At 64.7% G+C, this 41,903-nt stretch carries 38 protein-coding genes and 2 tRNA genes; 30 read left to right on the top strand and 10 right to left on the bottom strand.

Annotated elements, in window-relative coordinates:
* Positions 1-592: 592 nt before the first annotated feature.
* Complete coding sequence (locus DC366_RS17215; RefSeq protein WP_108693435.1) at positions 593-1,864, bottom strand: site-specific integrase; 1,272 nt, start codon at positions 1,862-1,864, stop codon at positions 593-595.
* A gap of 145 nt (positions 1,865-2,009) precedes the next feature.
* Positions 2,010-2,099, bottom strand: a tRNA-Ser gene (locus tag DC366_RS17210).
* A 216-nt stretch (positions 2,100-2,315) separates the two neighbouring features.
* Between DC366_RS17210 and DC366_RS17205 the strand changes: the two genes are divergently transcribed.
* The 7 genes from DC366_RS17205 (at position 2,316) to DC366_RS17175 (ending at position 8,728) form a co-directional block, all read left to right on the top strand.
* The gene (locus DC366_RS17205; protein ID WP_108693434.1) at positions 2,316-3,200 is read left to right on the top strand and encodes a DUF2059 domain-containing protein; all 885 of its coding nucleotides are present in this window, start codon (positions 2,316-2,318) and stop codon (positions 3,198-3,200) included.
* 223 nt (positions 3,201-3,423) lie between these two features.
* On the top strand, positions 3,424-4,125 hold the full coding sequence (locus tag DC366_RS17200; protein WP_108693433.1) for a 50S ribosomal protein L21: 702 nt from the start codon (positions 3,424-3,426) through the stop codon (positions 4,123-4,125).
* A gap of 11 nt (positions 4,126-4,136) precedes the next feature.
* The gene (rpmA, locus tag DC366_RS17195) at positions 4,137-4,406 is read left to right on the top strand and encodes a 50S ribosomal protein L27 (protein WP_108693432.1); all 270 of its coding nucleotides are present in this window, start codon (positions 4,137-4,139) and stop codon (positions 4,404-4,406) included.
* Positions 4,407-4,675: 269 nt separating this feature from the next.
* Positions 4,676-5,215: a GNAT family N-acetyltransferase gene (locus DC366_RS17190; protein ID WP_108693431.1), complete on the top strand. Its 540-nt coding sequence runs from the start codon at positions 4,676-4,678 to the stop codon at positions 5,213-5,215.
* Between the two features lie 76 nt (positions 5,216-5,291).
* Positions 5,292-6,332 carry a GTPase ObgE gene (gene obgE, locus DC366_RS17185; RefSeq protein WP_108693430.1) on the top strand — a complete coding sequence of 347 codons (1,041 nt, stop codon included), beginning with the start codon at positions 5,292-5,294 and terminating at the stop codon, positions 6,330-6,332.
* The gene (proB, locus tag DC366_RS17180) at positions 6,320-7,426 is read left to right on the top strand and encodes a glutamate 5-kinase (protein ID WP_108693429.1); all 1,107 of its coding nucleotides are present in this window, start codon (positions 6,320-6,322) and stop codon (positions 7,424-7,426) included. The genes obgE and proB overlap by 13 nt, the downstream gene beginning before the upstream one ends.
* Positions 7,427-7,462: 36 nt before the next feature.
* Entirely contained in the window at positions 7,463-8,728 is a 1,266-nt protein-coding gene (locus tag DC366_RS17175) for a glutamate-5-semialdehyde dehydrogenase (RefSeq protein WP_108693428.1), read from the top strand.
* A 17-nt stretch (positions 8,729-8,745) separates the two neighbouring features.
* Here the strand turns inward: DC366_RS17175 and DC366_RS17170 are convergent, their stop codons facing one another.
* Complete coding sequence (locus DC366_RS17170; RefSeq protein ID WP_108693427.1) at positions 8,746-9,348, bottom strand: histidine phosphotransferase family protein; 603 nt, start codon at positions 9,346-9,348, stop codon at positions 8,746-8,748.
* 27 nt (positions 9,349-9,375) lie between these two features.
* Here DC366_RS17170 and DC366_RS17165 point away from each other — a divergent pair, with 27 nt between their 5' ends.
* From DC366_RS17165 to olsA, 3 genes are all read left to right on the top strand, one after another.
* The gene (locus DC366_RS17165) at positions 9,376-9,558 is read left to right on the top strand and encodes a DUF3553 domain-containing protein (RefSeq protein ID WP_108693426.1); all 183 of its coding nucleotides are present in this window, start codon (positions 9,376-9,378) and stop codon (positions 9,556-9,558) included.
* 288 nt (positions 9,559-9,846) lie between these two features.
* Positions 9,847-10,638, top strand: a complete 792-nt coding sequence (gene olsB / locus DC366_RS17160) for an L-ornithine N(alpha)-acyltransferase (protein ID WP_108693425.1) — start codon at positions 9,847-9,849, stop codon at positions 10,636-10,638.
* A gap of 2 nt (positions 10,639-10,640) precedes the next feature.
* Positions 10,641-11,474, top strand: coding sequence for a lyso-ornithine lipid O-acyltransferase (gene olsA / locus DC366_RS17155; RefSeq protein WP_439331667.1), 834 nt, complete (start codon positions 10,641-10,643; stop codon positions 11,472-11,474).
* Between the two features lie 10 nt (positions 11,475-11,484).
* On the opposite strand, the gene DC366_RS17150 is transcribed toward olsA, so the two are convergent.
* Positions 11,485-12,105 carry a thiamine phosphate synthase gene (locus DC366_RS17150; protein ID WP_108693424.1) on the bottom strand — a complete coding sequence of 207 codons (621 nt, stop codon included), beginning with the start codon at positions 12,103-12,105 and terminating at the stop codon, positions 11,485-11,487.
* A gap of 194 nt (positions 12,106-12,299) precedes the next feature.
* Here DC366_RS17150 and DC366_RS17145 point away from each other — a divergent pair, with 194 nt between their 5' ends.
* The 3 genes from DC366_RS17145 to DC366_RS17135 are packed head-to-tail and all read left to right on the top strand — an operon-like array spanning position 12,300 to position 15,731.
* Positions 12,300-13,055, top strand: a complete 756-nt coding sequence (locus tag DC366_RS17145) for an RNA methyltransferase (protein ID WP_108693423.1) — start codon at positions 12,300-12,302, stop codon at positions 13,053-13,055.
* 56 nt (positions 13,056-13,111) lie between these two features.
* Positions 13,112-14,254: a heme A synthase gene (ctaA, locus tag DC366_RS17140; protein ID WP_108693422.1), complete on the top strand. Its 1,143-nt coding sequence runs from the start codon at positions 13,112-13,114 to the stop codon at positions 14,252-14,254.
* A gap of 1 nt (position 14,255) precedes the next feature.
* Positions 14,256-15,731, top strand: a complete 1,476-nt coding sequence (locus DC366_RS17135) for a carboxypeptidase M32 (protein ID WP_108693421.1) — start codon at positions 14,256-14,258, stop codon at positions 15,729-15,731.
* Positions 15,732-15,740: 9 nt separating this feature from the next.
* On the opposite strand, the gene DC366_RS17130 is transcribed toward DC366_RS17135, so the two are convergent.
* Entirely contained in the window at positions 15,741-16,316 is a 576-nt protein-coding gene (locus tag DC366_RS17130; RefSeq protein ID WP_108693420.1) for a hypothetical protein, read from the bottom strand.
* Positions 16,313-19,084: a DNA gyrase subunit A gene (gene gyrA / locus DC366_RS17125; protein ID WP_108693419.1), complete on the bottom strand. Its 2,772-nt coding sequence runs from the start codon at positions 19,082-19,084 to the stop codon at positions 16,313-16,315. The genes DC366_RS17130 and gyrA overlap by 4 nt, the downstream gene beginning before the upstream one ends.
* A gap of 292 nt (positions 19,085-19,376) precedes the next feature.
* Here gyrA and DC366_RS17120 point away from each other — a divergent pair, with 292 nt between their 5' ends.
* Complete coding sequence (locus DC366_RS17120; RefSeq protein ID WP_108693418.1) at positions 19,377-19,646, top strand: usg protein; 270 nt, start codon at positions 19,377-19,379, stop codon at positions 19,644-19,646.
* Between the two features lie 37 nt (positions 19,647-19,683).
* Here the strand turns inward: DC366_RS17120 and DC366_RS17115 are convergent, their stop codons facing one another.
* Together DC366_RS17115 and hemB are read right to left on the bottom strand one after the other, a co-directional pair.
* Positions 19,684-20,247: a lipid-binding SYLF domain-containing protein gene (locus tag DC366_RS17115; protein WP_108693417.1), complete on the bottom strand. Its 564-nt coding sequence runs from the start codon at positions 20,245-20,247 to the stop codon at positions 19,684-19,686.
* Positions 20,248-20,360: 113 nt separating this feature from the next.
* The gene (hemB, locus tag DC366_RS17110) at positions 20,361-21,371 is read right to left on the bottom strand and encodes a porphobilinogen synthase (protein WP_108693416.1); all 1,011 of its coding nucleotides are present in this window, start codon (positions 21,369-21,371) and stop codon (positions 20,361-20,363) included.
* A gap of 121 nt (positions 21,372-21,492) precedes the next feature.
* On the opposite strand from hemB, the gene DC366_RS17105 reads away from it, so the two are divergent.
* From DC366_RS17105 to nhaC, 3 genes are all read left to right on the top strand, one after another.
* The gene (locus tag DC366_RS17105; protein ID WP_108693415.1) at positions 21,493-22,038 is read left to right on the top strand and encodes a component of SufBCD complex; all 546 of its coding nucleotides are present in this window, start codon (positions 21,493-21,495) and stop codon (positions 22,036-22,038) included.
* A gap of 34 nt (positions 22,039-22,072) precedes the next feature.
* Positions 22,073-25,564: a transcription-repair coupling factor gene (mfd, locus tag DC366_RS17100; RefSeq protein ID WP_108693414.1), complete on the top strand. Its 3,492-nt coding sequence runs from the start codon at positions 22,073-22,075 to the stop codon at positions 25,562-25,564.
* Between the two features lie 170 nt (positions 25,565-25,734).
* On the top strand, positions 25,735-27,261 hold the full coding sequence (gene nhaC, locus DC366_RS17095) for a Na+/H+ antiporter NhaC (protein ID WP_108693413.1): 1,527 nt from the start codon (positions 25,735-25,737) through the stop codon (positions 27,259-27,261).
* A 90-nt stretch (positions 27,262-27,351) separates the two neighbouring features.
* Here nhaC and DC366_RS17090 read toward each other — a convergent pair whose 3' ends face one another.
* Together DC366_RS17090 and DC366_RS17085 are read right to left on the bottom strand one after the other, a co-directional pair.
* Positions 27,352-27,597 (bottom strand): hypothetical protein, encoded by a 246-nt coding sequence (locus DC366_RS17090; RefSeq protein WP_108693412.1) that lies wholly within the window; start codon positions 27,595-27,597, stop codon positions 27,352-27,354.
* Between the two features lie 3 nt (positions 27,598-27,600).
* Positions 27,601-28,254 (bottom strand): alpha/beta hydrolase, encoded by a 654-nt coding sequence (locus DC366_RS17085; protein WP_108693411.1) that lies wholly within the window; start codon positions 28,252-28,254, stop codon positions 27,601-27,603.
* A gap of 219 nt (positions 28,255-28,473) precedes the next feature.
* On the opposite strand from DC366_RS17085, the gene iscR reads away from it, so the two are divergent.
* From iscR to DC366_RS17020, 13 genes are all read left to right on the top strand, one after another.
* A complete protein-coding gene (gene iscR / locus DC366_RS17080; RefSeq protein ID WP_108693410.1) occupies positions 28,474-28,935 on the top strand; it encodes a Fe-S cluster assembly transcriptional regulator IscR in 462 nt (153 codons plus the stop codon).
* A gap of 76 nt (positions 28,936-29,011) precedes the next feature.
* Entirely contained in the window at positions 29,012-30,064 is a 1,053-nt protein-coding gene (locus DC366_RS17075; RefSeq protein ID WP_108693409.1) for a cysteine desulfurase family protein, read from the top strand.
* Between the two features lie 15 nt (positions 30,065-30,079).
* Positions 30,080-31,618, top strand: coding sequence for a Fe-S cluster assembly protein SufB (gene sufB, locus DC366_RS17070; protein ID WP_108693408.1), 1,539 nt, complete (start codon positions 30,080-30,082; stop codon positions 31,616-31,618).
* Between the two features lie 45 nt (positions 31,619-31,663).
* Positions 31,664-32,446, top strand: coding sequence for an FkbM family methyltransferase (locus DC366_RS17065; protein WP_243405197.1), 783 nt, complete (start codon positions 31,664-31,666; stop codon positions 32,444-32,446).
* Positions 32,443-33,042, top strand: a complete 600-nt coding sequence (locus DC366_RS17060; RefSeq protein ID WP_108693407.1) for a hypothetical protein — start codon at positions 32,443-32,445, stop codon at positions 33,040-33,042. The genes DC366_RS17065 and DC366_RS17060 overlap by 4 nt, the downstream gene beginning before the upstream one ends.
* A 34-nt stretch (positions 33,043-33,076) precedes the next feature.
* Positions 33,077-33,832: a Fe-S cluster assembly ATPase SufC gene (gene sufC, locus DC366_RS17055; RefSeq protein ID WP_108693406.1), complete on the top strand. Its 756-nt coding sequence runs from the start codon at positions 33,077-33,079 to the stop codon at positions 33,830-33,832.
* Positions 33,832-35,118 (top strand): SufB/SufD family protein, encoded by a 1,287-nt coding sequence (locus tag DC366_RS17050; RefSeq protein ID WP_108693405.1) that lies wholly within the window; start codon positions 33,832-33,834, stop codon positions 35,116-35,118. The genes sufC and DC366_RS17050 overlap by 1 nt, the downstream gene beginning before the upstream one ends.
* The gene (locus tag DC366_RS17045) at positions 35,118-35,615 is read left to right on the top strand and encodes a YIP1 family protein (protein WP_108693404.1); all 498 of its coding nucleotides are present in this window, start codon (positions 35,118-35,120) and stop codon (positions 35,613-35,615) included. Before DC366_RS17050 ends, DC366_RS17045 begins: the two co-directional genes overlap by 1 nt.
* The gene (locus DC366_RS17040) at positions 35,612-36,208 is read left to right on the top strand and encodes a Yip1 family protein (protein WP_108693437.1); all 597 of its coding nucleotides are present in this window, start codon (positions 35,612-35,614) and stop codon (positions 36,206-36,208) included. The genes DC366_RS17045 and DC366_RS17040 overlap by 4 nt, the downstream gene beginning before the upstream one ends.
* Positions 36,208-37,428 carry a cysteine desulfurase gene (locus tag DC366_RS17035; RefSeq protein WP_108693436.1) on the top strand — a complete coding sequence of 407 codons (1,221 nt, stop codon included), beginning with the start codon at positions 36,208-36,210 and terminating at the stop codon, positions 37,426-37,428. The genes DC366_RS17040 and DC366_RS17035 overlap by 1 nt, the downstream gene beginning before the upstream one ends.
* A gap of 231 nt (positions 37,429-37,659) precedes the next feature.
* Positions 37,660-37,736, top strand: a tRNA-Arg gene (locus tag DC366_RS17030).
* A gap of 420 nt (positions 37,737-38,156) precedes the next feature.
* Positions 38,157-41,456, top strand: coding sequence for a DEAD/DEAH box helicase (locus DC366_RS17025; protein WP_108693403.1), 3,300 nt, complete (start codon positions 38,157-38,159; stop codon positions 41,454-41,456).
* Between the two features lie 41 nt (positions 41,457-41,497).
* Complete coding sequence (locus DC366_RS17020) at positions 41,498-41,890, top strand: hypothetical protein (RefSeq protein ID WP_108693402.1); 393 nt, start codon at positions 41,498-41,500, stop codon at positions 41,888-41,890.
* The last annotated feature ends 13 nt before the right edge of the window (positions 41,891-41,903 follow it).

The raw sequence follows: 41,903 nt of genomic DNA, 5'->3' as shown, positions 1-41,903 counted from the left end.
GAAAACCTGTGCGAGCTCATCGAAATGGACCGTCAACACGCACGTTGACCTCGCTGTGGCCTACGCCGGATGCTTACCTACAGTCGCGCGCTTGCGAGGATCAAGACTTGCATAGACACAGGCCCCCAACTCCGGAAAACACCCAATCCTGAGATGAATGTCGTCCTGTAAAGTGAAACGTGAATCCTGAGGATTTCCCATAGTTTTCCACAGGTTCCTCGCTCTGAAAAGAACTTAGAACCTCTCATCGAAGGGAAGCTCTGCTATTGTGAATGCTAGGACAGACAAGCGTCTGGCCGATGACAGTTTACACCGTCACGAGCAAGTGAGAAACGCGTTTGCGCGATCAGGAATGCCATATCAACGAGAAGCTTTCCGGGGGACAAAAGGAAGGTCCGGGAGCCCGCGAGCCTGCGGTGTCCCGGACGGAACTCGACCGCCTACGCGCGGCTCTTCTGACAGTCGCGGCATTGATGAACGACAATCCCGTTTACACCCCGATCTTCGAGCGGCTTGAGCGGGAGATTGAAATAGAGACCGCCATTCAAGCTGGCCAGACCGCAGCCCAGGTCCGGGCCCGCGCTCTCTTGGCTCACAGCGCGACTGGCGCCAGCAACTCGCTCAACATCTCCAGCGAGCCGCCGTCGCCGTAGCGCTCCCGTCGCAACGAATGGCCCATAAGGTCGCGCCGGATCCGCTCATCAATGCCGGCCTCCAGCATCCGATCCTCGAAACTGTGACGCAGGCAATAAAGGCTGTGCTCAGGTGTCTCGAGCAGGTTATTGCCGCGAAGATATTTGTTCACCGTCGCACTCAGGCTCGCCGAGCCTCCCCAGTAGCGCTCAAAACCGTTCGGGAAGCCGCGCATGGCTTCAAGAGAAATGCCGATGAGTGGGATGGTCCGACGGGAGCTTTTGGTCTTTAGCTGGCGGCCAACCGGTGCGAGCGAGATATGCGGGATGTTGGCATCAAGACGGATTTCATCAGGCGTCAGCGCCGCCAGTTCGCTGGGGCGCATGCCAGTGTTGATCATAGCAAGCATGATAGCCCGCGCCTCATCGTTGAGCCGATCCAATGCCCCGGCGCGCAGGAGATGCTCCTCAATCCATGCGCGTGAAAAGGGCGGCCGTTTCTTGGCCTCACCTTCTTTGAACGCCAGCTCGGACAGGGGAAGTTTGAGACTCAATCGCTTCATTCGATTGACCGTCTTCAGAACGTCGCCAAGATGTGTGAAATCCTTGTTCGCGCTGTTGGGGGTCAGCCCTTCTGCGCAGATCCTGTCATACCAATGGTCCCGAAAATTGAGCGTGTCGTCGCCCGTGATCTCCGCGAGAGGCTTATCACCGACGATGTCCAGAAAATTCCGGATCGCCTTCTTGCGGGGATTTTTCCATCGCCGAAGCTGATCGTCACTTTTACCGAGGGTCTTGTCTTTGGCTAGCCGCCAATAAAGCTCAAGCGCGCCGGAGACCGTGATCACAGGAGCAGAGACACTTCCCAGAACGGCGGATGCAACTGATTTATCCGGCGCACCGGCGGTTTCAGGGATCGCCTCGACACGCTCCAGCAGCTCTCGCCGCGGCAACTCCGCGACTTGGGGCGCATGCAGATATCGAAAACCCTTCATCTGTGCGATGGATTGCGCCGCCGCATGGCGCTTGCTCGCCTCCTCGCTATCTCCCGCAAGGAGTGCTTCCCAAGCATCGACCTGCGCGCTCCAGATCGCGGCAGCCTTCTGCTCTGCCAAGGCCTTTGAATCAGTATTGAGGCTCACGTAGAATGACGCTCGCGGCTCGATAGCTTGGTACCGGACAGGCACACGCTTGCGCAGATGGTATGTGTTATTGCGTTTCTGTAGCTTCATCTCATACCATCCCAACTGCCCATCTGTGTGGCAAAATGTGTGGCGAAATGTTCAGCGGATCAAGAGGTGTACGTAATACTCACTGCCAGCTTGCGGGCTAATCAATTGATTTACAAGTGGAATTTAATTCTCAACTCGCAAGTTTTGGCGGAGAGACAGGGATTCGAACCCTGGGAAGGCTTGCACCCTCAACGGTTTTCGAGACCGCCCCGTTCGACCACTCCGGCACCTCTCCGCGGGGGTCTGGTGGGTGCGCTTTAGATCGGTTTTCCGAGAGGGGCAAGGGGGTTTGCCGAAAATCACGTGGCAGGGATGAATTTGATGGTTCCGCGCGCTGCCGGGCAAGGCGGGATCTGGCCGGGCGGGGCGGGGCGTGCCGATTTTCCGGGTGCCGCCGGCGGGCGGCTGGGATAGGCTGGGGCGCGAGCGGGGCATGTGACGAGGGAATGTGATGCAAGATGTGATCGGTCGGGCTTGGCGGGCGGCGGCGGCAAGAAGTGCCTCGGTGGCGGTTTTGTGCATTCTGTGGTTTTGCGGCGCCCTTGGTGCGGCAGCGCAGGAGCGCGCGGCGCCGATCGAGGCGCTTGCGCGCGCGCTTCGCGTGGCCGAGAGCGTCGAGATCATGCGCGACGAGGGGCTGGTCTATTCCGATCAGATCGCGGCGACGATGCTGCCCGATGTGGACCATGCCGCGTGGCGCGCTCAGGTGGCGCAGCTTTATGATCCGGCGCGCATGCAGGAGTTGGTCCTGCAGGGGCTGGAGCGCAGCCTGAAGGGCGCCGATCTGGCTCCGATGCTGGCCTTTTTCGAGAGCGAGGCGGGGCGCATGGCGGTGCGGGCAGAGCTGGACGCGCGGCGCGCCTTTCTGGATCCGGCGGAGGAGGAGGCTGCGCGCGCTGCAGCACAGGCCGGCGAAGCGGCGACGGACGGGCCTCAAGCGCGGCTTCTGGGCCAGATCCGGCAACTGATCGACAGTGGCGATCTGATCGAGCGGAACGTCGCGGCGGCGCTGAATGGCGACATGATGTTCTGGAGCGGCGTCATGGATGCGGGCGCGCCGGGCCCTGCAGCCGATGGCGAGGAGCTGAGCGATGTCGTGACCGCCGATCTGGAACAGACGCGCCGCGATACCGAAGAATGGATTATGGCCTTTCTGATGGCCGCGTGCGCGCCGCTGAGCCCAGAGCAGATGGACGCCTACGTGGTGTTCTTCGGCACGCAGGCGGGCCGCGATCTGAACGCGGCGCTCTTTGATGGCTATAACGGGATGTACGACCAGATGGCCTATATCCTGGGCCACATGGCGGGCAGCTGGATGGTCAGTGCGCCATTGTGATGGCGGCGCCCGCGACCGTTGACCGCCGCGCCCGCGCGGGGCGGAAAACGGGGTTGACTTGGCCGCGCGATCGCCTGATAAGCCCGCATCCCGGCAAGGGCGAGCCTTGCGTCCGGGAGTGTTTACATGACGCCAGATCTGGCGCGCTGTCCAAGGTGGCCCGCGAGGGGCCGCGAACACCCGCAAGGGGACCGGCGGACGCGGAAAAGCGAAGGAAAGACGGATGTTTGCGGTTCTTAAAACCGGAGGCAAGCAGTATCGGGTTCAGTCCGGCGATATGCTGCGTGTCGAGAAACTGGCCGCCGAAGCGGGCGAGACGGTTCAATTCAACGAGGTTCTGATGCTGGGCGGCGACAGCCCGGTCGTCGGCGCGCCCCTGATCGAGGGCGCCTGCGTTCAGGCCGAGGTCATCGACCAAATCAAGGGTGACAAGGTCATCCACTTCGTCAAGCGCCGCCGCAAGCATGGCTCGCAGCGCACCAAGGGCCACCGCCAGCAGCTGACGCTGCTGCGCGTGACCGACATCATGGACAAGGGCGCGGACAAGTCCGGCGTCAAGGCCGCGATCGGCGCAGGCTCGGTCTCGGGCGCCGCTGTCGTCTCGGACGGGCAATATGCCAAGAACAAGACCCAGCAGGCCGAGATGAAGAAGCGCGTCAGCGAAGGTCAGGCCGAAGAGAAGTCCGCCGAGAAGAAGAAGGCCGCGCCCAAGAAAGCCGCTGCTGGCGGCGACGATCTCAAGAAGCTGTCGGGCGTCGGTCCCGCGCTGGAGAAGAAGCTGCACGAGAACGGCGTGACCAGCTTTGCCCAGATCGCGGGATGGACCGAGGCGGACGTTGCTGATATGGACGAGAAACTGTCGTTCAAGGGCCGGATCGAGCGCGAAGGCTGGATCGATCAGGCCAAAGAACTGACCAAAGGTTAAGGAGAGACCAGATGGCACATAAAAAAGCAGGCGGTTCATCCCGTAACGGCCGCGACAGCGCGGGCCGTCGCCTTGGCGTCAAGAAATATGGTGGCGAATCGGTCATCCCGGGCAACATCATCATGCGCCAGCGCGGCACCAAGATGTGGCCGGGCGAAGGCGTCGGTCTGGGCAAGGATCACACGATCTATGCCACGATCGAGGGAAATGTGAAGTTTCACACCGGGCTGAAGGGACGCAAGTTCATCTCCGTCCTGCCGGTGGCCGACGCCGCCGAGTAAGCGGGGAGCATGTCGGCCGATGGGCCGACTTTTGCCCGGCCGGACAAATCAGGGGATCGGCGGTGACGCCGGTCCCCTTTTTGCCTTGAGGCGGCAGGGCGGGTGAATGCAGCCTATCACGCTGACGTGAAACCTTTTTAAACCCTCGGATGTTAACACCGGCTATCCTGAGGCTGGCGCCGCGCATCGGCTTGCGCGCCGCGATGCCGAAGGGCCTGCCACCTGCGGCGATCACCTGACTGCCCGCGCTTCTGGAAAGGAGGCTCATCATGGGTCTTGCTTATGCCGAACGCCAACCCGTGATTGCGGCCGGCGATTACGATCTGCGCCCGGTGCGCCCGTCGGACGCGGGGCTGATGACGCTTTTTACCAGCGATCTGCGCGTCGCGCAGGCGACATCGTCCATCCCGCATCCCTTGCCCCCCGGCACGACGGAGGCGTTCATCGAACGCTGCATGGCCGAGAGCCGGATCGAGGACGCATGGGCCATCGACGGCACCCGCGCCGATTGCGGCGAGCTCATGGGCGTGATCAGCCTGACGCGTCTGGATATCGGGCAGGCCGAGATCGGCTATTGGGTGGCGCCGGTGTTCTGGAATTCGGGCGTCGCCTCGGCCGCCGTCTCGGCGCTGGTTGCGGCCAACCCGCTGGGATGCCGCACCATTTTCGCCACCGTGCAACAGGACAACCCGGCATCGGCGCGCGTGCTCACCAATTCCGGCTTTGCCTATCTGGGCGACGCCGAATGCTACTGCCTTGCGCGCGGCTACACCGTGCCCACCTGGACCTACAGCCGAAAACTGGATTGAGCCGGGCCGCCCGATTGCGTATGGAAGGCGCAACAGGGCGCCGCGCGGCGGCGCGCGCATGTGCAGGGACCGGTCCATGAAATTCCTCGATCTCGCCAAGGTTTATATCCGTTCGGGCGGCGGCGGTGGCGGCTGCGTCAGTTTCCGGCGCGAGAAATACATCGAATTCGGCGGCCCCGATGGCGGCGATGGCGGCGACGGCGGCTCGGTCTATGCCGAGGCGGTGGACGGGCTGAACACGCTGATCGACTTCCGCTATCAACAGCATTTCTTCGCGCGGTCGGGCCAGCCCGGCATGGGGCGCCAGCGCACCGGCAAGGATGGCGACGATATCGTGCTGCGCGTGCCCGTCGGCACCGAGATCCTGGACGAGGACCAGGAAACCATCATCGCCGACATGACCGAGCTGGGCCAGCGGGTCGAGCTGGCGCGCGGCGGCAATGGCGGCTTTGGCAACCTGCATTTCAAATCCTCCACCAACCAGGCCCCGCGCCGCGCCAATCCGGGGCAGGAGGGGGTGGAGCGCACGATCTGGCTGCGCCTGAAACTGATCGCGGATGTGGGCCTGCTGGGTCTGCCGAACGCGGGCAAGTCCACCTTTCTGGCCGCCACCTCCAACGCGCGGCCCAAGATCGCCGACTATCCCTTTACCACGCTGCATCCCAATCTGGGCGTGGTTGGCGTCGACAATGTGGAATTCGTCGTGGCCGACATTCCCGGCCTGATCGACGGCGCGAGCGAGGGCAGGGGCCTTGGCGATCTTTTCCTTGGCCATGTGGAGCGCTGCGCGGTTCTGCTGCATCTGGTCGATGGCACGTCGCAGACGATTGCCGAGGATTACCAGACCATCATCACCGAGATCGAGGCCTATGACGGCCCGCTCGGCGACAAGCCGCGCCTGACGGTCCTGAACAAGATCGACGCGCTGGATGCGGACGCGCTGGCCGAGGCGAAGGCCGCGCTGGAGGCGGCCTCCGGCGGGCCGGTGATGACGATGTCGGGTGTCGCGGGCGACGGGGTCACGGACGTTCTGCGCGCGCTGCGCGCCGAGATTGACGATGACCGCCTGCGCCATCGCAAGGCCAGCGACGAAGAGCCCGCGCCGTGGCAACCCTGAGCGACGCGAAACGGCTGGTCGTCAAGATCGGCTCGGCCCTTCTGGTGGATCGGGAGACCGGCGCGCTGCGGGCCGAATGGCTGGAGGGGCTGGCCGATGACGTGGCGCGGCTGCGCGCGCGGGGCACGGACGTGGTTCTGGTCTCGTCCGGCTCCATCGCGCTGGGGCGCGGCACGCTTGGCCTGCCCGGCGGGACATTGACGCTGGAGCAAAGCCAGGCCGCCGCCGCCGTCGGCCAGATCCGGCTGGCGGGCGCCTATGATGCGGCTCTGGCCGCGCGCGGGCTGATCTCGGCGCAGGTTCTGCTGACGCTGGAGGACAGCGCGGACCGGCGCCGCTATCTCAACACCCGCGCGACGCTGGAACAGCTCTTGCGCCTTGGTGCGGTGCCGATCGTGAACGAGAATGACACCGTCGCCACCGACGAGATCCGCTATGGCGACAATGACCGCCTTGCCGCGCAGGTCGCCGTGACGGCGGGCGCCGATCAGCTGATCCTGCTGAGCGATATCGACGGCTTTTATTCGGGCAATCCCGCGCAGGACGCAGGCGCGCGCCGTTTCGACACCGTTGACGCCATCACCCCCGAGATCGAGGCGATGGCGGGCGATGCCGGATCGGGCCTCAGCAAGGGCGGCATGAAGACCAAGCTGATGGCGGCGAAGGCCGCGATGGCCGCGGGCTGCGACATGGCCATCACCGATGGTTTCGTGATCCGCCCGCTGGCCGCGCTGGAGCAGGGCGCGCCTGCCACATGGTTTGTCGCGCAGGGCACGCCGCAGCAGCGCCGCAAGGCGTGGATCGGCAGCATGAAGCCGCGGGGCCGGCTGCATGTCGATGCCGGGGCCGCGCGCGCCATGGGCGGCGGCAGCAGCCTGTTGCCCGCGGGCGTCACCGCGGTCGAGGGCGATTTCGGGCGCGGCGACGCGGTTGCCATCATCGGCCCGGACGGCGCGCAGTTGGGTCTTGGCCTCACCCGATATGATGCGCATGATGCGGGGCGCACCTGCGGGCTGCGCTCGGATGCCATTGCCGAGGCTTTGGGCTATCCTGCGCGCGCGGCGCTGATTCACCGCGACGACATGGCGTTCTGACGCCCCGACACCGATTTGCGGCAAGGAGCCGATCCGATGACCGAACCCCAAGACATTCCCGCCCTGATGGCCCGCATGGGCGCCTGCGCCCGCGCCGCGGCGACCGAGCTGGCCGTGACCGACACGGACCGCAAGGATACCGCCCTGCGCAGCGCCGCCGACGCGGTCTGGGCACGCCGCGCCGCGATCATCGAATCCAATGCCAAGGACGTGGCGGCGGCGCGCGAAAAGGGGCTGAGCGATGCCATGCTGGACCGGCTGATGCTGGACGAGGGGCGCGTGCGCGCCATCGCGGACGGTTTGCGCAACGTGGCCGATCAGCCCGATCCGGTGGGCAAGGTTCTGGCCGAATGGGACCAGCCGAGCGGCATCCATATCCGCCGCGTCAGCACGCCCCTCGGCGTGATCGGCGTCATCTACGAGAGCCGCCCGAACGTGACGGCCGATGCCGGCGCGCTCTGTCTGAAGGCGGGCAATGCCGTGATCCTGCGCGGCGGCTCGGAGAGCTATCACAGCTCGCGCGCGATCCATGCCTGTCTCAAGCAGGGTCTGCGCGAGGCCGGTCTGCCCGAAGAGGCGATCCAGCTGGTGCCGACGCGCGACCGCGCCGCCGTCAGCGAGATGCTGACCATGACCGGCAGCATCGACGTGATCGTGCCGCGCGGCGGCAAGGCACTGGTCGGGCTGGTCCAGCGCGAGGCGCGCGTGCCCGTTTTCGCGCATCTGGAAGGGGTCGTGCATGTCTATGTCGATGCCGCCGCCGATGCGCAAAAGGCGATGCGCGTGGTGCTGAACGCCAAGACGCGCCGCACCGGCATTTGCGGGGCCGCCGAATGTCTGCTCATTCACCGCGATCTGGTGGGCGGTCTGGGCAATGACCTGATCCGCGCGCTCATCGCCGAGGGCGTGGAGGTGCGCGCGGACGAGACGTTGTCGGCCATCGACGGCACCGTGCCCGCGCGCGAGGAGGATTGGGGGCATGAATATCTCGACAGCATCATCGCCGCACGCGTGGTGGGGGATCTGGGCCTTGCCATCGGGCATATCGAGCAATACGGCTCGCACCATACCGATTGCATCATCAGCGAGGATCCGGCCGCGGTGCAGGCGTTTTTTGCGCAGGTCGACAGCGCCATCCTGATGCACAACACGTCAACGCAATTCGCCGATGGCGGCGAATTCGGCATGGGCGCCGAGATCGGCATCGCCACCGGTAAGCTGCATGCGCGCGGGCCGGTGGGGGCGGCGCAGCTGACCAGCTTCAAGTATCTGGTGACGGGCGACGGCGCCGTGCGCGCCTGATCCGCGCGCCTTTCGCCTCAGAACTCCAGCGCGGCCTCATCGGCGCCAAGCGACAGCTCGGCGCGGCGCCCCATCTGCGACAGAAGATCCGGCAGAAGCGCGAATTGCACCTGCGCGGCGGGCAGGGTGTCCACATCGCCCGGCGCATCACCGGTCAGCCACGCCCAATGGGCCTCCTGCGGGGCCAGCCGACCGCCGGTGGCGGCGACGCGCAGCCGCGCCTCGCTTCCGGTGATCGTCACCGTGCCGCCGAAGGGCGCGGCCTGCTCGGCGCAGAGTATCGCCAGAAACGCCGCCTGCGCCATGCGCCGCGGCAGTGGGCCCTCCACCTGCCAGTCGCAGTGCATCTTGGCGGTGTAGACATCGCCGAGGATGGCACGGATCTCGCGCGCGGTCATGCTTTGCGCCTCGCTCGACAGGCCGAACGCCACGCGGAAAAACCGCAGCCGCGCATTGGCATTGGCCGCGCTGTCGGCCACCAGCGCCAGTTCCGGCCCGTCCGGCACCCCGGCAAGACCGAGCAGCTCCAGCCCGTTCGAAATGGCGCCGACCGGGCTGATCAGGTCATGACAGATGCGCGAGCCTATCAGCGCGCCCAGATTGCGGTTAAGATGGGTCATCGGATTCCTTTCGGCAAAGGCGCATGGATGAGCGATTTCGCAGCATTTCTTGAACCCGGCATGCGGGTCGAGGCACCGAGCCGCCCCGAATGGGGCGTCGGCCAGGTGCAATCGAATGTGGCAGGCAAGGTCACGGTGAATTTCCCCGATGCGGGCAAGGTGGTGATAGACGCCAGCCGCGTTGCGCTGCTGCCGGTTCTTGATCCGTGATGTTGGTTACCAAATGATTAACCCCGGCGAGAATTGGCAGGTGAATTATCCTGCGCAGATCAACCTAAAGCGTTTTGCGAAAAACCTGAATCACTGATTTTCGCGAAACGCCCGTGACATATCAGCGTTGCGCGCGTATCGCCCTTATCTGATGTCTCAGGATAAAGGCGAAACGCTTTAGGCGGTAGCGAGAGGCGCGGCGGAGGTCACGCATTGATTGGCGGCAATGTTGCCATCGTGCCGCACCGCCCGTAGAAGGCGGGAAACCGCATGTCGCCCGAGGACAGAATGAAAACGCGCGCGGCCCGAAGCGGCCCCCTTCCGGAATTCGAGGTCACGTTGGCGGACGGCCCTGCCGATCTGCGCGCGGCGCAGCGTCTGCGATACCGCGTCTTCGTGGCCGAACTGGGCGGCAGCGGCGAGATGGTCGATCATGCCGCGGGCATCGAGGCGGACCGGTTCGATCAATGGTTCGATCATCTGCTGCTGCGCGATCGCGCCCTGCCGGGACCGCCCGAGGCGCAGGTGATCGGCGTCTACCGCCTGTTGCCGCAGGGGCGGGCGGCATTGGCCGGGCAGTTCTATTCCGAGGATGAATATGATCTGGCCCCGCTGCGCGCGTCCGGCCGGCGCCTGCTGGAGATGGGGCGCTCGTGCATTGATGCGCGGTATCGGGGCGGCGACGCGCTGTTGCACCTGTGGCAGGGGCTGGCGCGGTATGTTGCCGAGGACGGCGCCGAGGTGCTGTTCGGCGTGGCCAGCTTTCGCGGGACCGATCCCGCCGCGCTGGCGGCGCCGCTGTCGCTGCTGCATCACCGGCATCTGGCGCCGCCGGGTCTGCGCGCGCGGTCGCTGCAATACCAGCCGATGGACTTGATCCCCGAAGAGACGCTGGACCGACGCGCCGCGATGCTGCAGGTGCCGCCGCTGATCAAGGCCTATCTGCGCCTTGGCGGCCATGTGGGCGACGGCGCGTTCATCGACCGTCCCTTCAACACGACGGACGTCTGCCTGATCCTCGACACGGCGCGGCTGAGCGCGGCGCATCGCGCGATCTATGCCCCGGCGGGCGGCGCGTGAGCGTGCCGGACTGGCCGCGGCCCGATATGGCAACGCCGCCGCCCGGTGCGATGGGCCGCGCCCGGATCGCGTGGCGCGCGGCGCTGCTGCTGGCCGTTCTGGTCTGCCTGCTGCCCCTTTTGCTGCTGGTGCGCCTCGTCGAGCGGCCGCTGGCGGGCGCGCGCCGCCCGGTTTCGGGCTATGTCGTGCAGGGCTTCTTTCGCGCGTGTCTGGCCATTCTCGGGCTGCGCCTGACGCTGCGGGGCACGCCCATGCGGCAGGCGGGCGCGGTGGTGGCCAATCATTCCTCGTGGCTGGATATATTCGTGCTGAATGCGCGCCACCGCATTGTTTTCGTGTCCAAATCCGAGGTATCAGGCTGGCCCGTCATCGGCTTTCTGGCGCGGGCGGCGGGCACGCTCTTCATCCGGCGGGACGCGCGCGAGGCGCAGGCGCAGACCGCCGCGCTGAAGGCGCGCCTGCTGGCGGGCCAGCAACTGGTCTTCTTTCCCGAGGGCACATCGACGGACGGGCTGCGCGTGCTGCGGTTCAAGCCGACATTGTTTCAGGCGTTCCTGTCGCCTGAGCTGAAGCCGATCATGCATGTGCAGCCCGTGACGGTCATCTATCACGCGCCGAAGGGACGCGATCCAGCGTTCTACGGTTGGTTCGGGGACATGGATTTCGCGCCGCACGCCGCCGCCGTCTTCGCCGCGCCGCGCGCGGGGCGGGTCGAGCTGATCTATCATGCGCCGCTCTACGTGGCCGATTTCGCGGACCGCAAGGCGCTGGCGGCCGAGGCGGAGCGGATCGTGCGCGGCGCGATGCCGCCCGCCCGGCAAGGTCTGCCGGGGTAGGCGATGCTTCCTAGCGCATCGCGCCGATGAGATCGCCAAGGGCGGCGGCGGGATCGTCCCGCGTCCAGATCTCCTCGCCAATGGCGAAAAAATCGGTCGCGGGTGCCAGCGCCTTGACGATGCTTTCGTCCAGCGCGCCTTCGGCGACGACGGGCAGCTCGATCATCTCGCTCCACCATTGGAACAGCTCCGGCTCGGCCTGGGTGCCGTCACCGAGCGCCGAGGCGCCCAGCGGGCCGAACGCGACGTAATCTGCCCCGGCCTCGCCCGCATTCATCCCCTCGTGGCGCGAGCCGGCGCAGAAGGCGCCGACGATCGCATCGGGCCCCAGCACCTTGCGCGCCTTGCGCACCGAGCGGGCGCCATCGCCCAGATGCACGCCGTCAAGGCCCAGACGCTCGGCCAGGGCGATGTGGCTGGCGATGACGATCGCCACGTCGCGCGCATGGCAGATCTCGCGGCAGGCATCGGCGGCGCGCAGGATGCGGTCCTCGTCATGGGTGGCCAGCGACACGCGCAGGCACGCCACCGCGTGACTGTCCAGCACCGACGATAGCTGCGCCTGAAACTGGCTCAACTCGAATTCCGGCGGGGTGATCAGGTAGATCTGCGGCTGCTCCTGGTCGCTCATTTTGGCGCTCCTTCGTCTGGCGTGTCGCCGCTATAGCGCAGCTTTTCGGGCGGCGCCACAGGTGGCAGGTTGCGGGAGCCTCCGTCGGGGATATTTGGCGCAAGAAGAATTGGCAGGGCATGCGCGGGCGGGCCGGGGGGTTTTCAAGGGCGCGGGGCCGGGGTATGCCCGCGCCAAGCGAAAGGTCAGGGCCCATGCCAAGCGACAGACCCCAGCCGGCCTTCGTGCTGGTGCGCCCCCAGATGGGCGAGAATATCGGCGCGGCGGCGCGCGCGATGTGGAATTTCGGCCTTGACCGGATGCGCGTCGTGGCGCCGCGCGACGGCTGGCCCAGTGGCAGCGCGGTGGCGATGGCCAGCGGCGCCGGGCGCCTTCTGGACGAGGCGCAGCTGCTTGGCGATCTGCCCGCCGCGCTGGGGGATTGCCATTATGTCTATGCCACCACCGCGCGGGGGCGCGAGCTGACCAAGCCGATCTTCAGCCCGGAGGAGGCGATGCGCGACGCGGCGCGGCGGATCGGCGAGGGGCAGAAAGTGGCCGTCATGTTCGGCCCCGAGCGCGCCGGGCTGGAGAATGACGACGTGGTGCGCGCCAGCGCGATCATCACCGTCCCGGTCAACCCGCAGTTCCCCAGCCTCAACCTTGCGCAATGCGTTCTCTTGACGGCCTACGAATGGCGCCGGGCGGCGGATGCGGTGCCCGAGGGGCACGTGCACATGCACAACACCCAATGGGCCGATCAGGTCGAGATCGAGGCGCTGGCCGCGCATTACGATGCGCAGATGCAGGAGGCCGGGTTCTTCTATCCCGATCACAAGGCGGCCAACATGCGCCAGACCTTGCGCAACTTCTGGTCGCGGATGCCGCTGACGCAGGCGGACACGCGGCTGTTGCACGGTATTCTGCGGCAGATGGTCCGCTGGAAGGATCGCGGCGGCGGCGGCGCTTGAAGGGGCAGGGCGCGCGCACTACCGTGCAGCGGGCCGAAACAGCAGGAGCAGGGCGCATGAGGCAGAAGCGCAGCATTTTTCAGGAGGTGGACACGCCCGAGGCCGGCCGTGTCAAGCCCGCGGGCGGCATGATCGATGCCGGGCGGCGCGGCGCGCGGCGCGGGATCCGGCTGTGGCTGATGGTGCTCTTCGCGCTGGTGGTGGTGATGATCGCCGTCGGCGGCCTGACGCGGCTGACCGACAGTGGCCTGTCGATCACCGAATGGCGCCCGCTGACCGGCGCGCTGCCGCCGCTGAACGCCGCCGATTGGCAGGCCGAGTTCGAGCGGTATCAGGCGATCCCGCAGTTCAGCGCACAGCACAGCTGGATGGGGCTTGAGGATTTCAAGGTCATCTACTGGTGGGAATGGGGCCACCGGCAGCTGGGCCGCGTGATCGGGCTGGTCTGGGCCATCGGGTTTTTCGGTTTTCTGGCAGCGCGCCAGATCCCGGCGGGCTGGACCGGGCGGCTGCTGCTGCTGGGGGTGCTGGGCGGGCTTCAGGGGGCGGTCGGCTGGTGGATGGTTCATTCCGGCCTTGGCGGCGATCGCACCGCCGTGGCGTCCTATCGCCTGGCCACGCATCTGGGGCTGGCCTTCGTGATCCTGGGCTTCATTGCGTGGTACATGATGCTGCTGGCGCGGCCCGAGCGCGAGCTGATGCAGGCCCGCCGCGCCCGCGAGGCGCGGCTTTTCGGGATCGGCACGGGGTGGCTGCATTTTGCCTTTCTGCAGATACTCATCGGTGCGCTTGTCGCCGGTATCGACGCCGGGCGCAGCTATGCCGAATGGCCGCTGATGGGCGGCGGGCTATGGCCGCCGCAGATGATGGTGATCGAGCCGTGGTGGCGCAATTTCTTCGAGAATGCCGGCACGGTGCAGTTCATCCACCGCATGACGGGCTATGCGCTGCTGGCGTTTTCGGTGATGGCGCTGTTGCGCGGGCGGCGCAGCGCCTATGTGGCCACCCGGTCCGCGTTCACTGTGGCCTTCGCCGCGGTTCTCGCGCAGGTTGTTCTGGGGATCGTGACCGTCCTGCTGGCGGCGCCGTGGCACGTGGCGATCCTGCACCAGTTCCTGGCGGTGATCGTCTGGGTGCTGATCCTGCGGGCGCGCCTGCATGCCGGGTATCCGCCGGCGCAATCGGTAAGGGGCACGTAAGATGAGCGCATATGACGATCTGATGGCGTATCAGCGCCAGACCGAGGCGCTGGCGCAGGTGGCCGGGCGATTGTCATGGGACCGCGAGACGGTGATGCCCCGCGGCGCGGCGATGCAGCGCTCGGAGGAGACGGGCGCGCTGCATGCGGTGCTGCATGCGCGCAAGGTGGACCCGCGGATCGGCGAATGGCTGGAGGCGGCGGCGCAGGAGCCGCTGGATCAGGTGGGCGAGGCCCAGCTGCGCCATATCCGGCGCAGCCACGAGCGCACGCAGCGCGTGCCCGAGGATCTGGCCGCCGCATTGGCGCGTCAGACGGCGCTGGCCCAAGGCAGGTGGGCGCAGGCGCGCGCGGACGACGATTTCGCCGCCTTCGCGCCGGTTTTGGCCGAGATCGTCGCGCTTCGGCGCGAGGAGGGCGCGGCGCTGGCGGATGGCGGCGACGTCTATGACGCGATGCTCGACGATTACGAGCCTGGCGCGAAAGCCGCCGATCTGGAGGCGATGTTCGGCGCCCTGCGTCCCGGCCTGATCGCCTTGCGCGAATCCGCGCTGGGTGCGCCCGCCGCGCCGAAGGTCACGGGTCGGTTCAAGCCGCAGGCGCAGATGCGTCTTGCGCGGCAACTGGCGCGCGTATGCGGCTATGACATGACGCGCGGGCGCATCGACAAGGCGGTGCATCCCTTCTCCAGCGGATCGGGCGACGATGTGCGTATCACCACCCGCACGGCCGAGGACGATCCGTTCAATTGCCTCTATTCGACGATGCACGAGGCGGGCCATGCGGTTTATGAGCAATCCATCGATCCGGCCTATGCGCTGACGCCGCTTGGCGCGGGCGTGTCGATGGGCGTGCACGAAAGCCAGAGCCGGATCGTCGAGAACCAGCTGGGGCGCAGCCGCGCCTTTACCGGCTGGCTCTATGGCCAGATGCGGGACGCGTTCGGCGATTTCGGAATTGAGGGCGCGGATGCGTTCTATGCCGCCGTCAACAGCCTGCATCGCGGCTTCATCCGCACGGAGGCGGACGAGGTTCAGTACAACCTGCATATCCTGATGCGCTTTGATCTGGAGCGGGCGCTGATTGCCGGCGATCTGGCGCCGCTGGATCTGGAGGGCGCATGGAACGCGCGGTTCGAGGCGGATTTCGGCTATGCGGTGCCGCGCGCCTCATTGGGCTGCTTACAGGATGTGCATTGGTCAGTGGGGCTTTTCGGCTATTTCCCGACCTACAGCCTCGGCAATGTCTATGCCGGCTGCCTTGCGGAGGCGCTGCGCCGCGCGGTGCCCGATCTGGATGCGCAGCTGGCGCAGGGTGACATGGGGCAGGCGATGGGATGGCTGCGCGCGAATGTGCAGCAGCATGGCGGACTCTATCCCCCGCGCGAATTGATCACCCGCGCCTGCGGGGCCGAGCCGACGGAGGCGCCGCTGATGGCCTATCTGGAGCAGAAGTTCAGCGCGCTCTATCCGTCATAGGTCCGCCGCTCAGCCGCCCTTGCGATAGGCATCCTGCGTTTTGGCGAGCTGGGCGACCGCGGCCGCGATGTCGGGCGCCGAATTGCCAAGCGTGTAGGTGACATCGCTGCCCAGCGGCGCGACCGGCGCGCCGCTGGCATGGGCGTTCTGCAGCAGGTCATGCACCATGTCGAAATCATCGCCCTGCATCTCGTAGACGCTGAGCAGCGCGCCTGCGGAATCGAGGAATTCCGCGCGCAGCGGCGAATCCTGCGGCCCCGTGGCGGTGTCGAGGGCGGTATACCCCTCGGCTGCCAGACGCCGGGCGCTCTGCCCGCATGACTGCGTCTCGTCAAGCGATGCGGCCAGATCCGCGCCGCTTTGCTGCGCGATGTCGCCCAGGCGCCGGCTGCAGGCCTCGGCATTGGCCGCGGCCGCGTCAACCGCCTCGCGCACCGGGCCGATGACACGGGATCTTGTGGCCGGATCGTCGCCACCGCTGCCGCCGAGATATGTCCAGAGCGCGACAATCGCGATCCCGGCCACCACAAGGCTGGACAGAAGCGCAATGACCTTGGAGGTCAGGCGCGGGGCCGCGCTGCTCACGCGCCCTCCGAAGATGTCCCGCCGGGCTGCACGCCGGTGGTGTCGACCGGCGCATCGCCGTCGATCGCATCCTCATCGTCTGATTGCTCGGCAATCCAGGCGACGCTGACGACGGTTTCGTTCCGGCCGGTGTCGAACACCTTGACCCCGCCCGCGCTGCGCGAGCGGAAGGAGATGCCCTCGACCGGCACGCGGATCGATTGCCCCTTGGAGGTGGCCAGCATGATCTGGTCCTCCAGCGTCACCGGGAAGGAGGCCACCAGCGGGCCGCCGCGCATCGCGCGGTCCATCGCGGCCACGCCCATGCCGCCGCGCCCGCGCACCGGGTAATCGTGGCTGGAGCTCAGCTTGCCCGTGCCCTGCGCCGTGATCGTGAGGATCAGCGTTTCGGCATCCGACATCGCGGCGAACCGCTCCTGCGTGATGTCGGCATTTGCATCGCCCTCATCATCTGCGGCTTCCAGCTCTTCGTCCGTCAGCCCGGCCTGCGCGCGGCGCATTTTCAGATAGGCGGCACGCTCGTCCGACGTGGCATCGAAATGCGGGATTATCGACATCGAAACGACGCTGTCATCGCCCGTCAGGCGGATCCCCCGCACACCCAAGCTGGCGCGGCTGTTGAAGACGCGCACGTCCGTGGCCGGAAAGCGGATGGCGCGGCCCGAGGATGTGACCAGCATCACGTCATCCTCATTCGAGGCGATGCGCGCGTTGATCAGGGTGATGCCTGCATTCTCTTCTTCAAAGCGCATGGCGATCTTGCCGTTGGCGCGCACATTGGTGAAATCCGACAGCTTGTTGCGGCGCACCGTGCCCGCCGACGTGGCAAAGACCACCTGAAGATCGTCCCATTCGGCCTCGTCCCGGTCCACCGGCATGATCGCGGCGATGGAAACGCCGGTGGGGATCGGCAGGATGTTGACGATCGCCTTGCCCTTGGAGGTGCGGCCCCCCTGCGGCAGGCGCCAGGTCTTCAGCTTGTAGACCATGCCATCGGTGGTGAAGAACAAAAGCTGCGTGTGCGTGTTGGCCACGAAAAGCGTGGTGACGACATCCTCGTCCTTCGTCGCCATGCCGCCGACGCCCTTGCCGCCGCGTTTCTGGCTGCGGAAATCGGCCAGCGCGGTGCGCTTGATATAGCCGCCGGAGGTGACGGTGACGACCATGTCTTCGCGCTCGATCAGGTCCTCGTCGTCCATGTCGCCGGACCAGTCGACGATCTGGGTGCGGCGCGGCACGGCGAACAGCTCGCGCACCTCGGCCAGCTCGTTTGCGATGATCTCCATGATGCGCTCGCGGCTGGCGAGGATGGCGAGGTATTCCTTGATCTTGCCGGCCAGATCCTGCAGCTCGTCCGTGACTTCCTTGACGCCCAGTTGCGTCAGGCGCTGCAGGCGCAATTCCAGAATCGCGCGGGCCTGAATTTCCGACAGGTTGTAGGTGCCGTCATCATTGGCAGTATGGGTCGGATCGTCGATCAGCGCGATGTACTCCAGGATATCGCCCGCAGGCCAGCGCCGCTCCATCAGCTTTTGCCGCGCGTCGGCCGCATCGGCAGAGGCGCGGATGGTCGCGACGACCTCGTCCACGTTGCTGACGGCGACGGCCAGACCGCACAGGATATGGCTGCGCTCGCGCGCCTTGCGCAGCAGATGCGCGGTGCGCCGTGCGACCACATCCTCGCGGAAATCGATGAACGAGGTCAGGAAGCGGCGCAGGGTCAGTTGCTCGGGGCGCCCACCATTGAGTGCCAGCATGTTGCAGCCGAAATAGGTCTGCATCGGGGTAAAGCGGAACAGCTGGTTCAGCACGACTTCGGCGGTCGCGTCGCGCTTGAGCTCGATCACCACGCGCACGCCGTCGCGGTCGCTTTCGTCCTGCACATGCGCGATGCCCTCGATCCGCTTTTCGCGGGCAGCCTCGGCGATGCGCTCGATCATGGTGGCCTTGTTCACCTGATAGGGGATCTCGTCGATGATGATCGCCCAGCGGTCCTTGCGGATCTCCTCGGTGCGGGTCTTGGCGCGGATGATGACACTGCCGCGCCCCTCAAGATACGCCTTTCGCGCGCCGGACCGGCCCAGCATCATGCCGCCGGTGGGAAAATCGGGGCCGGGGATGTACTCGATCAGGTCTTCGGAGGTCAGGTCCGGGTTCTCGATCAGCGCAAGCGTGGCATCGACAACCTCTCCCAGGTTATGGGGCGGGATATTGGTGGCCATGCCCACGGCAATGCCGCCCGCGCCGTTGACCAGCATGTTTGGGAAACGCGCGGGCAAAACGGTGGGCTCGCGGTCCTTGCCGTCATAGTTGTCCTGAAAATCGACGGTTTCCTTGTCGATATCGGCCAGCAGATAGGCGGCCGGCTTGTCCATCCGCACTTCGGTATAGCGCATGGCGGCGGCGTTATCGCCGTCCATCGAGCCGAAATTGCCCTGACCATCGAGCAGCGGCAGCGACATGGAGAAATCCTGCGCCATCCGCACCAGCGCGTCATAGATCGCGCTATCGCCGTGCGGGTGGTATTTACCCATGACGTCGCCGACGGCGCGCGCGGATTTGCGGTAGGGTTTGTCATGGGTGTTGCCGGCGTCGTGCATCGCATAGAGGATGCGGCGATGCACGGGCTTCAGCCCGTCGCGCAGGTCGGGAATCGCGCGCGAGACGATGACCGACATCGCGTAATCCAGATAGGACGTCTTCATCTCATCCGCGATGGAGACGGTAGGCCCGTCATATGCGGGCCGCTCGGGCGTCATTTCGTCCATGTCTTCGGGGGGTTGCGGCGTATCGGTCAAAACGGGGCCTACCTTGTCGCGTCATTCCACATCTGGTGTTCTAATCCTATACCACCGCCACGATATGGGGTGCAATGGGGCATGGGGCCGGGTTTTGGCAGCCATCAGCGCGATGCGCTAACAGACTGTTTTCATTGAAAAGTAATTTCTTTCAGGCATCATGATTCCAAAGCGTTTCGCCAAAGGCCCGCGCCCCCGGTTTTCGCGGGTACCAAGGGGGCCGGGGCGCCGCGCTTTAGCGAGCAGGCAAGGAGCATGACAGATGCCGATGACCGAAACCGAAATGATGCTGAAGGGCTATGGGCTGACCACCGCCGAATTCTTCTACGGGATGCCCGATTATGTGCATGTGCTGAACAGCTATATCTGGCAGGATTACGATATCGCGCCGGATCACCCCAAGCTGTTCCAGTTCGTCGAGTTCTGGCAGCGCGAGCTGGACGGCCCGCTGCATTCCGTGCGCTTTTCGCACCGCAAGATGATCGCGCCGGGCGAATGGCAGAACGTGACCGGGGAATTTACGCTGCATTGACAGGCGGGCGCCGGATCCAGACCGGCGCCGCGCCGTTTCAGGCGATGATGCGCGTGTATTTCATGCCTTCCAGCGATGCGCCCGCCATCAGGCCGGCCTGCCCGAACACCACGGCGATGACCGGGGATGTGGCTGTCGTGGTCTCGGCGCGCAGGTTCTCGGCGGTGTCCTTGAACACATAGCCGATATCGGCGCCCGCCGCCCAGCCCGAGGACCGCCGGAAGCCCGCCAGCGCGCTTTCGGTCATGAAGAACAGCACATGCGCGAATTGCTGCGCGCCGATCTGCAGGCCCACGCTGCCCTTGGTGGCCGAGTAGTAATCCACCGTCTGGTTGTTGATCCGCAGCGCGCCGCGCCCGTATCCGCCGCCAAGGCCGAGACCCGCCTCGGTGATCAGCGGCATGACCAGCATGCCGGTCGATTTTTCATAAAGGCTGCGCGTGCCGGGATAGGTGTCATAAAGATAGCGCAGCGTGGTGTCCACGCGCGCGTCGATCTGCTGCGATCCGCGGCTGCCGATGCCGTTGCCGCAGGCCGCCGTGACAAGCCCGGTGCCCGCAAGAGCGCCCAGCGTGAAGCCGCGTCTGGTGATGTTGCTCATGATGTCATGCCTGTTCGTTGCCTGATGCCCGTCGGCCTGTTTTCCGGCCGATCTGTCGCAAACTATAGGCGGGGCTTTGCCGAATGTCACGCAAAGGCCGTATCATGGGCAAATTATCGCGCGTTTGAGCCCCTCAGAAGGCGCGCCATGGCCGGGGCGAAATAGGTCAGGATACCGTCGCAGCCCGCGCGCTTGAACGCCAGCAGGCTTTCGGTCATCGCCCGCTCGCCGTCGATCCAGCCGTTCTGCGCGGCCGCGGCGATCATCGCATATTCGCCGCTGACCTGATAGGCATAGGTCGGCGCGGCAAAGGTCTCCTTGGCGCGGCGGCAGATGTCGAGATAGGGCAGGCCGGGCTTGACCATGATCGCATCCGCGCCCTCGGCCAGATCGCGCGCGATCATGCGCATCGCCTCGTCCGAATTGGCCGGGTCGATCTGGTATGTCCGCTTGTCGCCCTTCAGCGCGCCGCTGGCGCCCACCGCATCGCGGAACGGGCCGTAAAAGGCGCTGGCGAATTTTGCAGCATAGCTCAGCAGCACGACGTCCTGATGGCCTGCCGCCTCAAGCGCGGCGCGGATCGCGCCGATGCGCCCGTCCATCATGTCCGAGGGGCCGATGATGTCGACGCCCGCCTCGGCCTGCGCAAGCGCCTGTTTCACCAGCGCCTCGACCGTCTCGTCGTTGACGATGACGCCGTCCCGCACGAACCCGTCATGGCCGCTGTCCGAATAGGGATCGAGCGCGACATCGGTCATCACCAGCATGTCGGGCACCGCCGCCTTGATCGCGCGGGTCGCGCGATTGCTCAGGTTGCCCGGATTCCACGCCTCGGCGCAATCGGCGGTGCGGTTCTGCGCGCCGGTATAGGGGAAAAGGCAGATCGCCGGGATCCCCAGATCCGCAGCCTCCCGCGCGGCGGCGGCCACGCGGTCCACGCTCAGCCGGTTCACGCCCGGCATGGAGGCGACAGGCTCTTCCACGTTTTCGCCGTCGCGCACGAAAACGGGCCAGATCAGATCGCCCGCGCTCAGCGTATTTTCAGCGGCCAGCGCGCGCATGCCGGGCGTGCGGCGCAGGCGGCGGGGGCGGCTGGCGGGGAAGGGGGCGGTGATGGGATGCATGGGGCGTCTTCCGTCTGCGGCAATTGCCCCTAGGTGGCATGGAAATTCCGCCATCTCAAGGGTAGGAATTGCCGCAAGCCGGGGCTAAGAGAGGCGGGCAGGCGATATAACGGAGCTACCCGTGGACTGGTATTCAACCGTTTTCGAGACGATCGACATGCGCAGCTTCAGCAACCTGTGGTTCTGGATCGCGCTTGCCGTGCTGTGGTCATCGACCAGCCATTATGTGCTGGGCGTGCCATGGGACATGGTGCTGCGCGCACAAAAGCATGGCGGCGACGAGGCCGCGCGCGGCGCCGCGATGGAAGATATGAACGCGATGGTCCAGATCCAGATCCGCCGCATCCTTTACATCACGCGCGAAAGCGGTCTGATGTTGACCGGGATCATCTGCTTCATCCTGACGGCGGCGGTTCTGCTGGGCTGGGTCTACGGGCGCGAATTCGCGCAGGCGATCTTCCTTCTGGGCGTGCCGATGGCGGGGGTCTGGCTATTGTCGATCCGCACAGCGCGGCAGATCGATGCCGCCGCGCTGACCGGCGAGCCGCTGATCAAGCGGCTCTTTCGCCACCGCCTGACCGTGCAGGTGATCGGCATGGTCTCCATCTTCGTGACCGCCATGTGGGGCATGTACCAGAACATGAGCGTGTCGGCCCTTGGCGGATGACGTGCCGGCCTCGCCCCCTGAAAGTGACCGATCCATGACGCAGACCCCTTCGCAGATCACCGTCTCGGGCGCGCCCGAAGGCTATGACGCCCGCCTCGTGCTGGACGAGGTGGCGCGCGCGGGCGGTGCCGTGGTGCATGTGGCGCGCGATGACAAGCGCATGGCGGCGATGGCCGCCGCGCTGCGGTTCTTTGCGCCGGACATGCCGGTTCTGCAGTTTCCCGCGTGGGATTGCCTGCCCTATGACCGGATTTCGCCCAATGCCGATATCTCGGCCGGGCGCATGGCGACGCTGGCGGGGCTGGTGCATGGCGTGCCGTCGCAATACGTCCTGCTGACCACGCTCGGCGCCGCGATGCAGCGGATCCCGCCCCGCAGCGTGCTGCGCGGCGCGGCCTTTACCGCGCATGTGGGCCGCCGCATCGACGAGGCGGCGCTGCGCGCGTTCCTTGTGCGCATGGGCTTCGCGCCCAGCCCGACGGTGACCGAGCCGGGCGATTACGCCATTCGCGGCGGCATCATCGACATTTATCCGCCCGGCGATGCCGATGGCGGCGGTCCCGTGCGGCTGGATCTGTTCGGCGATGTGCTGGACGGCGCGCGCCGGTTCGATCCGGTGACGCAGCGCACCACCGCCAAGCTGGACATGATCGAGCTGGCCCCGGTGTCCGAGGTCATTCTGGACGACGCCGCGATCACCCGGTTTCGGCAGAACTATCGCATCGAATTCGGCTCGGCCGGCTCCGACGATCCGCTTTACGAGGCGATCAGCGCCGGGCGCAAGGCGCAGGGCGCCGAACACTGGCTGCCCTTCTTCCACGAGACGCTGGAGACCCTGTTTGATTACGTCCCGGACGCGCCTGTCATGCTGGACGACGGCATCACGCCCGCGCGCGTGTCGCGCTGGGACAGCATCACCGATCAATATGAGGCGCGCAGGCACGCGATGACCGCCAAGGGGCGCAGCGACAGCGTGTACAAACCCGTGCCGCCGGGGTTGCTTTATCTGGATGACGCTGATTGGGACGCGGCGCTCGCGCCGCACCGCCGCGTGCAGCTGAGCGCGCTGCCCCAGGCCACCGGGCCGGGCGTGACCGATGCGGGCGGGCGTATCGGGCGCAGTTTCGCGCCGGAGCGGCAGCAGGAAAACATCAGCCTTTTCGGTGCCTTGAAGGACCATATTCAGGCAAAGATGGACAAGGGTCCGGTCCTTCTGGCCAGCTATTCGGAAGGCGCGCGCGAGCGGATGGAAGGTTTGCTGGAGGATGAGGGGCTGGTCGGCCCCGTCACCGTGACCTCAGCGCAGCGGCTGGGCAAGACGGGGCTGCATCTGGCGGTCTGGGGGCTGGAATCTGGCTTTGAGGGCCCGCATCAGGGCACCCATCTGACCGTCATCGCCGAGCAGGACATTCTGGGCGATCGCCTGATCCGCGCGCCCAAGCGCCGCCGCCGGGCCGAGAATTTCCTGAGCGAGGCCAGCAGCATCAGCCCCGGCGATCTGGTCGTGCATGTGGATTTCGGCGTCGGGCGATACCTGGGGCTGGAGGTGATCAGCGCGCTGGGGGCGGCGCATGAATGTCTCGTGCTGGAATATGCCGAGGCGTCCAAGCTGTATCTGCCGGTCGAGAATATCGAACTGCTCAGCCGCTATGGCCACGAAGAGGGCCTGCTGGACAAGCTGGGCGGCGGCGCATGGCAGGCCAAGAAGGCGCGCCTCAAGGAGCGCATCCGCGAGATGGCGGATCGCCTCATCCGCATCGCCGCCGAGCGCGCGCTGCGCAGCGCCCCGGTGCTGGAGCCCGAACATCACGCCTGGGAGGAATTCTCGGCCCGCTTCCCCTATGAGGAGACCGAGGACCAGCTGCGCGCGATCGAGGATGTGATGGCCGATCTGCAGGCCGGCACGCCGATGGACCGGCTGATCTGCGGCGATGTCGGCTTTGGCAAGACCGAGGTGGCGATGCGCGCGGCCTTTGCAGCGGCCATGTCGGGCATGCAGGTGGCGGTGATCGCGCCGACCACGCTGCTGGCGCGCCAGCATTTCAACAGCTTTGCCGAGCGGTTCCGCGGCTTTCCGATCAACGTGCGCCCGCTGTCGCGGTTCGTCTCGGCCAAGGATGCCGCGGCCACGCGCGACGGGCTGGCCAGGGGGCAGGTCGATATCGTCGTCGGCACCCATGCGCTCTTGGCAAAATCCGTGCGTTTCCAGAACCTTGGCCTGCTCATCATCGACGAGGAACAGCGTTTCGGCGTCGCCCACAAGGAGCGGCTGAAGGCGCTGCGCAGCGATGTGCATGTGCTGACCCTGACCGCAACGCCCATCCCCCGCACGCTGCAACTGTCGCTGTCGGGCGTGCGCGATCTGAGCATCATCGGCACGCCCCCCGTCGACCGGCTGTCGATCCGCACCTATGTCAGCGAGTTCGACACCGTCACCATCCGCGAGGCGCTGCTGCGCGAGCATTATCGCGGCGGGCAGAGTTTCTTCGTCGTGCCGCGCATCTCCGACATCTCCGAGATCGAGGCGTTTCTGGACAACGAGGTGCCCGAAGTCACCTATGTGGTCGCCCATGGCCAGATGGCGGCGGGCGAGCTGGATACGCGGATGAATGCCTTTTATGACGGCAAGTATGACGTGCTGCTGGCGACGACCATCGTCGAATCGGGTCTGGATATTCCGACCGCCAACACGATGATCATTCACCGGGCCGACATGTTCGGCCTGTCGCAACTCTACCAGATCCGGGGCCGGGTGGGCCGCTCGAAAACGCGTGCCTATGCCTATCTGACCACCAAGCCGCGCCTGAAACTGACACCTGCGGCCGAGAAGCGGCTGCGCGTTCTGGGCAGTCTCGACACGCTGGGCGCCGGCTTTACTCTTGCCAGCCAAGATCTGGACATTCGCGGCGCCGGCAACCTTCTGGGCGAGGAGCAATCGGGCCAGATGCGCGATGTCGGCTACGAGCTCTACCAGTCGATGCTGGAAGAGGCGGTGGCCAAGATCAAGTCGGGCGAGATGGACGGCATTGCCGATGACGGCGGCCAATGGGCGCCGCAGATCAACCTTGGCGTGCCGGTGCTGATCCCCGAAGACTACGTGCCCGATCTGGACGTTCGCCTTGGCCTTTATCGCCGCCTCAGCAGCCTTGACACCAAGGTCGAGCTGGAGGGCTTTGCCGCCGAGCTGATCGACCGGTTCGGCCCGCTGCCGAAGGAGGTGAACACGCTCATCCTCGTGGTGCGGATCAAGGGGATGTGCCGCAAGGCCGGCATCGCCAAGCTGGACGGCGGGCCCAAAGGCGCGACGATCCAGTTCCACAATGACAAGTTTGCCTCGCCCGAAGGGCTGGTGGAATTCATCAAGGATCAGCGCGGCCTTGCCAAGATCAAGGACAACAAGGTGGTTGTGCGCCGCGACTGGAAAAAGGACAGCGACAAGATCAAGGGCGCGTTCTCCATCGCGCGCGATCTGGCGCAGAAGGTCGCGGACAAGACCAAGGCGGGCAAGAGCGCGGCAAAAGGCTGACGGCGCGTGCCTGCTGCGCCATTTTCGCGCGAGGGGTATTTTTTGCTATCGCCCGCGGCGCAACCGTGTTCGACTGCAGGTTGCAAGCAACGTGTGAAACGGGCGGGCTCCACGAGCCACCGACAGGCCTGCTGCAGACGTGAATGCCCGCAACAGAGGAGAACACGCTCATGTCATCCGATGAAATCAATCCGCGCCAGCCGTCCTTCGGCCTCGCGCTTGTGCCGGTGCTTTTGACGCTGGTGGTGCTGGGGATCCAGCTGTTTTATTTCGGCGACTTCACGCCGCATATTCCGCTGGCCATCGGCCTTGCGATCACGTCGTTGGTGGGGCTGTACCTGGGCCATGACTGGACCAACCTGGAGGATGGCATCTTTCGCGTCATCACCGTGTCGCTGCCGTCGGTGTCGGTGCTGATCGTGGTCGGCATGATCGTCGGGGTCTGGATCGCCTCGGGCACGGTGCCGACGCTGATCTTTTACGGGCTCAAGATCCTCTCGCCCGAGATTTTCCTGGCCGCCTCGATGATAATGTGTGCCATCGTGTCGGTCTCGCTCGGCACGTCCTGGGGCACGGTGGGCACGATCGGCCTTGCGCTGATGGGCATCGGCGCGGGTTTCGATGTGCCGGTCTACTGGACGGCCGGCGCGGTGGTGTCGGGCGCGTTTTTCGGCGACAAGATATCGCCGCTGTCGGACACGACGAACCTTGCGCCGGCCGTGACGGGCGTGAACGTGTTCGATCACATCCGCAACATGTTCCCGACGACGATACCCGCGATGCTGATCGCGCTGGGGATCTATGTCTGGGTCGGCTACAGCATGATCGGCGCAGGCACGGTGTCGTTCGAGCGCATCAACGGCATCACCGAGGCGCTGGATTCCTATTTCCTGATCTCTCCGTGGCTTCTGGTCCCGGCGCTTCTGGTCCTGGCGCTGGCCATCGCCAAGCAGCCGCCGATTCCGTCGCTTTTCGCCGGGGTCGTGGCCGGCGGCGCCGTGGCGATGATCACGCAGGGAGCATCGCTGCATGACGTGTTCGGCTATGCCAACAGCGGCTATGCCATCGAAACCGGCGTGGCCGAGATCGACAGCCTGCTCAACCGCGGCGGCATTCAGTCGATGATGTGGACCATCTCGCTGATCCTGATCGCACTGGGCTTTGGCGGGGCGCTGGAGCGGACGGGCTGCCTGAACGCCATCATCGCCAAGATCCTGTCCAAGGTTCATTCCTTTGCCGGGGTTCAGACGGCGGCCATCGCCACCTCGACCGCGACGAACCTTGTGGCGGGCGATCCCTACCTGTCGATCGCGCTGCCGGGGCGGATGTATGCGCCGGTTTACCGGGGCATGGGCCGCTCGACGCTGAACCTCAGCCGCGCGATCGAGGAGGGCGGCACGCTGATGTCGCCGTTGATCCCGTGGAACGCCGGGGGCGCCTTCGTCATCACGGCGCTGGGGCTGGGCATCGTCGAGGGCAACTTCCAGAACCTGCTCTATATCCCGCTGGCCTTTGCCTGCTGGATGTCGCCGGTGATCGGGATCTTCTATGCGTGGACGGGGCTGTTTTCGCCCTATGCGAGCGATGCGGAGCTGCGGGACTGGAAGGCCAACGACCGCGCGGTCGCGGATCTGAGCGAGTACGGCTATGAAGACCCCCTCAAGGACACCGAGCCAGCGGTCCGGCCAGCCGAGTAAGCCCTGGCAAACGAAAAAAACCTGTGCCAGAATTGGCGCAGGTTTTGTCGTTTTCAGGGTTCAGCGGGCGCGCGGCGCGCTGGCGCGATGTCAGTCCGCGCCGCCGGGATCCTGCTGCCGGGCCTTGAACGCGCGCACGCGGTCGGCCAGCATCTTGCGCGCCTTGGTGTTGGCGCGGCGCACGCGCACGGCGGTCAGGAACGCCTCTTCGGCGGTTTGCGAGGTTGCGCCCATCATGGTGGCCAGATCGTCGCAGATCCGGTCATCGCCGGTCAGTTCCTCGGCCTTGAGCGCATCCTGCGCCAGCTGGTCGGCCAGATCCTCGGTCACGCCCATGGCCTAGCGGGTGCCTTCGGTCAGGCGGCGTTTGACATAGCCGGTGACGGTGTCGATCATCGTGTCCATGTGCGGATCTTCAAAGAAGTGCCCGGCGCCTTCGATCTCGTCATGCTGAACGGTGATGCCCTGCTGGTCATGCAGCTTGTTGACCAGCGCCGTGGTGTCGACGGGCGGTGCCACGCGGTCGGCGGTGCCGTTGATGATCAGGCCCGAGGACGGGCAGGGCGCCAGGAACGAGAAATCATACATGTTCGCCGGGGGCGAGACACTGATGAAGCCGGTGATCTCAGGGCGGCGCATCAGCAGCTGCATCCCGATCCACGCACCGAACGAGAAGCCGGCGACCCAGCAATGCTTGGAATTGGCGTTCATGCTCTGCAGGTAATCCAGCGCCGAGGCCGCATCGCTCAGCTCGCCCACGCCCTGGTCGTATTCGCCCTGGCTGCGCCCGACACCGCGGAAGTTGAAGCGCAGCACGGTAAAGCCCATGCGGTGAAACGCGTAATGCAGGTTGTAGACGACCTTGTTGTTCATCGTGCCGCCGAATTGCGGATGCGGATGGAGGATGATCGCAATCGGCGCGTCCTTTTCCTTTTGCGGGTGATAGCGGCCTTCAAGTCGGCCTTCGGGGCCGGGAAAGATAACCTCGGGCATTCAACGTTCCTTGCTGTCGCATCCGGGCTGCGGCGCTGGCCGGTAACGGGAAAGTCCGTTGACGGGGCTGCCGGCTGGCCTTAGAACAATTCTAAATTCTGGGCCGCCCCTGCACGTGCAGGTGGCTGGACCGTGTGGGCATGGGGTGAGATAAGCGTCCCCGAGCGCCGCGTCAATCGTTACGGCGGCGGCGGGGTCATTCGGCAAGGAGGGACGGTCATGAAACTCAGCACCAAGGGGCGTTATGCAATGGTTGCGCTGTCGGACATCGCGCTGCAGCCCGAAGGCACGCTGGTCACGCTGGGCGAGGTGTCGCGCCGCCAGAGCATTTCGCTGCCCTACCTGGAACAGCTCTTCGTCAAGCTGCGCCGCGCCGATCTGGTCGCGTCGGTGCGCGGCCCCGGCGGCGGCTATCGCCTGGCGCGACCGATGTCGGAAATCCGCGTGTCCGAGATCCTGTCCGCCGTCGACGAGACGGTGGACGCGATGCACAAGGGCGCCGGCGCCTCGGGCGGCGCCTCGGGCAGCCGGGCGCAGTCCATGACCAACCGTCTGTGGGAGGGGCTGAGCGCGCAGGTCTATGTCTATCTGCACCAGACAAGATTGAGCGATGTGGTCGGCAACACGCTGGCGCCGTGCCCCGCGGTGCCGTCGCTCTTTGCGGTGGTGGATGAGGAATGATGCGCTCTGGTCGCGACCATATGCCCGGAGCGGGCCGCCCGTTCGAGTATTTTTGCCAAGACGAAGTCGGGGCGGCATGAGGCAGCGCGTCTATATGGATCACAATGCCACCGCGCCGCTGCGGGACGAGGCGCGCGCGGCCATGATCGCGGCGATGGATGTGGTCGGCAACCCGTCGAGCGTGCATGCCGAGGGCCGCGCGGCCAAGGCGCTGATCGAGAGGGCCCGCGCGCAGGTGGCCGCCGCTTTGGGGGCCGATGGGGCGGACGTGATCTTTACCTCCGGCGCGACGGAGGCGGCGGCGCTGGCCTGCGCGGGGCGCGGATTTGCCTCGGCGCCGGTCGAGCATGAGGCGGTGGCCGCGTGGTGTGACGGTGCGCTGGATGTATCGCCTGCGGGCGCTGTTGCAGTGGCCGATCCGGCGCGGTCGGCGCTGCAGCTGGCCAATTCCGAGACGGGGGTCGTGCAGGATCTGCCCGGTGACATCGCCGTTTGCGACATGACGCAGGGTTTTGGCAAACTGCCGGTCGCGTTCAACTGGAGCGGCGCGCGGATGGCGCTGATCTCGGCGCACAAGCTGGGCGGGCCGAAGGGGATCGGGGCGCTGGTCGTGAGGCGCGGCACCGACATCGCCGCGCAGATCAAGGGCGGCGGGCAGGAAATGGGCCGCCGGTCCGGCACCGAGAACATCATCGGCGTCGCCGGTTTCGGCGCCGCGGCCGAAGCGGCGGCGCGGGATTTGGAGGCCGGAACATGGGACCGGGTCGAGAAACTTAGAAACATTCTAGAAAAGACCATTGCAGCCGCTGAAAATAAGACTATTTTTGTCGGGAAAGAGAGTCGGCGCCTGCCGAACACCTGCTGCATGCTCACGCCGGGCTGGAAGGGCGAGACGCAGGTGATGGCGATGGACCTTGCGGGATACGCCGTCTCTGCGGGATCTGCCTGCTCCAGCGGCAAGGTGCGCGCCAGCGCGGTCTTGCGCGCGATGGGGTTCGGCGAGGCGGACGCGGCATCTGCGATCCGGGTCTCGCTGGGGCCGCAGACGACGGAAGACGAGATCATGCGCTTTGCCGAGACGTGGCTGGCGCATCTGGACAGACATCGCGCCCGCAGCGGCGCTGCTTGATAGGGAGATTTGGACATGACGGTTTTGGATGATGCACCGGCGCACAAGGATGTGGCAAAGGAAGGCGTCGATCAGGACACGGTTGACCGCGTTCGCGAGGTCGGCGGCGCCTACAAGCATGGCTGGTCCACGGATATCGAGATGGAGTTTGCGCCCAAGGGCCTGACCCCAGATATCGTGCGGCTGATTTCCGAGAAGAACGAAGAGCCGCAGTGGATGACCGACTGGCGACTGGCCGCTTACGAGCGCTGGCTGACCAAGACCGAGCCGGACTGGGCGATGGTCGACTATCCCGAAATCGATTTTCAGGACCAGTATTACTATGCGCGGCCGAAATCGATGATCGTCAAGCCCAAGTCGCTGGACGAGGTCGATCCCAAGCTGCTGGCAACCTACAGCAAGCTGGGCATCCCCCTGCAGGAGCAGGCGATTCTGGCCGGTGTCGAGGGCGCGGGCGAAATGCCCGCCGAGGCGCGCAAGGTGGCCGTCGATGCGGTGTTCGACTCCGTCTCGGTCGGGACGACGTTCCAGAAGGAATTGCTGGAGGCGGGCGTGATCTTTTGCTCGATCGGCGAGGCGATCATCAATTACCCCGATCTGGTGAAGAAGTATCTCGGCACCGTCGTGCCGGTGAACGACAACTTCTATGCAACGCTGAACAGCGCCGTTTTCTCGGACGGATCGTTCGTCTATGTGCCGCCGGGCGTGCGTTGCCCGATGGAGTTGAGCACGTATTTCCGCATCAACGCCGAAAACACCGGCCAGTTCGAGCGCACGCTGATCATCGCCGACAAGGGCAGCTATGTCAGCTACCTCGAGGGCTGCACCGCGCCCCAGCGCGATGAGGCGCAGCTGCATGGTGCGGTCGTCGAGATCATCGTCGAGGAAGATGCCGAGGTGAAATATTCCACCGTGCAGAACTGGTATCCGGGCGATGAGAACGGCAAGGGCGGCATCTACAACTTCGTCACCAAGCGGGCCGATTGCCGGGGCGACCGGGCCAAGGTTATGTGGACGCAGGTCGAAACCGGCTCTGCCGTGACGTGGAAATACCCCAGCTGCATCCTGCGCGGCGACGACAGCCAGGGCGAGTTCTATTCCATCGCCATCGCCAACAACATGCAGCAGGCCGATACGGGCACCAAGATGATCCATCTGGGCAAGCGCACCAAGTCGCGCATCGTGTCCAAGGGGATCAGTGCGGGGCGCGCGCAGAACACCTATCGCGGTCTGGTGTCGATGCACCCCAAGGCCAAGGAATCGCGCAACTATACGCAGTGCGACAGCCTGCTGATCGGCGACAAATGCGGCGCGCATACGGTGCCTTATATCGAGGTCAAGAACAACTCGTCGCGCGTCGAGCATGAGGCGACCACTTCCAAGGTCGATGACGATCAGATGTTCTACTGCCGCCAGCGCGGCATGGACGAGGAAGAGGCGGTGGCGCTGGTCGTCAACGGTTTCTGCCGCGACGTGCTGCAGGCGCTGCCGATGGAGTTCGCCATGGAGGCGCAGCAGCTTGTTGCGATCTCGCTGGAAGGCTCGGTCGGGTAACGACATGGGGCGGCGCGCGGTCATATGGTGCCGGAGGGGGCAGGGATGAATGATGTCGTCCTGCCTCTGCCCGAGCGGACGGACGGGACGTATTTCAGCGTCACGGCCGCGCGCGACGCCTTGGCCGCTGGCCAGCCGGTCGCGTTTCCGCCGTTCGAGATGCTGCATGTGCCCGAAATGGAACTGTCGCTGTGCCTGAACATGGCGCGCGATCCGGTCCAGAACGCATGGCGGCGGGGCGCGTTCTTCGAAAGCGATGAGCTTGAGATGCTCGCCGGGCACGTCAAGAGCGGCGCGCATGTCATTGATATTGGATCGAATGTCGGTAATCACGCCCTGTTCTTCGCCACCCGCATGCAGGCGGCGCGCGTCGTTGTGGTCGAGCCCAATCCGCTGGCCATGGCGCCGCTCATGGCCAATGTGCTGCTGAACCGCCTGGAGGGCGTTATCGACCTTGGCCTGCTTGGCGTGGGCCTGTCGGACCGCTCGGAGGGCGGCTACGGCATGAAGCGGCATGATCGCAATCTGGGCGCGACGAAGATGTTCGCGGGCAAGGGCGATTTTCAGGTTCACGCAGGCGACGATCTGCTGGAGGGCGAGACGCCGGACCTGATCAAGATCGACGTGGAAGGTATGGAAATCAAAGTGCTTTCCGGTTTGGAGAAGACAATTTCCGCGCACCGTCCCGTTATGCTGATCGAGGTGGACGAGCAGAACGCGCAGGCGTTCGAGGCGTGGCGCGTGGCGCATGGCTATGACATTGCCCAAACCATCCGCCACAGCCGAAAGAACTGCAATTACCTGCTGACACCGGGGGGCATGGCGTGAGCGACACTCTCATCAAGCGCCCTGAACTGACCTTGCCCGAGGCCGAAGCGGCGCGCGTGGCCAAAGTCTATGGTGAGGCCGATGTGATCCTCGAATACGGGTCCGGCGGCTCGACCGTGATGGCATCGCAACTGAGCGGCAAGACCGTGTTTTCGGTGGAAAGCGATCAGGCTTGGGCCAAGATGATGCAAGACTGGTTTGTGCAGAATCCGCCCGCGACTGGCACGCAGGTTGACGTGATGTGGGTCAATATCGGTGAGACCGGCGACTGGGGCAAACCCGTCGATACCAGCGGTTGGCGCCACTATCCGCAATACCCCCTTGCCGTTTGGCAAAGCAAAGGGTTTCGCCAGCCGGACGTTGTGCTGGTGGACGGCAGGTTCCGCCCCGGATGCGCCATGGCGACGGCGTTTTGCACGCAAAAGCCCGTGACGCTGCTGGTGGATGACTACAAGCGGCGCAAAGGCTATCACGCGATCGAAGAATTCCTCGGCACCCCGCGTCTGACCGGCCGGATGGCCGAATTCGACGTGGTGCCGATGGCCGTCCCACCCGATCGGCTCTTGCCGATCATAAAGATGATGATGCGGCCCTGATCGGGCCCGAAATGATTAGTTGAGAGGAAAAAAGATGCTTGAGATCAAGAACCTGCATGTCGAACTTGAAGACGAGGACAAGGCGATCCTCAAGGGTGTGGACCTGACCGTCGAGGCGGGCAAGGTACATGCGATCATGGGGCCGAACGGGTCCGGCAAATCGACGCTCAGCTATGTGCTCTCGGGGCGCGATGGCTATGAGGTGACGGAGGGGACCGCAACGCTGGAGGGCGCCGATATCCTGTCGATGGAGCCTGAAGAGCGCGCCGCCGCGGGCCTCTTTCTGGCATTTCAGTACCCTGTCGAGATCCCGGGCGTGGGCAATATGACCTTCATGCGCACCGCGCTGAACGCACAGCGCAAGGCCCGCGGCGAGGATGAGGTCAGCGCGGCCGATTTCCTCAAGCTGATCCGCGCCAAGGCGAAAGAGCTGAAGATCGACGCCGACATGCTGAAGCGCCCGGTCAATGTGGGCTTTTCCGGCGGCGAGAAGAAACGCAACGAGATCCTGCAGATGGCCCTTCTGGAGCCCAAGATGTGCATCCTGGACGAAACGGATTCGGGCCTGGATGTCGACGCGATGAAACTGGTCAGCGACGGCGTGAACGCATTGCGCGATGCCGGGCGCGGTTTTCTGGTTATCACGCATTATCAGCGGCTTCTGGACCATATCAAACCTGATTTCGTGCATATCATGTCGGACGGGCGCATCATCAAGACGGGCGGTCCGGAGCTGGCTATCGAGGTCGAGAAGAACGGTTATGCGGATATTTTGGCGGAGGTGGCGTAATGACTGCGGCAAATCCCAGACACTCCCAGACGGAGGCACGGCTGGACGCGATAGGCGTGCCGGATGGCGCGGGCTGGACGCTGGCGGCGCGCAAGGACGCTTTGACGCGGGTGCGCGCCGCGGGCCTGCCCCAGCGACGCGACGAGTATTGGAAATTCACGCGCCCTGACACGCTGACCCAGGCGGAGGCGCCGGAAGCGGCGCTGTTTGTCGGCGACACGCGGCCGGTTTTCGATGATGTTGATCGTCTGAAAATCGTCTTTGTCGATGGCGTCTTTGATCCGCAGGCCAGTGATGATCTGTCTGCCGAAGGGCTGACGATCGAGCGGCTGGCGCAGGCAGGCAAGGCTGACATTCATTGGGCCAAGGATCTTTACGGCGGTCTTGAGCAGCGCGGACAGGATCCGGTGCCGCGTCCCTTGGCCACGCTGAACACCGCCACCGCGACCGACGGTGTGCTGATCCATGTGACGGGCGCCGCAAAGCGGCCGGTAAACCTGATTTATCGTCACGAATCAACGACATCTGACGCGATGTTGCATCATGTGATCAAGCTGGATCCCGGTACGGAAATGACGCTGCTGGAAAACGGACCGGCAGCCGCGCGGCTCAATTGCGTGCTGGAGGCGGATATCGGAGACGGCGCGTCGCTGAATCATGTGCGCACGCAGGGCCGCGATTATCAGCGGCGCGAGGCGACGCATCTCTTTGCGCGGCTTGGCACCGAAAGCCGGTTCAAATCCTTCACCATGACGGCCAACGGCGCGATGACGCGCAATGAATGCGTGATTGAGCTGACCGGCGACGATGCGATCGCCCATGTCGCGGGCACGTCGATGGGAGACGGCGATTTTCACGACGACGACACCGTTTTCGTCACCCACGACGCCCTGCGCTGCGAGAGCCGGCAGGTCTACAAGAAGGTGCTGCGCAACGGGGCGACAGGCGTGTTTCAGGGCAAGATCCTGGTCAAGGCCGACGCGCAAAAGACCGACGGCTATCAGATCAGCCAATCTCTGCTGCTGGACGGTGACAGCCAGTTCCTGGCCAAGCCTGAGCTGGAGATCTATGCCGACGATGTCATCTGCTCGCACGGATCCACCTCGGGCGCGATCGACGAGGATGCGCTCTATTATCTGCGTGCCCGCGGCGTGCCCAAGGCGCTTGCGACGGATCTTCTGACGCTCGCGTTTCTGGCCGAGGCGGTGGACGAGATCGAGGATGAGACGCTTCAGGACGAGATCAAGATGCTGCTGGAAGGCTGGCTGGAGCGGCGTCGCGCCTGATGGCGGCCGCGCGTGACATCGTGGCGACGTATCGCGGCCCCGGCGCCGTGATGCGTCGCCTGCTTGCCATGGGGCAGCGGGAGGACCGCGCGCTGGTGATCCTGATGGCGGGCTGCGTGGTGATGTTCATTGCGCAGTGGCCGCGTCTGGCGCGGCAGGCATATATTACGGGCGAGGAGCTGAACCCGCTTCTGGGCGGTGCGCTGCTGGCCTGGGCGTTCATCGCGCCGCTGATCTTTTACGTGATCGCCTTGCTGAGCCATCTGGTCGCCCGGCTGTTTGGCGGACGCGGCACCGCGTTTGGTGCGCGGATGGCGCTTTTCTGGGCGCTTCTGGCCGCGAGCCCCTTGGTGCTGCTGCACGGGTTGGTGGCGGGGTTCATCGGGCCGGGGCCCGGTCTGACACTGGTGGGGGCCGCGTGGCTGATTGCCTTTGTCCTCTTCTGGGCCTTGGGCCTGCGCGAGGCCGAATGGGGCACGGGAAGGATCCGGACATGAACCTGAGCTTTGTGCCTGAACTGGTTGGCCAGACACTGTTTTCTCCGCGTGCGGCGGCGGACCGGATCATGGCGCTGTGGCTGCCGCGCCAATGGCTCTGGACGGCGCTGGCGCTGACAAGCGTGCTGAACGGCATCGTATTCTCGCTGACGCTGCATGTGGGACCGCCGCGCGATCCGGAGATGCTGCAGGCAATTCCGCCCGCCTTTCAATCGCCGTTTCTGTTCACGCTTTTCCTGCTGGGCGCACTGGTCATCACTGTCATGACGCTCACATGGATCGGGCGCAGTCTGGGCGGGGCGGGCGAGGTGCCGCAGGTTCTGGCGCTGATCGTGTGGCTTCAGGTCTTGCGTCTGGGGGTGCAGCTGGCATTGGTTGTGCTGATGCTGGCGATTCCGGTGGCGGGCGTCTTGCTGGTCTTTGCGGCGTCGGTCTGGGGCATCGTGATACTGGTGGCCTTCATTGACCGCGCCCACGGGTTTGGCAACGTATTCAAGGCGATCGCCGTGCTGGTCCTCGCCGTTCTGGCCGTCGTGGTCGGGCTGTCTGCAATTCTGAGCGTCTTCGTGGCGGTCGCAATGGGAGTGACATGATGCTGGATGTTCAGAAGGTCCGAGGCGATTTTCCGATCCTTTCGCGAGAGGTGAACGGCAAGCCGCTGGTATATCTGGATAACGGCGCCTCGGCGCAGAAGCCGCAGGTAGTGATCGATGCGATCACCACCGCCTATTCGCATGAATATGCGAATGTTCACAGGGGCCTGCACTATCTCAGCAATCTGGCGACCGAGAAATACGAGGGCGTGCGCGGCATCATTGCGCGGTTTCTGGGCGTCGCCGATGAAAGTCAGATCGTCCTGAATTCCGGCACAACCGAGGGGATCAACATGGTTGCCTATGGCTGGGCCATGCCCCGGTTTCAGCCCGGCGACGAGATCGTGCTGAGCGTGATGGAGCATCACGCCAATATCGTCCCGTGGCATTTCCTGCGCGAGCGGCAGGGCGCGGTTTTGAAATGGGTCGATACCGACGTGAATGGCGCGTTGGACCCGCAAAAGGTGATCGACGCCATCGGCCCGCGGACCAAGCTGGTGGCAATCACGCATCTTTCCAACGTATTGGGGACCAAAGTTGATGTGAAGACCATCTGCGCCGCCGCCCGTGCCAAGGGCGTGGCCGTGCTGGTGGATGGCAGTCAGGCCGCGGTTCACATGTCGGTGGACGTGGACGATATTGGGTGCGATTTCTATGCGGTCACGGGGCACAAGCTTTATGGGCCGTCGGGGTCCGGTGCGATCTATGTGCGCCGCGAGCGGATGGATGAGATGCGCCCGTTCCTTGGCGGCGGCGACATGATCCGCGATGTTACCAAGGAGGCGGTCACCTATAACGATCCGCCGATGAAATTCGAGGCCGGGACGCCCGGTATCGTGCAAACCATCGGGCTGGGCGCCGCGCTGGATTACATGATGGGGCTGGGGATGGAGAATATCGCAGCCCATGAAAACCGCTTGCGCGATTATGCCGCCGAACGTCTGGGCGGGCTGAACTGGCTGCAGGTGCAGGGGCAGGCGCCGGACAAGGCGGCGATTTTCAGCTTTACCATGGACGGGGCGGGGCACGCGCATGACATCTCGACCATTCTGGACAAGAAGGGCGTTGCCGTGCGCGCCGGGCATCACTGCGCCGGTCCGCTGATGGATCACCTGGGCGTGACGGCCACCTGCCGCGCGTCCTTTGGCCTCTACAATACCGAGGCGGAGGTCGACGCGCTGATCGACGCGCTGGAGCTGTGTCACGATCTCTTCGCGTGAGCCGGGGAATTATCCGTTGCGGGCGCGCCGCGGCGCCGTTATACGGCCCTTCAGGCACCCATAGCTCAGCTGGATAGAGCGCTGCCCTCCGAAGGCTGATGTCAAGGGGGTGGGCGACAAAGAGGAGACGAAAAAAGGCTGTAAGAACAAGGATTTGCGAGGCCCTCGTTCTGATCTTTCAACTCGCGAAAAGTTCACGTAAGCACTGCGTAAGCAGTTGCGACCCGGTAAGCACCCGTAGCTCAGCTGGATAGAGCGTCGCCCTCCGAAGGCGAAGGCCACAGGTTCGAATCCTGTCGGGTGCGCCATTTCCGAGAAAGACTCGGTCCTCAGGTCGTAGTTTGCTGCCCATCATCAGACGTTTGACAACGGATTCGACCGAATTGCGAATGTCCGCACCGCCGACTTCGACATTGTCGGTCGCGGCGCGCAGGCTAACGCGCTGGCGCCGATACGGGCGCCTCAAAGTCGGTCAGCATGCGGTTGCTGAAGCCCAATTCTCTCCTACGGCTGTGCCCTTCGGGGCACGTTTTGATGCCAGATGTCGCGTGGCGATGTGGCGCTCGTCGCACGTCCCTTCGATGACGCACGCTGCATACTGCGGTCGGGTATAGATCGAGTAATCGCCTATTCGGTGCAACCGCCGTGGCTCGGAGAAGCGGCGCTAGAGGCTCGGTTATTGTCACCTTCGGAGAATAGCAGCTACAGTATATTTTCCCGGGGGGCACATGACACTATTTCCGGACTGGCAAGGTGACCTTGTTCTGCCGCCGCCATCTGAGCGAAAGATCAGAGTTGGCGGCAACCTTATTTTCCAGCGTCCGTTTCGCGGCGCCCGGTGTCGCGCACAGATTGCCCCGTCACAATACAAGGGTCACGACCTTATAAAGACAAACCTGGCCGCGCCCTTCGACCAGATACTCCTGCGCAGGAAAGGCGCCCGCCGGTTGAAGTCGACATTGCCGGTGCTGAATGCGGGGCATTTATCCGGCCTCGGCGATTTGACAGAAAGTACGGCGCTGTTCTGGGACAGTCCAGGTGCCCTTGAGGATTATGCCGCGACCCCGGAGCAGGTTCTGGCGCTATGGCGCAATAAATTCACATTCCGGGCCGAGAACGAGGTAGAGCAGGAGCCGGGGCTGCGCATGCCGCAGATCGGCGCGCTGCACGCGATCGCGGCGCATTTCGCAGTGGGCGAGCAGTTCGAGCCGGCCACGGTCGTTCTGCCGACCGGAACCGGCAAGACTGAAACCATGCTGGCGACGCAGGTCTACAGGCAGTTACACCGGACTCTTGTGCTTGTGCCGTCGGATGCTCTCAGGACCCAGATATTCGAGAAGTTCGTCACGCTGGGCGTGCTGCCCGATGCCGGCGTCGTCCCCGGGCAACTTCCCGGCCCGCATGTCGCAAAGATCACCACAGGCCTGCAATCGATCGAGGAATGTCGCGCGCTGATCGAAAGGGCAAACGTGATCGTGGCGCTGCCCGACAGCCTGAACAGCTTTCCGCCCGACGCCCGCGCCTATCTGCTCGATCAGTGCAGCGACATCTTTGTCGACGAGGCTCATCACGTCACCGCCTCGACCTGGGCGGCGGTGCGGGACAGGTTCCTCGACAAGCGCATACTGCAATTCACCGCAACACCGTTCCGCCGGGACGGCAAGCGCGTCGATGGCAAGATCATCTTCAATTACAAGCTCGGCGACGCCCAGAAGGCCGGCTATTACAGGCCCATCAATCTGCGGACGGTCGAAGAATATGGCGATGACGCCGCCCGGGATCGCGCCATCGCCGAGAAGGCGGTCGCCGTCCTGCGCAGGGACCGCGACGAGCTGGGGCTGGACCACCTGCTTATGGCCCGCACCCGCAACAGGGATCGCGCCGATATCGTCTGGGCTCTGTATCAGGAGCTGGCCCCCGAACTTCATCCGGTCATCGTCTATTCCGGCCCCGGGCGGCGGCAGATCAATGCCGCCGCGCTGGACAAGGTCCTGGACGGCAGTGCGGACGGCGCGCGTATCGTGGTTTGCGTCGACATGCTCGGCGAGGGGTTCGACCTTCCCAATCTGAAAATCGCCGCTCTGCACGACACGCATAAATCGCTGGCGGTCACGCTTCAGTTTATCGGGCGGTTCACGCGCAAGGGCGCCACCGGTACGATCGGGGAAGCGACCGTCGTCGCGAACATCGCGGACCCGGAAGCGGAAACCAAACTGGCCGCTCTATATGCCGAGGGGGCTGACTGGGACGTGCTCATCAAGCGGCTCAGCGAAGAGCGTATCCACGAGGAGCTGCAGCTTCAGGATGTCGTGATGAGCCTGAAGGAACGGGGCGATCTTCATGCCCAACTGTCGCTCTGGAATCTTCGCCCGGCCCTGTCGACCCAGATATTCCGCACAAGATGTACGTCGTGGTCGCCGCTTGCCTATGAGGCGGTTCTGCCCGGCGGCGCCGAGAGCTGGTACGCCCTTGATGAGGAGAACAACCTGCTCGTCGCGGTGGTGCACCGCACCTCGACCGTGGACTGGGGAAACTACCAGAACCTGGAGAACGCGGTCTATGATCTCCTTCTTGCCCGCTGGGATCAGGCTGCCGGCGCGCTGTTCATCTATGCCAGCGACTACCAGGGGCTGCGCACGGAGCGGATGGCCCGGGCGATCACCTCCGATGAAACGGAGCTTCTCAGCGGCCCGGCGGTCTTTCGCATTCTCAACAATGTCGAGATGCCTCTCGTCAAAAGCATGGGATCATCGCGCATCGGCGCGATCAGCTTCACGTCATATTTCGGGCCGAACGTGACCGAGGGACTGGCGAGTATCGAGAAGGCGGAATCGCAGCTCAACAACATCGCCTGTCTGGGCTATGAGGACGGCGAACGGGTCCTTTGGGGCGGCACGCAGCGCAAAGGGAAAATCTGGCAGCAGAAATCAGGCACGATCTCCACATGGATGGAATGGTGCAATCGCACCTGGACCAAGGTGTCTTCGGACGTCGAACTGGATTCCAACATCACGCGTGACTTCCTGCGACCCCAGAAACTGACCGCTCCACACGGCGCATATCCGATCGCGGTGCAATGGGGCGAACAGGCGCAGATGCGCTTCAGCGACAGACAGTTCATGCTGTTTGATAGCACCGAGGTGCCGGTCTTCCTGATCGACCTTGGCATCGGGGCCGTGGGCGACGACGGCGCGATCGATATCGATATCGCAACCGAGGGCTCGCGCTCGACCTACCGGCTACGCATCGCGGCGGACCTGCCCGGCGGATACAGCCACGACTGGGTCTCCGGTCCCCGCCTGAAATTCAAGAGGGCGCATGCGGCGGAGGCCGTGCCGCTGGAGGAATATCTCCTCACCGATCCCTTCATCGTCCGTTATGCCGACGGCACGCACTCCTACAACTGCTACCACATACCCACCCCGCTCGAACCCGCGACCTATCCGAAGGAGTCACTGGAGGCCTGGGACTGGGCGGGCATTCCGCTCAACCGGGAATCGATGAACAGGGCCGGAGACCGGGACACGATCCAGTATCGGGCCTTTCAACATATCGAGAACCAGTTCGACCTGATCTTCAACGATGACGGGCACGGAGAGGCCGCCGATCTCGTTGCCCTGAAGGATACGGGCGACGGCATCAGGCTCTGTCTCATCCACTGCAAGAATGCGCATGGCGGGCGCATCTCGGCTGACATCCGCAATTTCTATACGCTCTGCGGCCAAGCCCAGAAGAGCATGGCGGTCAAGCATGGAGGGCTGCCCCGCCTCTATGTCGATCTCAAGCGGCGGCATGAGACATGGTCGAAGCAGGGTGCGTCGCGCTTCCTGAAGGGCGACATGAAGCTACTCTCCTACTTCAAGGAAAAGGCCCGGCGCGCGAAGGTCGATTTTGAGGTTGTGCTGGTCCAGCCGGGGGCGAGCGCCGAGACCGTGACCCCGGAGATATTGCGGTTGCTGGCCACGACGGAGCTGTTCCTAACCAAGACGACGCAGGCGCGGTTCCGGGTGGTGGTTTCAAGCGTCTGAGCCAGAAACCAAAACAGGATGAACGAGCAGTTTGGGCGATTATGAAGGTTGGATATACAGAATTTTCTTTTGGCTACGCTTTCACAGAGAACCTGATCCGCGGTTCGACCTCGGCACCCGCTGGCGCGCCTGTCTTTCCCAACCTCGTGCAGGAGGCGACGCTGGGTTATGATGTCCGGATCGACTTCCCGGCGGTGCCGCTTTTCTTTCAATACAAGCTTCCGGAGCTGATGACACGCGCCAGCGCCTTTGAGATCGCCGGAGGCCTCTGTCCGGGGCTGACGCTTGAGTTCTTCAGGATCGCGCTCATGCGCCGGGATGTGTCGGCTCAGCATCAGTTGCTGATCGATAGGGAGGGCCGCTATCCGGGTGAGAACGGCGGTGCGAAAGTCGGCCGCGGTAGCGGCGGGATGAGCCTGCTGCGGGCGGCGTAAAAGTCGTCCACCT

It is taken from the genome of Pelagivirga sediminicola (assembly GCF_003072125.1).
Lineage (GTDB): Bacteria > Pseudomonadota > Alphaproteobacteria > Rhodobacterales > Rhodobacteraceae > Roseovarius > Roseovarius sediminicola.
Note: the sequence above shows the minus strand (reverse complement) of the source record. Positions and strands in the feature narration are given on the sequence as shown.

Excerpts from the sequence above, each read along its gene's own strand:
- DC366_RS17215 (WP_108693435.1), bottom strand. The coding sequence starts at position 1,864 with ATGAAGCTACAGAAACGCAATAACACATACCATCTGCGCAAGCGTGTG.
- DC366_RS17205 (WP_108693434.1), top strand. The coding sequence starts at position 2,316 with ATGCAAGATGTGATCGGTCGGGCTTGGCGGGCGGCGGCGGCAAGAAGT.
- DC366_RS17200 (WP_108693433.1), top strand. The coding sequence starts at position 3,424 with ATGTTTGCGGTTCTTAAAACCGGAGGCAAGCAGTATCGGGTTCAGTCC.
- rpmA (WP_108693432.1), top strand. The coding sequence starts at position 4,137 with ATGGCACATAAAAAAGCAGGCGGTTCATCCCGTAACGGCCGCGACAGC.
- DC366_RS17190 (WP_108693431.1), top strand. The coding sequence starts at position 4,676 with ATGGGTCTTGCTTATGCCGAACGCCAACCCGTGATTGCGGCCGGCGAT.
- obgE (WP_108693430.1), top strand. The coding sequence starts at position 5,292 with ATGAAATTCCTCGATCTCGCCAAGGTTTATATCCGTTCGGGCGGCGGC.
- DC366_RS17175 (WP_108693428.1), top strand. The coding sequence starts at position 7,463 with ATGACCGAACCCCAAGACATTCCCGCCCTGATGGCCCGCATGGGCGCC.
- DC366_RS17170 (WP_108693427.1), bottom strand. The coding sequence starts at position 9,348 with ATGACCCATCTTAACCGCAATCTGGGCGCGCTGATAGGCTCGCGCATC.
- DC366_RS17165 (WP_108693426.1), top strand. The coding sequence starts at position 9,376 with ATGAGCGATTTCGCAGCATTTCTTGAACCCGGCATGCGGGTCGAGGCA.
- olsB (WP_108693425.1), top strand. The coding sequence starts at position 9,847 with ATGAAAACGCGCGCGGCCCGAAGCGGCCCCCTTCCGGAATTCGAGGTC.
- DC366_RS17150 (WP_108693424.1), bottom strand. The coding sequence starts at position 12,105 with ATGAGCGACCAGGAGCAGCCGCAGATCTACCTGATCACCCCGCCGGAA.
- DC366_RS17145 (WP_108693423.1), top strand. The coding sequence starts at position 12,300 with ATGCCAAGCGACAGACCCCAGCCGGCCTTCGTGCTGGTGCGCCCCCAG.
- ctaA (WP_108693422.1), top strand. The coding sequence starts at position 13,112 with ATGAGGCAGAAGCGCAGCATTTTTCAGGAGGTGGACACGCCCGAGGCC.
- DC366_RS17135 (WP_108693421.1), top strand. The coding sequence starts at position 14,256 with ATGAGCGCATATGACGATCTGATGGCGTATCAGCGCCAGACCGAGGCG.
- gyrA (WP_108693419.1), bottom strand. The coding sequence starts at position 19,084 with ATGGACGAAATGACGCCCGAGCGGCCCGCATATGACGGGCCTACCGTC.
- DC366_RS17120 (WP_108693418.1), top strand. The coding sequence starts at position 19,377 with ATGCCGATGACCGAAACCGAAATGATGCTGAAGGGCTATGGGCTGACC.
- DC366_RS17115 (WP_108693417.1), bottom strand. The coding sequence starts at position 20,247 with ATGAGCAACATCACCAGACGCGGCTTCACGCTGGGCGCTCTTGCGGGC.
- hemB (WP_108693416.1), bottom strand. The coding sequence starts at position 21,371 with ATGCATCCCATCACCGCCCCCTTCCCCGCCAGCCGCCCCCGCCGCCTG.
- mfd (WP_108693414.1), top strand. The coding sequence starts at position 22,073 with ATGACGCAGACCCCTTCGCAGATCACCGTCTCGGGCGCGCCCGAAGGC.
- nhaC (WP_108693413.1), top strand. The coding sequence starts at position 25,735 with ATGTCATCCGATGAAATCAATCCGCGCCAGCCGTCCTTCGGCCTCGCG.
- DC366_RS17090 (WP_108693412.1), bottom strand. The coding sequence starts at position 27,597 with ATGGGCGTGACCGAGGATCTGGCCGACCAGCTGGCGCAGGATGCGCTC.
- DC366_RS17085 (WP_108693411.1), bottom strand. The coding sequence starts at position 28,254 with ATGCCCGAGGTTATCTTTCCCGGCCCCGAAGGCCGACTTGAAGGCCGC.
- iscR (WP_108693410.1), top strand. The coding sequence starts at position 28,474 with ATGAAACTCAGCACCAAGGGGCGTTATGCAATGGTTGCGCTGTCGGAC.
- DC366_RS17075 (WP_108693409.1), top strand. The coding sequence starts at position 29,012 with ATGAGGCAGCGCGTCTATATGGATCACAATGCCACCGCGCCGCTGCGG.
- sufB (WP_108693408.1), top strand. The coding sequence starts at position 30,080 with ATGACGGTTTTGGATGATGCACCGGCGCACAAGGATGTGGCAAAGGAA.
- DC366_RS17065 (WP_243405197.1), top strand. The coding sequence starts at position 31,664 with ATGAATGATGTCGTCCTGCCTCTGCCCGAGCGGACGGACGGGACGTAT.
- sufC (WP_108693406.1), top strand. The coding sequence starts at position 33,077 with ATGCTTGAGATCAAGAACCTGCATGTCGAACTTGAAGACGAGGACAAG.
- DC366_RS17050 (WP_108693405.1), top strand. The coding sequence starts at position 33,832 with ATGACTGCGGCAAATCCCAGACACTCCCAGACGGAGGCACGGCTGGAC.
- DC366_RS17045 (WP_108693404.1), top strand. The coding sequence starts at position 35,118 with ATGGCGGCCGCGCGTGACATCGTGGCGACGTATCGCGGCCCCGGCGCC.
- DC366_RS17040 (WP_108693437.1), top strand. The coding sequence starts at position 35,612 with ATGAACCTGAGCTTTGTGCCTGAACTGGTTGGCCAGACACTGTTTTCT.
- DC366_RS17035 (WP_108693436.1), top strand. The coding sequence starts at position 36,208 with ATGCTGGATGTTCAGAAGGTCCGAGGCGATTTTCCGATCCTTTCGCGA.
- DC366_RS17025 (WP_108693403.1), top strand. The coding sequence starts at position 38,157 with ATGACACTATTTCCGGACTGGCAAGGTGACCTTGTTCTGCCGCCGCCA.
- DC366_RS17020 (WP_108693402.1), top strand. The coding sequence starts at position 41,498 with ATGAAGGTTGGATATACAGAATTTTCTTTTGGCTACGCTTTCACAGAG.